The organism is Oerskovia turbata (assembly GCF_000718325.1).
Taxonomy (GTDB): Bacteria; Actinomycetota; Actinomycetes; order Actinomycetales; family Cellulomonadaceae; genus Oerskovia; species Oerskovia turbata.
Genome location: NZ_JOFV01000004.1, coordinates 1 through 56,818, shown reverse-complemented (window position 1 = coordinate 56,818; position 56,818 = coordinate 1). Strand labels below are relative to the sequence as shown.

At 72.5% G+C, this 56,818-nt stretch carries 56 protein-coding genes, 1 pseudogene and 1 riboswitch; of the genes and pseudogenes, 42 read left to right on the top strand and 15 right to left on the bottom strand.

Annotated elements, in window-relative coordinates; all coding sequences use genetic code 11:
* The first annotated feature begins 56 nt into the window (after positions 1-56).
* The 11 genes from ftsZ to IE95_RS0104765 all read left to right on the top strand — a co-directional run bounded on the left by ftsZ (position 57) and on the right by IE95_RS0104765 (position 10,969).
* Entirely contained in the window at positions 57-1,370 is a 1,314-nt protein-coding gene (gene ftsZ, locus IE95_RS0104815) for a cell division protein FtsZ (protein ID WP_030150502.1), read from the top strand.
* Between the two features lie 3 nt (positions 1,371-1,373).
* On the top strand, positions 1,374-2,159 hold the full coding sequence (locus IE95_RS0104810) for a purine nucleoside phosphorylase YfiH/LACC1 family protein (protein WP_051702744.1): 786 nt from the start codon (positions 1,374-1,376) through the stop codon (positions 2,157-2,159).
* A gap of 142 nt (positions 2,160-2,301) precedes the next feature.
* Positions 2,302-2,787 carry a cell division protein SepF gene (locus tag IE95_RS0104805; RefSeq protein WP_030150500.1) on the top strand — a complete coding sequence of 162 codons (486 nt, stop codon included), beginning with the start codon at positions 2,302-2,304 and terminating at the stop codon, positions 2,785-2,787.
* 26 nt (positions 2,788-2,813) lie between these two features.
* On the top strand, positions 2,814-3,098 hold the full coding sequence (locus IE95_RS0104800) for a YggT family protein (RefSeq protein ID WP_030150499.1): 285 nt from the start codon (positions 2,814-2,816) through the stop codon (positions 3,096-3,098).
* Between the two features lie 154 nt (positions 3,099-3,252).
* Positions 3,253-3,909 (top strand): DivIVA domain-containing protein, encoded by a 657-nt coding sequence (locus IE95_RS0104795; RefSeq protein WP_030150498.1) that lies wholly within the window; start codon positions 3,253-3,255, stop codon positions 3,907-3,909.
* 162 nt (positions 3,910-4,071) lie between these two features.
* On the top strand, positions 4,072-4,533 hold the full coding sequence (locus IE95_RS0104790; protein ID WP_030150497.1) for a TraR/DksA family transcriptional regulator: 462 nt from the start codon (positions 4,072-4,074) through the stop codon (positions 4,531-4,533).
* A 101-nt stretch (positions 4,534-4,634) separates the two neighbouring features.
* Positions 4,635-5,327, top strand: a complete 693-nt coding sequence (locus IE95_RS18675) for a signal peptidase II (RefSeq protein ID WP_240666233.1) — start codon at positions 4,635-4,637, stop codon at positions 5,325-5,327.
* Positions 5,327-6,265 (top strand): RluA family pseudouridine synthase, encoded by a 939-nt coding sequence (locus IE95_RS0104780; RefSeq protein WP_030150495.1) that lies wholly within the window; start codon positions 5,327-5,329, stop codon positions 6,263-6,265. Before IE95_RS18675 ends, IE95_RS0104780 begins: the two co-directional genes overlap by 1 nt.
* Before the next feature lie 44 nt (positions 6,266-6,309).
* Positions 6,310-6,777, top strand: a complete 468-nt coding sequence (locus IE95_RS0104775) for a GNAT family N-acetyltransferase (protein ID WP_051702743.1) — start codon at positions 6,310-6,312, stop codon at positions 6,775-6,777.
* Positions 6,778-6,955: 178 nt separating this feature from the next.
* The gene (gene dnaE / locus IE95_RS0104770; protein WP_030150493.1) at positions 6,956-10,513 is read left to right on the top strand and encodes a DNA polymerase III subunit alpha; all 3,558 of its coding nucleotides are present in this window, start codon (positions 6,956-6,958) and stop codon (positions 10,511-10,513) included.
* Between the two features lie 48 nt (positions 10,514-10,561).
* Positions 10,562-10,969 carry a pyridoxamine 5'-phosphate oxidase family protein gene (locus tag IE95_RS0104765; RefSeq protein WP_030150492.1) on the top strand — a complete coding sequence of 136 codons (408 nt, stop codon included), beginning with the start codon at positions 10,562-10,564 and terminating at the stop codon, positions 10,967-10,969.
* A gap of 50 nt (positions 10,970-11,019) precedes the next feature.
* On the opposite strand, the gene IE95_RS0104760 is transcribed toward IE95_RS0104765, so the two are convergent.
* Entirely contained in the window at positions 11,020-11,247 is a 228-nt protein-coding gene (locus IE95_RS0104760) for an RNA-binding S4 domain-containing protein (protein ID WP_030150491.1), read from the bottom strand.
* A 94-nt stretch (positions 11,248-11,341) separates the two neighbouring features.
* On the opposite strand from IE95_RS0104760, the gene hisD reads away from it, so the two are divergent.
* Complete coding sequence (hisD, locus tag IE95_RS0104755) at positions 11,342-12,667, top strand: histidinol dehydrogenase (RefSeq protein WP_030150490.1); 1,326 nt, start codon at positions 11,342-11,344, stop codon at positions 12,665-12,667.
* Between the two features lie 114 nt (positions 12,668-12,781).
* Here hisD and IE95_RS0104750 read toward each other — a convergent pair whose 3' ends face one another.
* The 3 genes from IE95_RS0104750 to IE95_RS0104740 form a co-directional block, all read right to left on the bottom strand.
* Positions 12,782-15,085 carry a DEAD/DEAH box helicase gene (locus IE95_RS0104750; RefSeq protein WP_030150489.1) on the bottom strand — a complete coding sequence of 768 codons (2,304 nt, stop codon included), beginning with the start codon at positions 15,083-15,085 and terminating at the stop codon, positions 12,782-12,784.
* 397 nt (positions 15,086-15,482) lie between these two features.
* The gene (gene adhP / locus IE95_RS0104745; protein WP_030150488.1) at positions 15,483-16,514 is read right to left on the bottom strand and encodes an alcohol dehydrogenase AdhP; all 1,032 of its coding nucleotides are present in this window, start codon (positions 16,512-16,514) and stop codon (positions 15,483-15,485) included.
* A 193-nt stretch (positions 16,515-16,707) separates the two neighbouring features.
* A complete protein-coding gene (locus IE95_RS0104740; RefSeq protein ID WP_206053296.1) occupies positions 16,708-17,205 on the bottom strand; it encodes a hypothetical protein in 498 nt (165 codons plus the stop codon).
* A 154-nt stretch (positions 17,206-17,359) separates the two neighbouring features.
* Here IE95_RS0104740 and IE95_RS0104730 point away from each other — a divergent pair, with 154 nt between their 5' ends.
* From IE95_RS0104730 to IE95_RS0104700, 7 genes are all read left to right on the top strand, one after another.
* A complete protein-coding gene (locus IE95_RS0104730) occupies positions 17,360-17,917 on the top strand; it encodes a Rieske (2Fe-2S) protein (protein WP_084689832.1) in 558 nt (185 codons plus the stop codon).
* A gap of 229 nt (positions 17,918-18,146) precedes the next feature.
* Positions 18,147-19,286 (top strand): histidinol-phosphate transaminase, encoded by a 1,140-nt coding sequence (locus IE95_RS0104725; RefSeq protein WP_030150485.1) that lies wholly within the window; start codon positions 18,147-18,149, stop codon positions 19,284-19,286.
* Complete coding sequence (gene hisB, locus IE95_RS0104720) at positions 19,283-19,882, top strand: imidazoleglycerol-phosphate dehydratase HisB (RefSeq protein WP_030150484.1); 600 nt, start codon at positions 19,283-19,285, stop codon at positions 19,880-19,882. Before IE95_RS0104725 ends, hisB begins: the two co-directional genes overlap by 4 nt.
* Before the next feature lie 86 nt (positions 19,883-19,968).
* Positions 19,969-20,487, top strand: a complete 519-nt coding sequence (locus tag IE95_RS0104715) for a hypothetical protein (RefSeq protein ID WP_030150483.1) — start codon at positions 19,969-19,971, stop codon at positions 20,485-20,487.
* A complete protein-coding gene (gene hisH / locus IE95_RS0104710) occupies positions 20,484-21,131 on the top strand; it encodes an imidazole glycerol phosphate synthase subunit HisH (protein WP_030150482.1) in 648 nt (215 codons plus the stop codon). Before IE95_RS0104715 ends, hisH begins: the two co-directional genes overlap by 4 nt.
* Before the next feature lie 118 nt (positions 21,132-21,249).
* Positions 21,250-21,981, top strand: a complete 732-nt coding sequence (gene priA, locus IE95_RS0104705; protein ID WP_030150481.1) for a bifunctional 1-(5-phosphoribosyl)-5-((5-phosphoribosylamino)methylideneamino)imidazole-4-carboxamide isomerase/phosphoribosylanthranilate isomerase PriA — start codon at positions 21,250-21,252, stop codon at positions 21,979-21,981.
* Positions 21,982-22,088: 107 nt separating this feature from the next.
* Positions 22,089-22,796, top strand: a complete 708-nt coding sequence (locus IE95_RS0104700) for an SseB family protein (RefSeq protein WP_036571118.1) — start codon at positions 22,089-22,091, stop codon at positions 22,794-22,796.
* 105 nt (positions 22,797-22,901) lie between these two features.
* Here IE95_RS0104700 and IE95_RS0104695 read toward each other — a convergent pair whose 3' ends face one another.
* The 6 genes from IE95_RS0104695 to IE95_RS0104670 all read right to left on the bottom strand — a co-directional run bounded on the left by IE95_RS0104695 (position 22,902) and on the right by IE95_RS0104670 (position 27,558).
* The gene (locus tag IE95_RS0104695) at positions 22,902-23,333 is read right to left on the bottom strand and encodes a spore germination protein GerW family protein (RefSeq protein ID WP_051702742.1); all 432 of its coding nucleotides are present in this window, start codon (positions 23,331-23,333) and stop codon (positions 22,902-22,904) included.
* Between the two features lie 10 nt (positions 23,334-23,343).
* Positions 23,344-24,117: a S1C family serine protease gene (locus IE95_RS0104690; RefSeq protein WP_030150478.1), complete on the bottom strand. Its 774-nt coding sequence runs from the start codon at positions 24,115-24,117 to the stop codon at positions 23,344-23,346.
* The gene (locus tag IE95_RS0104685; protein WP_240666234.1) at positions 24,114-24,851 is read right to left on the bottom strand and encodes an efflux RND transporter periplasmic adaptor subunit; all 738 of its coding nucleotides are present in this window, start codon (positions 24,849-24,851) and stop codon (positions 24,114-24,116) included. Before IE95_RS0104685 ends, IE95_RS0104690 begins: the two co-directional genes overlap by 4 nt.
* Positions 24,848-25,201, bottom strand: a complete 354-nt coding sequence (locus tag IE95_RS0104680; RefSeq protein WP_030150476.1) for a DUF1844 domain-containing protein — start codon at positions 25,199-25,201, stop codon at positions 24,848-24,850. Before IE95_RS0104680 ends, IE95_RS0104685 begins: the two co-directional genes overlap by 4 nt.
* Before the next feature lie 278 nt (positions 25,202-25,479).
* Complete coding sequence (locus IE95_RS0104675) at positions 25,480-26,982, bottom strand: catalase (protein WP_036571063.1); 1,503 nt, start codon at positions 26,980-26,982, stop codon at positions 25,480-25,482.
* Positions 26,983-27,123: 141 nt separating this feature from the next.
* Positions 27,124-27,558 (bottom strand): Fur family transcriptional regulator, encoded by a 435-nt coding sequence (locus tag IE95_RS0104670; protein ID WP_030150474.1) that lies wholly within the window; start codon positions 27,556-27,558, stop codon positions 27,124-27,126.
* Between the two features lie 398 nt (positions 27,559-27,956).
* Between IE95_RS0104670 and infC the strand changes: the two are divergent.
* From infC to IE95_RS0104630, 8 genes and pseudogenes are all read left to right on the top strand, one after another.
* Positions 27,957-28,497, top strand: a pseudogene (infC, locus tag IE95_RS21335) (translation initiation factor IF-3); the annotation flags it as partial.
* A gap of 525 nt (positions 28,498-29,022) precedes the next feature.
* On the top strand, positions 29,023-29,217 hold the full coding sequence (gene rpmI, locus IE95_RS0104660; RefSeq protein WP_030150472.1) for a 50S ribosomal protein L35: 195 nt from the start codon (positions 29,023-29,025) through the stop codon (positions 29,215-29,217).
* A 76-nt stretch (positions 29,218-29,293) separates the two neighbouring features.
* Positions 29,294-29,680 carry a 50S ribosomal protein L20 gene (gene rplT / locus IE95_RS0104655; RefSeq protein ID WP_030150471.1) on the top strand — a complete coding sequence of 129 codons (387 nt, stop codon included), beginning with the start codon at positions 29,294-29,296 and terminating at the stop codon, positions 29,678-29,680.
* 38 nt (positions 29,681-29,718) lie between these two features.
* Positions 29,719-30,630 carry a TrmH family RNA methyltransferase gene (locus tag IE95_RS0104650; RefSeq protein WP_240666235.1) on the top strand — a complete coding sequence of 304 codons (912 nt, stop codon included), beginning with the start codon at positions 29,719-29,721 and terminating at the stop codon, positions 30,628-30,630.
* Entirely contained in the window at positions 30,627-31,256 is a 630-nt protein-coding gene (gene thpR, locus IE95_RS0104645) for an RNA 2',3'-cyclic phosphodiesterase (RefSeq protein WP_030150469.1), read from the top strand. The genes IE95_RS0104650 and thpR overlap by 4 nt, the downstream gene beginning before the upstream one ends.
* Before the next feature lie 289 nt (positions 31,257-31,545).
* On the top strand, positions 31,546-32,637 hold the full coding sequence (pheS, locus tag IE95_RS0104640; RefSeq protein ID WP_030150468.1) for a phenylalanine--tRNA ligase subunit alpha: 1,092 nt from the start codon (positions 31,546-31,548) through the stop codon (positions 32,635-32,637).
* On the top strand, positions 32,637-35,222 hold the full coding sequence (gene pheT, locus IE95_RS0104635) for a phenylalanine--tRNA ligase subunit beta (protein WP_030150467.1): 2,586 nt from the start codon (positions 32,637-32,639) through the stop codon (positions 35,220-35,222). The genes pheS and pheT overlap by 1 nt, the downstream gene beginning before the upstream one ends.
* A gap of 4 nt (positions 35,223-35,226) precedes the next feature.
* A complete protein-coding gene (locus IE95_RS0104630) occupies positions 35,227-36,084 on the top strand; it encodes an SDR family NAD(P)-dependent oxidoreductase (protein WP_036571109.1) in 858 nt (285 codons plus the stop codon).
* A gap of 92 nt (positions 36,085-36,176) precedes the next feature.
* Here the strand turns inward: IE95_RS0104630 and IE95_RS0104625 are convergent, their stop codons facing one another.
* On the bottom strand, positions 36,177-36,542 hold the full coding sequence (locus tag IE95_RS0104625; RefSeq protein ID WP_240666236.1) for a hypothetical protein: 366 nt from the start codon (positions 36,540-36,542) through the stop codon (positions 36,177-36,179).
* 92 nt (positions 36,543-36,634) lie between these two features.
* On the bottom strand, positions 36,635-37,621 hold the full coding sequence (locus IE95_RS0104620; protein WP_030150464.1) for a DUF389 domain-containing protein: 987 nt from the start codon (positions 37,619-37,621) through the stop codon (positions 36,635-36,637).
* Between the two features lie 168 nt (positions 37,622-37,789).
* On the opposite strand from IE95_RS0104620, the gene IE95_RS0104615 reads away from it, so the two are divergent.
* A complete protein-coding gene (locus tag IE95_RS0104615) occupies positions 37,790-38,128 on the top strand; it encodes a hypothetical protein (protein ID WP_030150463.1) in 339 nt (112 codons plus the stop codon).
* Between the two features lie 60 nt (positions 38,129-38,188).
* Positions 38,189-38,289, top strand: a riboswitch (TPP riboswitch).
* Positions 38,281-39,879: a bifunctional hydroxymethylpyrimidine kinase/phosphomethylpyrimidine kinase gene (gene thiD, locus IE95_RS0104610; protein ID WP_084689830.1), complete on the top strand. Its 1,599-nt coding sequence runs from the start codon at positions 38,281-38,283 to the stop codon at positions 39,877-39,879. Its footprint overlaps the riboswitch before it by 9 nt.
* 24 nt (positions 39,880-39,903) lie before the next feature.
* On the opposite strand, the gene IE95_RS0104605 is transcribed toward thiD, so the two are convergent.
* From IE95_RS0104605 to IE95_RS0104595, 3 genes are all read right to left on the bottom strand, one after another.
* The gene (locus tag IE95_RS0104605) at positions 39,904-40,176 is read right to left on the bottom strand and encodes a hypothetical protein (RefSeq protein ID WP_030150461.1); all 273 of its coding nucleotides are present in this window, start codon (positions 40,174-40,176) and stop codon (positions 39,904-39,906) included.
* Complete coding sequence (locus IE95_RS0104600) at positions 40,173-41,222, bottom strand: quinone oxidoreductase family protein (protein ID WP_084689829.1); 1,050 nt, start codon at positions 41,220-41,222, stop codon at positions 40,173-40,175. Before IE95_RS0104600 ends, IE95_RS0104605 begins: the two co-directional genes overlap by 4 nt.
* 68 nt (positions 41,223-41,290) lie before the next feature.
* Positions 41,291-41,977, bottom strand: a complete 687-nt coding sequence (locus tag IE95_RS0104595) for a FadR/GntR family transcriptional regulator (RefSeq protein ID WP_030150459.1) — start codon at positions 41,975-41,977, stop codon at positions 41,291-41,293.
* 192 nt (positions 41,978-42,169) lie between these two features.
* On the opposite strand from IE95_RS0104595, the gene IE95_RS0104590 reads away from it, so the two are divergent.
* The 13 genes from IE95_RS0104590 to tyrS all read left to right on the top strand — a co-directional run bounded on the left by IE95_RS0104590 (position 42,170) and on the right by tyrS (position 56,317).
* Positions 42,170-44,008, top strand: a complete 1,839-nt coding sequence (locus tag IE95_RS0104590; RefSeq protein ID WP_051702739.1) for a 2-isopropylmalate synthase — start codon at positions 42,170-42,172, stop codon at positions 44,006-44,008.
* A 91-nt stretch (positions 44,009-44,099) separates the two neighbouring features.
* Positions 44,100-44,471 (top strand): VOC family protein, encoded by a 372-nt coding sequence (locus IE95_RS0104585; protein ID WP_030150457.1) that lies wholly within the window; start codon positions 44,100-44,102, stop codon positions 44,469-44,471.
* 68 nt (positions 44,472-44,539) lie between these two features.
* On the top strand, positions 44,540-45,616 hold the full coding sequence (gene argC / locus IE95_RS0104580) for an N-acetyl-gamma-glutamyl-phosphate reductase (protein WP_030150456.1): 1,077 nt from the start codon (positions 44,540-44,542) through the stop codon (positions 45,614-45,616).
* Positions 45,613-46,809: a bifunctional glutamate N-acetyltransferase/amino-acid acetyltransferase ArgJ gene (argJ, locus tag IE95_RS0104575; protein WP_030150455.1), complete on the top strand. Its 1,197-nt coding sequence runs from the start codon at positions 45,613-45,615 to the stop codon at positions 46,807-46,809. The genes argC and argJ overlap by 4 nt, the downstream gene beginning before the upstream one ends.
* 35 nt (positions 46,810-46,844) lie before the next feature.
* Positions 46,845-47,798: an acetylglutamate kinase gene (argB, locus tag IE95_RS0104570; protein WP_030150454.1), complete on the top strand. Its 954-nt coding sequence runs from the start codon at positions 46,845-46,847 to the stop codon at positions 47,796-47,798.
* Positions 47,795-49,216: an acetylornithine transaminase gene (locus tag IE95_RS0104565; protein WP_084689828.1), complete on the top strand. Its 1,422-nt coding sequence runs from the start codon at positions 47,795-47,797 to the stop codon at positions 49,214-49,216. Before argB ends, IE95_RS0104565 begins: the two co-directional genes overlap by 4 nt.
* 2 nt (positions 49,217-49,218) lie before the next feature.
* A complete protein-coding gene (gene argF, locus IE95_RS0104560) occupies positions 49,219-50,166 on the top strand; it encodes an ornithine carbamoyltransferase (RefSeq protein ID WP_030150452.1) in 948 nt (315 codons plus the stop codon).
* On the top strand, positions 50,163-50,720 hold the full coding sequence (locus tag IE95_RS0104555) for an arginine repressor (protein ID WP_051702738.1): 558 nt from the start codon (positions 50,163-50,165) through the stop codon (positions 50,718-50,720). Before argF ends, IE95_RS0104555 begins: the two co-directional genes overlap by 4 nt.
* A gap of 99 nt (positions 50,721-50,819) precedes the next feature.
* A complete protein-coding gene (locus IE95_RS0104550) occupies positions 50,820-52,049 on the top strand; it encodes an argininosuccinate synthase (RefSeq protein WP_030150450.1) in 1,230 nt (409 codons plus the stop codon).
* A 3-nt stretch (positions 52,050-52,052) separates the two neighbouring features.
* A complete protein-coding gene (gene argH, locus IE95_RS0104545) occupies positions 52,053-53,522 on the top strand; it encodes an argininosuccinate lyase (protein ID WP_030150449.1) in 1,470 nt (489 codons plus the stop codon).
* A gap of 13 nt (positions 53,523-53,535) precedes the next feature.
* On the top strand, positions 53,536-54,171 hold the full coding sequence (locus tag IE95_RS0104540; protein ID WP_338068410.1) for a uridine kinase family protein: 636 nt from the start codon (positions 53,536-53,538) through the stop codon (positions 54,169-54,171).
* Between the two features lie 79 nt (positions 54,172-54,250).
* Complete coding sequence (locus tag IE95_RS0104535; protein WP_030150447.1) at positions 54,251-54,925, top strand: DNA-3-methyladenine glycosylase; 675 nt, start codon at positions 54,251-54,253, stop codon at positions 54,923-54,925.
* A gap of 132 nt (positions 54,926-55,057) precedes the next feature.
* Positions 55,058-56,317, top strand: a complete 1,260-nt coding sequence (gene tyrS / locus IE95_RS0104530) for a tyrosine--tRNA ligase (protein ID WP_030150446.1) — start codon at positions 55,058-55,060, stop codon at positions 56,315-56,317.
* The last annotated feature ends 501 nt before the right edge of the window (positions 56,318-56,818 follow it).

Here is a 56,818-nt window from a genome sequence, read left to right as displayed (position 1 = left end):
TATAACCCTCTAGTTGAGGGTGAAGGTTGAGGGCTACAGGATCGAGAGGCATTGACGTGGCAACTCCGCAGAACTACCTAGCAGTGATCAAGGTGGTCGGCATCGGCGGTGGTGGCGTGAACGCCGTCAACCGGATGATCGAGGTCGGCCTCAAGGGCGTCGAGTTCATCGCCATCAACACTGACGCCCAGGCGCTGCTGATGTCCGACGCGGACGTCAAGCTCGACGTCGGGCGCGAGCTCACGCGCGGCCTCGGAGCGGGGGCCGACCCGGAGGTGGGCAAGAAGGCGGCCGAGGACCACGCCGAGGAGATCGAGGACGTCCTGCGGGGCGCCGACATGGTCTTCGTCACGGCGGGTGAGGGTGGCGGCACCGGGACCGGTGGCGCCCCTGTCGTCGCGCGCATCGCCCGTTCGCTCGGCGCCCTGACCGTCGGTGTCGTCACGCGACCCTTCACGTTCGAGGGACGCCGTCGGTCCGTCCAGGCGGACCAGGGGATCGAGGCGCTGCGCAACGAGGTCGACACCCTCATCGTCATCCCGAACGACCGGCTCCTGTCGATGTCGGACCGCAACGTCTCGGCGCTCGACGCGTTCCACTCGGCCGACCAGGTCCTGCTCTCGGGCGTCCAGGGCATCACGGACCTCATCACGACCCCGGGCCTGATCAACCTCGACTTCGCCGACGTGAAGTCCGTCATGCAGGGTGCCGGCAGCGCCCTCATGGGCATCGGTTCCGCACGGGGTGAGGACCGGGCCGTCCAGGCGGCCGAGCTCGCGATCTCCTCGCCGCTGCTCGAGGCCAGCATCGACGGCGCGCACGGCGTGCTGCTCTCGATCCAGGGCGGGTCCGACCTCGGGCTCTTCGAGATCAACGAGGCCGCGCGACTGGTCCACGAGGCGGCGCACACCGAGGCGAACATCATCTTCGGAGCCGTGATCGACGACGCCCTCGGCGACGAGGTCCGCGTGACGGTCATCGCGGCCGGGTTCGACGGCGGCACGCCCCAGATCCGCAAGGACGCCCGAGGGCTGGGTCAGGTCACCGGCGCGCCCGCGGCCCCGCCCGCACCGGCACCGGCGCCCGCGGCCGTGCCGACGGTCACGGGCAGCCACACGCTCCCGCGTCCGGTGGTCCCGATCGCCTCCGAGCCCGACGACGTCCCCGTGACCTTCGGGGGAGGCGCGGCCACGGTCTCGGCCGGCTACGCGCCGATCCCGACGTTCAGCGTCGTCCCGACCGAGGAGAACGTGAACGCCGAGCAGCCGGCGGCCGAGCGGTCCGCCCAGGTCGAGGTTCCCCGCCTGTACGACGAGGAGCCCGTCCGGCGCAAGGTCGAGGACCTCGACGTCCCCGACTTCCTGAAGTAGCCCGTGCCCGATCCTGCACTCCCCGCACCCCCGGTTCTCGAGGTCGACCTCGGACCGGGGGTGCGTGCTGCGTTCACGGGACGGGCCGGTGGCGTCTCACCCGCGCCCTGGTCCGGGCTCAACCTCGGGCTGGGGGTCGGGGACGACGCCGAGCGCGTCCTCGCCCACCGCGACGCGGTCGGTCGCCGGCTCGGCGCGCCGCTGGTCTTCGGCACGCAGGTGCACGGCGCGCAGGTCCGCGTGCTCGAGGAGGCCGACCGTGTGGCGCGGGTCGAGACGGGCCGTGGTGCCGCCACGTGCGGCGAGCAGGACGCACTCGTGACGGCCCGGCCGGGGCTCGGCCTCGGGGTCCTGGTCGCGGACTGCGTCCCGGTCCTGCTCGCGGACCCGTCCGCCCGGGTCGTCGGGGTCGCCCACGCAGGGCGCCAGGGGCTGCTCGAAGGCGTCGTCGGTGCCGCTCTCGAGGCGCTCGTCGCCCAGGGCGCACGCGCCGACCAGGTGCGCGCCGTCGTCGGGCCCGCCGCCTGCGGGCGGTGCTACGAGGTCCCCGAGCAGATGCGCGCCGAGGTCGCCGCGGCCCGCCCCGGCACGTCGTCGACCACGCGTTGGGGCACCCCGGCGCTCGACCTGCCCGCAGGGGTCGTCGCGGAGCTGCGTGCCGCAGGCGTGCGCGCCGTCGTCGAGACCGGGATCTGCACCCTCGAGGACGAGCGCTACTACTCCCACCGACTCGCGACCCGTCACGGCACCACCACGGGACGGTTCGCGGGTGTCGTCGCCCTCGAGTGACCGGACGCCGGGTCCCGGCGTGCCGTTTCTCACCCCACGGCCCGTCGTCGGTCGCTGGGCGTGTCGCATCACGCGCGTGTCGGGGCTGGGTTAGCGTGCAAAGCACGGAACCAGCAGTCGACATGAGGACGGAGAGAGGGCGATGGCCGGAGCACTTCGCAAGACCATGCTTTACCTGGGCCTCGCTGATGATCGAGGCGAGGGCGACCAGGAAGAGTTCATCGACGAGTACGACGACTTGGGGGCCGACGTGCCGACCGACTACCAGGCTCAGGTGACCCCGCTGCACCGGACGGTCGCCCCACGAGAGGTACCCCAGACGAGCATGTCAGCAGCCGAGCTCCGCCGGATCACCACCGTGCACCCGCGCTCCTACAACGACGCCCGCGTCATCGGGGAGGCGTTCCGTGGCGGCACCCCCGTCATCATGAACCTCTCCGACATGGACGACGCTGACGCCAAGCGGCTCGTCGACTTCTCCGCAGGCCTGATCTTCGGGCTGCACGGAGCCATCGAGCGAGTGACCAACAAGGTCTTCCTGCTCTCTCCCGAGCACGTCGAGATCACCGGTGAGGAGCAGGCTCCCGAGCCTCCGGTGAGCCGGGCCGGCTTCTTCAACCAGAGCTGACCGCGGACTCTGGCACAGTTGACCCTGTGAATTTCGTCTTCGATCTGCTGGCATTCGTCCTCGGCCTCTACCTCGTGGTGCTCATCGGACGGGTGGTCTTCGACTGGGTGCAGGTCTTCGCCCGGGACTGGCGCCCGCGCGGCGTCATGCTCGTGCTGGCCGAGGCCATCTACACCTTGACCGACCCGCCGCTGCGCGCACTGCGCAAGGTCATCCCGCCCCTGACCCTCGGTCAGGTGCGGATCGACCTGGGCTTCATCGTGCTCTTCCTCGCAGTGTCGTTCGCTGCACAGATCTTGAGTGCCCTGTAAACATGTAGAAATCTGACATCACGGCGTTCTTGCGGCCGGAGCCCCCTGGAGGGCCCCGGCCGGAGTCCGCCTCCGCTGACAATCTCCGCTACTTTGGACTGTGGCGATCTCGAGATCGCCCGGACTGACGGCGCAAACGCATTGAGGTGAGACGATGGCACTGCTGACAGCAGAGGACATCCTGAACAAGAAGTTCTCCGCGACGAAGTTCCGCGAGGGATACGACGTCGAAGAGGTCGATGACTTCCTGGACGAGGTGGTGAGGACGCTCAACTCCGTGCAGGAGGAGAACGACGACCTCAAGACCAAGCTGGCCGCAGCGGAGCGACGCGTCGCCGAGCTCAGCCGGGCCGACGCCTCGGCGCCGTCCAAGCCGGCCGTGGTCGAGACCCCGTCCGCGCCGGAGCCCGCACCCGTGGCGGCGAGCGTCGCGCCCGCCCTGGGCAAGCCGACCGCCGAGCCGGAGTCCGCCACCGGCATGCTCCAGCTCGCCCAGAAGCTGCACGACGACTACGTGCGCTCGGGTCAGCAGGAGGGGGACCGCCTCATCGCGGAAGCGAAGGAGGAGGGGACCCGGATCGTGCAGGAGGCCGAGGAGACCTCGCACCGCACGCTCTCCCAGCTCGAGCAGGAGCGTTCGCTCCTCGAGCGCAAGATCGACGAGCTCCGGCTCTTCGAGCGGGACTACCGCACGCGCCTCAAGAGCTACCTGCAGAACCTCATGGGCGACCTCGACAACCGCGGCAGCGCTCTCCCGCCCCGCAGCGGCTCCGGCGCGGGTCGCTCGAGCGACCTCAGCGCGGGCATCTAGTCCACCTGCCACCTGGCAGACGATCACACCAGGCGTGCGGACCACAGGGTTCGCCGTCGGTCGGTCCGTGACGACGCACCACACCGGTCCATCCGGCGTGGTGCGTTGTGCGTACCGGCAGACGGCGTCTACTCTCACCGCAACTCGAACCGGAGGGGCGACATGACCAAGCTCAGCACCGCGACGCGCGCGGTCGTACGACAGCAGTTCCCGAACCTAGCTCGCGACGTCAAGTCCTTCCCCGTGCGCGACGGCGAGGAGCCGTGGACGCTCAAGGAGGCGGAGGAGCAGGCAGGAACCCTGCTGGAGGAGCGCGAGCGCCTCGAGCGCGAGCTCACCGAGGCCGACCAGGAGCTCTCGGAGCTCCTGCGCAACTCGGGGGACGGTGCGGGCGACGACCAGGCCGACTCCGGCTCCAGCGCGCTCGAACGCGAGCAGGAGCTCACCCTCGTCAACAACATGAGGGACCTGCTCGAGCAGACCAAGCACGCGCTCGACCGCCTCGCGGCCGGGACCTACGCGACGTGCGAGGCGACCGGGCTCCCGATCGGCAAGGCGCGACTGCAGGCCTACCCGCGGGCGAACCTGTCCGTCGAGGCGAAGCAGCGCGAGGAACGTCGCTGACGCGACCGGCGCACGCGCGAAGGCCGCCGTCCCCAGGGGGACGGTGGCCTTCGTCGTCCCGGATCGTTGACCAGCGGCTGGACATGGCAGACTTGCCGCCGATGCCATCGACTCCCTCTCCCCAGCAGCCCGTGCCCTCCGACCCGTCCGAGGACGGCGCCGAGGCCGTGCCCGCGGCCCCTTCCACGGACGTCTCGCCGCGCGCGACGGTCGCACCGCGACGCCTCGTCGCATGGGTCGTGGTGCTCGCCGCCCTCGTGATCCTGGTCGACCAGGTGACCAAGATCTGGGCCGTCGCGCAGCTCGAGGGTAGCGAGACCATCGAGATCCTCGGCGAGTGGCTCCACCTGACGTTCATCCGCAACGAAGGGGCGGCGCTCGGGATCGGCTCGGGTTACACCTGGATCCTCACGATCGTCGTGACGGTCGTGATCGTGTTCATCCTGCGCAGCATGCGCAAGATCGGGTCGCGTGGCTGGGCCGTCGCCCTCGGGCTGCTGCTCGGTGGAGCGCTGGGCAACCTCATCGACCGGATCTTCCGCGAGCCGGGCTTCGCGCAGGGCCACGTGGTCGACTTCATCGGGTACGGGGACCTGTTCATCGGGAACGTCGCGGACATCGCGGTCGTGGCGGCCGCGGCGATGATCGCGGTCCTCTCGATCCAGGGGATCGGCATCGACGGGCAGCGGCACGTCGAGGAGGACGAGGCGACGGCATCCGGCCCGGCGACCGGCCCGACCAGCAGCCCGGCGTCCGGCCCGACCAGCAGCCCGGCGGACGGGACGGAGTCCTGATGGGCCAGGTGCGCTCGCTCCCGGTCCCGGACGGGCTGGCCGGCGAACGGGTCGACGCCGCCCTGGCGCGCCTGCTCGGCCTGTCCCGGACGCGCGCCGCCGAGGTCGCGGCCGCGGGGGGCGTGCGCGTCGACGGCCGCGAGGTCGGCAAGTCCGACCGCCTGGTCGCCGGGGCCTGGCTCGAGGTCGAGATCCCCGACGAGCCCGCGGCCCGGGCGCCGCAGATCGTCGCCGAGCCCGTGCCGGGCATGAAGATCGTGTACGACGACGACGACGTGGTGGTCATCGACAAGCCCGTCGGCGTCGCGGCGCACCCTTCGCCGGGCTGGACGGGGCCGACCGTCGTCGGCGCCCTGGTCGCCGCGGGGTACCGCATCTCGACGTCGGGGGCCGCGGAACGCCAGGGCATCGTGCACCGGCTCGACGTCGGGACGTCCGGCCTCATGGTCGTGGCCAAGAGCGAGCTCGCGTACTCGGTGCTCAAGCGCGCGTTCAAGGAGCGCACGGTCGAGAAGGTCTACCACGCGCTCGTCCAGGGACACCCCGAGCCGACGACCGGCACGATCGACGCTCCCATCGGGCGCCACCCGTCGGCCGACTACAAGTTCGCGGTCACGGCCGAGGGCAAGCCCTCGGTCACGCACTACGAGGTCCTCGAGATGCTGCCGGCGGCCTCGCTCGTCGAGGTGCACCTGGAGACCGGCCGCACGCACCAGATCCGCGTGCACTTCTCGGCGCTGCGCCACCCCTGCGTGGGTGACCTGACGTACGGTGCGGACCCGGTGCTGGCCAAGAAGGTCGGGCTCACGCGGCAGTGGCTGCACGCGGTGCAGCTCGGCTTCGAGCACCCGGCGACGGGGCAGTGGACGCAGGTCACGAGCGAGTACCCCGATGACCTGGCGCGTGCGCTCGAGGTCGTTCGCGGGGCCTACTCCTGACCGGTGCCGGCAGGGCGGGCGGGTCCGCCCACGGAAGGACGACGATGCTGACGACCGAACGGGTGCGGACGCCCGAGCAGCTCACCGAGGCGCACGCGCTGCGCCTGGCGGTCTTCGTGGACGAGCAGCACGTGCCGCTCGCCGAGGAGATCGACGACGCCGACTTCGCGCCGACCACGACGCACGTCGTGGTCCGGGACACGGCGGGCAGCGTCGTGGGGACCGGGCGCCTGCTGACCGACCCCGCCCACCCGGGCGAGGTGCACGTCGGGCGCGTCGCGGTGGCCCGCGCCGCACGTGGCACCGGTGCGGGCGCTGCGGTCGTGCGCGCGCTCGAGGAGATCGCGCTCGCCGAGCACGCGCCGGAAGGCCGGGTCCGGATCGAGCTCAGTGCGCAGACGCAGGCCACGGGCTTCTACGAACGCCTCGGGTACGAGGTGTACGGGCCGGTCTACCTCGACGCCGGGATCGAGCACCGCGACGCCGCGAAGACGTTGTGCTCGCACGACTGACAGGTTCCCCGGGCGTGTGGCGTGCTGACGCGCCACGGGCTCGGTGCGGTGCGCCGCGGGGGTGAGCGGCGCCGTCGGGCAGGGGGACGAGCGTCGACCCGCAGCATGAGACGAGGCACACGCCGGTGCCCGACGGCGACACGCCAGGAGCGTCGGTGGGGCGATCTAGACTCGTCGCATGCCGTCTGCCGTCGCCCCCGGAAGCACCCAGAAGTCCGACGACTTCGTCCACCTCCACGTCCACACCGAGTACTCGATGCTGGACGGCGCCGCACGGCTCGGGGACCTCTTCGAGGAGACCGCGCGCCTGGGGCAGAAGGCCATCGCGACCACGGACCACGGCTACATCTTCGGGGCGTTCGACTTCTGGTCCAAGGCGACCCAGGCGGGCATCAAGCCCATCATCGGCGTCGAGGCGTACGTCACGCCCGGCACCAGCAGGTTCGACCAGACGCGCGTGCGGTTCGGTGAGAAGGGCCAGGAGTCCGACGACGTCTCGGCCCGCGGCGCGTACACGCACCTGACGATGTGGGCCCGCAACAACGAGGGGCTGCACAACCTCTTCCGTGCCAGCTCGCTCGCCTCGCTCGACGGGCAGATGGGCAAGTGGCCCCGCATGGACCGTGACCTGCTCGAGCGTTACGGCAAGGGCATGATCGCGTCCTCGGGCTGCCCGTCGGGCGAGATCCAGACCAAGCTGCGGCTCGGCCAGTGGGACGCGGCCGTGCAGGCCGCCGGCGAGCTCCAGGACGTGTTCGGCAAGGAGAACTTCTACGTCGAGCTCATGGACCACGGGCTCGACATCGAACGCCGCGTCATCAAGGACCTGCTGCGCCTCTCGGAGACCATCGGGGCCCCGCTCGTCGCGACGAACGACCTGCACTACGTGAAGAAGGAGGACAGCCACTCCCAGGAGGCGCTGCTGTGCATCAACTCCGGCTCCACGCTCGCGGACCCGGACCGCTTCAAGTTCGACGGCGACGGCTACTACGTGAAGTCCGCCGCCGAGATGCGCCACATCTGGCGAGAGCTGCCCGAGGCCTGCGACAACACGTTGCTCATCGCCGAGCAGTGCGAGGTCAGCTTCGACACGTCCGCGAACTACATGCCGAACTTCCCCTGCCCTCCGGGCGAGGACGAGACCTCCTGGTTCATCAAGGAGGTCGAGAAGGGTCTGCACTACCGCTACCCGGACGGGATCTCGGACGCCGTGCGCAAGCAGGCCGAGTACGAGACCCAGGTCATCGTGCAGATGGGCTTCCCGGGCTACTTCCTCGTCGTCGCCGACTTCATCAACTGGGCCAAGGACAACGGCATCCGCGTGGGGCCGGGGCGCGGCTCGGGTGCGGGCTCCATGGCTGCGTACGCGATGCGCATCACGGACCTCGACCCGTTGCAGCACGGCCTGATCTTCGAGCGCTTCCTCAACCCGGACCGTGTGTCCATGCCCGACTTCGACGTCGACTTCGACGAGCGTCGTCGTGGTGAGGTCATCCGCTACGTCACGGAGAAGTACGGCGAGGACCGCGTCGCCCAGATCGTCACCTACGGCACCATCAAGGCCAAGCAGGCCCTCAAGGACTCCTCGCGCCTCCTGGGCTTCCCCTTCGCGATGGGGGAGAAGCTCACCAAGGCCATGCCGCCCGCGATCATGGGCAAGGACATCTCGCTCACGGGCATCTTCAACCCCGACGACAAGCGGTACAACGAGGCCGACGAGTTCCGCCAGATCCACTCGGCGGACCCCGACGCCCAGCGCGTCGTCGAGCTCGCCAAGGGCATCGAGGGCCTGAAGCGCCAGTGGGGCGTGCACGCGGCCGGTGTCATCATGTCGAGCGAGCCGCTCATCGACATCATCCCGATCATGCGCCGCCTCCAGGACGGCGCGGTCATCACGCAGTTCGACTACCCCACGTGCGAGGGCCTCGGCCTGATCAAGATGGACTTCCTGGGTCTGCGCAACCTCACGATCCTCGACGACGCGCTCGAGAACATCGTGATGAACGGCAAGGACCCCGTCGAGCTCGAGGCCCTGACGCTCGACGACCCCAAGACGTACGAGCTCCTGGGGCGCGGCGACACCCTGGGCGTGTTCCAGCTCGACGGCGGCGGCATGCGGACCCTGCTCAAGCTCATGCGCCCCGACAACTTCGAGGACATCTCGGCCGTGGGCGCGCTGTACCGCCCTGGACCGATGGGCGCCAACTCGCACACCAACTACGCGCTGCGCAAGAACGGGATGCAGGAGGTCACTCCGATCCACCCCGAGCTCGAGGAAGCCCTCGAGGACATCCTGGGGACCACGTACGGCCTGATCGTGTACCAGGAGCAGGTCATGGCCATCGCGCAGAAGGTCGCCGGCTACTCGCTCGGCCAGGCCGACATCCTGCGCCGTGCGATGGGCAAGAAGAAGAAGTCCGAGCTGGACAAGCAGTTCGAGGGGTTCTCCAACGGCATGAAGGAGCGCGGCTTCTCCATGGCCGCGGTCAAGACGCTGTGGGACATCCTGCTGCCGTTCTCGGACTACGCGTTCAACAAGGCGCACTCCGCGGCCTACGGCGTCGTCTCCTACTGGACCGCGTTCCTCAAGGCCAACTACCCGACCGAGTACATGGCCGCGCTGCTCACGAGCGTGCGCGACGACAAGGACAAGTCGGCCCTCTACCTCAACGAGTGCCGTCGCATGGGGATCACGGTCCTGCCACCCGACGTGAACTCGTCATCGGCCAACTTCACGGCCGTCGGCAAGGACATCCGCTTCGGCCTGACCGCGGTGCGCAACGTCGGCGCGAACGTCGTGGACGCGATCGTCGCGACGCGCGAGGACAAGGGGACGTTCGGGTCGTTCACCGACTTCCTCGACAAGGTCCCCGCCGTGGTCTGCAACAAGCGGACCATCGAGTCGCTCATCAAGGCGGGGGCGTTCGACTCGCTCGACCACGCGCGGCGTGCGCTGCTCGTGGTGCACGAGCAGGCGGTGGACTCGGTCATCAGCGTCAAGCGCGAGGAGGCCAAGGGGCAGTTCGACCTCTTCGCGGACCTGGGGGGCGAGGACCCCGCCATGTCCTTCAGCGTCGACGTGCCCGACATCCCCGACTGGGACAAGAAGCAACGCCTCGCGTTCGAGCGCGAGATGCTCGGCCTGTACGTCTCCGACCACCCGTTGTCGGGGCTCGAGCACGTCCTGACCCGGGCGGCCGACACCTCGATCGCGGCGCTCATGGCCGACGAGACCCGCCCGGACGGGTCGACCGTCGTGATCGCCGGGCTCATCACCTCGCTCCAGCGCAAGATGAGCAAGAACGGCAACCCGTGGGCCGCCGTGACGATCGAGGACCTCGAGGGCGGCGTCGAGGTCATGTTCTTCGGCGAGACCTACCTCGCGTACTCGACGATCCTCGCGGAGGATCAGGTCGTGGTGCTGCGCGGACGGGTGCGCCGCCGCGACGAGACCATGCAGCTCCAGGCCATGGAGGTCTCGCTCCCTGACGTCTCGGCGGTCGCCGACACGCCCGTCCTCGTGAGCCTGCCCGAGTCGCGCTGCACCCAGCCCGTGGTCGAGAAGCTGCGGGAGATCCTCTCGACGCACCCGGGCGTGACCGAGGTCCACCTCAAGCTCACGAGCCCGGGCCGGACCAAGGTCATGCGGCTCGAGGACACGTTGCGCGTGACGAAGAGCCCCGCGCTCTACGGGGACCTCAAGGCGCTGCTCGGCCCGTCCTGCCTCACGGTGTGACGGGCCGCACGGACGGCGCGTCGAGCGAGCCGACGTAGACTCGCCGTCGTGATCCACCTGACCCCCGAGCAGCGCGTCTTCGTCACCGAGCGCCACCTGGCGACCCTGACCACCCTGAGGGGGGACGGCAGCCCGCACGTCGTCCCCGTGGGCTTCACCTGGGACGCCGAGGCAGGCGTCGTGCGCGTCACGACCAACGACACGTCGGTCAAGGCCCTCAACGCCGAGCGCCTCACCCCCGACGGCGCCCACCCCCGGGCCGCTGTGTGCCAGGTCGAGGGCGGGCGCTGGATCACGCTCGAGGGAACCATCTCGGTCTCGCGCGACCCCGACGAGGTCGCCGAAGCCGTGCGCCGCTACACGCGGCGCTACAAGGAGCCGCGCGTCAACCCGCGTCGGGTCGTCCTGCGGATCGTCGCGGACAAGGTCATGAGCTCGAGCTACATGGCGTTCTGACCTGCCCGAAGCGGCCGGGGACCGTTCCCGGACCTCCCCGACGATCGCGGCTACCCGACGATCGCGCCGATCTGGCCGGTCGGGACGTCGACCGTCACGACGTCACCCTTGTGCAGCTGGCGGCCGCGACGCGTGTCGACCTCCCCGTTGACCTTGACCTCTCCCTCGGAGATGAGGTCACGCGCGTGGGCGCCGGACTCGACGAGGCTCGCGAGCTTGAGGAACTGGCCGAGGCGGATGACGTCGTCGGTGATCTCCACCGTGGGTGTCGTGGTCATGAGTGCCATTCTCTCGCGTCCGGGGCGTGCCGGTGAACTGCCCACCTGCTGAATGGCCTGGAGGTCGGTTCGCGGCCCGGCCTACGATGGACCGGTGATCAATCGCATCGACCTGCGTGGTCGTTCCCTGTCTCCCCGTGAGCTCACGGAGATCCTGCCTCGTCCGGAGATCGGCGTCGAGGACGCCGCGGAGAAGGTCGCCCCGATCCTGCACGACGTCCGTCTGCACGGCGCCTCGGCGCTGCGGGACCTCTCGGAGCGGTTCGACGGCGTGCGACCGGTCCACCTGCGGGTCCCGGCCGAGCGTCTGTCGGCCGCGCTCGAGACGCTCGACCCCCTCGTGCGAGACGGTCTCGAGGAGGCGATCCGCCGTGTCCGCACGGTGCACGCCGCGCAGCGTCCGCAGCCGTTCTCCGTCGACCTGGCCCCTGGGGCGCAGGTCCGCCAGCGTTGGATCCCGGTGCGTCGTGTCGGTCTCTACGTGCCCGGCGGGATCGCCGTCTACCCGTCGTCGGTCATCATGAGCGTCGTCGCGGCGCAGGAGGCCGGTGTGCGCGAGCTCGCGGTGGCCTCGCCTCCGCAGCGCGAGAACGACGGACTGCCGCACCCCACGATCCTCGCGGCCTGCGCGCTGCTGGGTGTCGAGGAGGTCTACGCGGTCGGCGGTGCACAGGCGATCGGCATGTTCGCGTACGGCGCCGCAGGCAGCGAGCCGCAGGACGGCGACTACCTGTGCGAGCCGGTCGACGTCATCACGGGTCCGGGGAACATCTACGTCGCGGCCGCCAAGCGCCTCGTGCGCGGTGTCGTCGGGATCGACTCCGAGGCCGGCCCCACCGAGATCGCGATCCTCGCGGACGGCGGCGCGGACCCGACGCACGTCGCGCTCGACCTCATCAGCCAGGGCGAGCACACGCCCGACGCCGCGGCGGTCCTCGTGACGCCGTCGGTCGAGCTCGCGGCCGCCGTGGACGCCCGCCTCGTGGCCCTCGTCCCCGAGACCAAGCACGCGGCGCGCGTGGCGCAGGCCCTGTCCGGGCCGCAGTCCGCGATCATCGTGGTCGACGACCTGGAGCAGGGCCTCGACGTCGTCGACTCCTACGGGGCCGAGCACCTCGAGATCCAGACGTCGGACGCCGCCGCCGTGGCCGAACGGGTGCAGAGCGCGGGCGCGATCTTCGTCGGCCCGTACTCGCCCGTCCCGCTGGGCGACTACATGGCGGGGTCCAACCACGTCCTGCCGACCGGTGGCTGCGCGCACTACTCGAGCGGGCTCGGGGTGCACAGCTTCGTGCGCGCGGTCCAGGTCGTCGAGTACTCGGCCGATGCTCTCCAGGATCTGGCCGACCGCATCGTGGCCGTCGCGAACGACGAGGACCTGCCCGCGCACGGCGAGGCGATCAAGGCGCGCTTCCAGTAGTCGCCCCGCACCTCACGACAGCGGGGCGCGGACCGGAGAGATGGTCTCCGGTCCGCGCCCCGCTCTCGTGCGCCGTGGGCAGCGCGGCCGATCTCGTCAGCGCCGTGAGTGCCGTCAGCGCACCCCGAGCACGAACGGGTGGACCGCGGCGGCACCTGCCTGGCGCAGCAGGCGCGCGGCGACCGTGAGGGTCCAGCCCGAGTCGGTGTAGTCGTCGACCAGGAGGATCCGGCGCCCCGCGAGACCGGCCCGAGCGGGCCCGGACAGCTCGAGCTGCAGCCGTTCGACGACCCCTGCCAGCCGCATGGCCGAGTTCACGTCGTGGCGACCGGGCTGCTCGCGGCCCGGCACCGGACCGACCGACCCGACGAGCGGACGGTCGAGGTAGCGTGCGAGCCCGCCCGCCAGGTGCTGGACGAGGTGGGGGCGCGTGGCCGACCGGACGGACACGACGCCGTCGAGCAGGAGACGGCGTGCGGGAGCCGACTCGTCGGCCGTCCCCTCCGCGGTCGCGGCGCCGCCGGCGGGCGCCCCGGCTGCCACGTCGGCGCCGCCGGTGGTGGGTGCGGCCGCGTACAGCGCGTCCCACTCGTCGAGCACGCGTGCGGCCGCGCGCCGCAGCGCGACGGGCGTCTCGCCGTCGGGCACGCCGGGCGCGAAGAGCTCACGCAGCGGACCCGACCAGCCCAGCCCGTCGAGGCGCGCGACCGCGCGCCCCGGGGACGCGAGCTCCTCGGGGGACAGGCGGCCCTTGAGGTCGAGCCCCATGCGGTCGAGGCCCGTGGGCCACTGGCGTCGTGCGACGACCTCGACGCCCGGTCGGTCCATGTCGGCGCGCGCTGCGGACACGGCCTCGGCGTCGGGGGCCGCAGGCAGGTCGACGCCGCCGCAGCGGTCGCACCGGCCGCACGTCCAGCCGGGTTCGAGCTCGGGGTCGTCGAGCGTCGCGCGCAGGAACGCCATGCGGCAGCCGGTCGTGGCCTCGTAGTCGATCATGGAGCGCTGCTCCGCGAGCCGGGTCTGCTCGACGCGTGCGTACCGGTCGGCGTCGTAGACCCACGGCTGCCCGGTCGAGACCCAGCCGCCCTTGACGCGGCGCACCGCGCCGTCGACGTCGAGGACCTTGAGCATGGTCTCCAGGCGCGAGCGCTTGAGGTCGACCTGCGTCTCGAGGGCCGCGACCGACTGCGTGCCTCCACCCGCCTCGAGGGCCGCGAGCGTCTCGCGGACCTGACGCTCGGCGGGGAACGCGAGCGAGCCGAAGTACTCCCAGATGCGCCGGTCCTCCTCGCCGGGCAGCAGCACCACGACCGCGCTGTCGACGCCACGTCCGGCGCGACCGACCTGCTGGTAGTACGCGATGGGGGACGAGGGCGCGCCGAGGTGCACGACGAACGCGAGGTCCGGCTTGTCGAAGCCCATGCCGAGTGCCGAGGTCGCGATGAGCGCCTTGACCCGGTTCTCCTTGAGGTCGGCCTCGAGCTGTTCGCGCTCGGTCGTGTCGGTCTGTCCCGTGTACGCGGCAACGGCCAGCCCGGTCGCGCGGAGCTGGCTCGCGACCTGCTCGGCGGCCGAGACCGTGAGGCAGTAGACGATCCCCGAGCCGTCGACGTCCTGGAGGGTCTCGGCGAGCCACGCGATGCGGCTCGGCTGGTCCGGCAGGTTCAGGACGGCCAGGTGCAGCGACTCGCGGTCGAGGCCGCCGCGCAGCACGAGCACGTCCTCGCGGGGCCCGCCGAGGGCACCGGTTGCGGCACCCGTGGCTCCCGCACCGACCGACGCCCCCGTGACTCCGAGCTGCTCGGCGACGTCCGCGGTGACGCGCTCGTTCGCGGTCGCGGTCGTCGCGAGCACGGGGATGCCCGGGGGCAGGTCCGCGAGCAGGGTGCGGATGCGCCGGTAGTCGGGGCGGAAGTCGTGGCCCCAGTCGGAGATGCAGTGCGCCTCGTCGATCACGACGAGGCCCGCGTCCGCTGCGAGCCGGGGGAGCACCTCGTCGCGGAAGCCCGGGTTGTTGAGCCGCTCGGGTGAGCAGAGGAGCACGTCGACCTCGCCCGCGGCGATCGCTGCGTGCACCTCGTCCCACTCCGTCATGTTCGAGGAGTTGATCGTCACGGCGCGGATCCCGGCGCGGGCCGCGGCCGAGATCTGGTCGCGCATCAGGGCGAGCAGCGGCGAGACGATGACCGTGGGGCCCGCGCCGCGCGAGCGCAGCAGCGAGGTCGCGACGAAGTAGACCGCGGACTTCCCCCAGCCGGTGCGCTGGACCACCAGGGCCCGACGGCGGAACGCGACCAGGGCCTCGATCGCGAGCCACTGGTCGTCGCGGAGCGCCGCGTCCTCGCGGCCCACGAGCGTGCGGAGCGCGGCCTCGGCCTCCTCGCGCAGGTCCTTGCCCTCGAGGAGCCCGCGCAGCATGGCGACCTTGGCGAGCCGCGCGGCATCTGCGGCGTCGGCGGCAGGGTCGGACGACGCCGAGTCGGCCGCCTCTGCCGGCGCGTCCACCTGGCCGGCGGAAGGGGCCGGGGTCGTGCCAGGAGCAGCGGCACGGCGCACCGGGGCGGCCCCCGCGTCGTCGGGGACCGGAGGCTCGTCGTAGAGGTCGGCGGGGGGCTCCGACGCGAAGTCGGGAGGGAGGTCGGCGTACGGGTCGTGCTGGTCACGGGGGAACGAGGTCACCCAGCGATCGTAGGCGTTGGGTGGGACAGCGCGCGGTCGTACACAGGCGAGGCCCGGTGCGTCCGACGCGATCCGGTCGGTCGCACCGGCCCCTCGACGACGGGCGGGGACGGGCAACGGCCCCCTCCGGGGGTCCTCAGGAGCGCATGTCCATGACGACGCGCCCGTCGATCGCGCCCCTCTCCATCTCGCTGAAGATGTCGTTGACGTCGCTGAGCGGTCGCACGGTGTAGGTCGGGGAGACCTTGCCGCGCGCGAAGAAGTCCAGGGCCTCGGCCATGTCCTTGCGGGTCCCCACGATCGAGCCGCGGACCGTGAGGCCGAACAGGACCGTCGTGAAGATGTCGAGCGGGAACTTCTCGGGGGGCAGGCCCACGAGGGACACCGTGCCGCCGCGGCGCAGCGCGCCGACCGCCTGCGGGAAGGCGTGCGCGTTGACGGCCGTCACGAGCGCGCCGTGCACGCCGCCACCGGTCTTCTCCTGGATCTCGGCCGCGGCGTCGGCCGAGGTGGCGGCGTTGACCGTGACCTCGGCGCCGTGCCTTCGGGCGAGGGCGAGCTTGTCGTCGTCGACGTCGACCGCGGCGACGCGGCGCCCCATCGCCACGGCGTACTGCACGGCGATGTGCCCCAGACCGCCGATCCCCGAGATCAGGACCCACTCGCCGGGCTGGGTGTCGGTCTGCTTGAGGCCCTTGTAGACCGTGACGCCTGCGCACAGGATGGGGCCGACCGCGGAGTCCTCGACGCCGTCGGGGATGATCGGGGCGTAGCGGGAGTCGACGAGCATGTACTGGCCGAACGAGCCGTCGACCGAGTAGCCGCCGTTCTTCTGGTGCGGGCAGAGGGTCTCCCAGCCGGTCTCGCAGTACTCGCACTCGCCGCACGCGCTCCAGAGCCAGGCGTTGCCGACCTTGTCGCCCACCGCGACGCGCGTGACCTGGTCGCCGACGGCCACGACGGTGCCGACGCCCTCGTGGCCGGGCACGAACGGCGGGGACGGCTTGACCGGCCAGTCGCCGTGGGCGGCGTGCAGGTCGGTGTGACACACGCCGGTGTAGTCGACCTTGACGAGCGCTTCGTGGGGTCCAGGGGTGGGGACCTCGACGTCGTCGATCGTGAGCGGCGCGGCGAACGTGTGGACGACGGCTGCCTTCATGGTGCTCATGACTCTCCTCCAGGAGCGGACACCGGGGGGTGGTTCGAGCCGTCGACGGGCGCGGCAGGCGCGACGGGACGCGCTGCGCGTCCGAAGATGTCCGGCTCCTCGACCGTATCCGAGCGTGCCGTCGGGTGCCCGGCGAGTGCCGGGGAACGCGCGGCACGGCGACGAGGAGCGTCACGTGCGGTGTCCGCCCAGGTCACACGTCCTTCCGCGAGCGGCCCGGCGCCCGACGGCGTTCGACCACGAGCGCCAGCAGCGCGCCGACGAGCGCGACCCACTCGGCGACCGCGGCCGTGACCTGCTGGACCCCGCCGACCGTCTCGTTCACGCCGAAGAACCCGACGGTCGTCGAGAGGTAGAACGCGCCCAGGGTCGCGACCGAGAAGCCGATCGCCCCCAGGAGCGGCAGCCAGTGCCGCCACACCAGGACCAGGAGCCCGAGCGCGAACCCCGCGACCGCGTTGAGCAGGAACAACGGACCCACGACCTCGATGTCCTGGTAGCCCTGGACGTAGAGGAACAGGTGCACGTCGGCCGACAGCAGCAGCCCCGCGGCCGTCACGCCGCGCAGCAGCCACGCACCGCGCGGGAGCGGCGGAGGTGTGGGCGGGGTGCCCGACGCCGGGGAGCGCCTTGCGGTCGAGCCGGTCGAGCTGGTCGAGTCGCCGGTGGGAGGAGGTCCGGACGCGTCCATGAGGTGCTCCGAGTGCTCGGGGGCAGGCGGGCTGCGTGCTCCGGCGCGAGCAGGGGCGCGTGCCGGGCGGGCGGCGCCGCGCTCGCGCGCGGCACGTTGCCCGATGCTTCAATTGAAGGACCGATCGACCCGGGACGCACGGCGGAGGGTGACCATGAGGACCTCGACCACGCCGGTGGCCCCGGCCCCCACCCAGGTGCCCCCGACCCAGGCGCCCCCGCCCCTCACGCAGGCCGTGCCCCCCACACGGGCGGTCGCACCCGCGTGCGACCTCGTCTCGCGGCGCTCGCTCCTCGTCTCCGCGGGCACGGGTGCCGGTGCGCTGGTCCTCGCGGCCTGCTCGGGCGGCGGGGGAGGCGGTGGTGCGGACGGGACCACGGGGGAGGGCGGGGCGACGAGCGCGACGTCCGCGGCGCCGTCGGGCACGGTGGTGACCGCCACGGGCGACGTGCCCGTGGGCGGTGCGGTGTCGGTCCAGGTCGACGGCGCGCCCTACCTCGTGACCCAGCCCGAGGAAGGGACGTTCGAGGCCTTCAGCGCGATCTGCACGCACCAGGGCTGCACGGTCGCGCCGGGCGACGGCGAGCTCGACTGCCCGTGCCACGGGTCCCGGTTCGACCTCAGCACGGGCGACGTGCTCGCCGGCCCGGCGCCCTCACCGCTGCCACGGCTCGCCGTCACGGTCAGCGGGACCGACGTCGTCACCGCCTGACACCCTGCCGGCCCCGACCGCGCCAGCCGTCACTCGACCGCCGCCCGTCGTGCAGGCCGCCGGCCGCCGACCGCGGGCAGGCTCACCGCCCGCCTGCCGGACGTCCACCGCTCGGGCACGAACGGCTTCGTAGACTGTCCTGGTGACCACTCCACTCCTCGAGTCCCCGGACGGCGCACCCCAGGCGGGTGCCTCCTTCTCGCAGCCCCGCGCGCACGCCGCGTCCGAGGTGCACCTGCCGGTGCGGGCCGAGCACGCGGGGATCGAGCCGTACGGGGCGCCCCAGCTCGACGTCCCCGTCCTGCTCAACGTCAACGAGAACCCCTACGCGCCCTCGGCCGAGGTCGTCGCGACCATCGCCGCCGACGTCGCCGCTGCCGCCGCGACCCTCAACCGCTACCCGGACCGCGACTTCCTGGGGCTTCGGCAGGACCTCGCCGACTATCTCGCGGGGGAGTCGGGCGTGCGCGTGGCGCCCGAGCAGGTCTGGGCCGCGAACGGCTCGAACGAGATCATGCTGCACCTGCTACAGGCCTTCGGCGGCCCAGGGCGCACCGCGTTGTCCTTCGCGCCCACCTACTCGATGTACCCCGAGTACGCGCGCGACACCTCGACCACCTGGGTCGCCGGGCGCCGTGAGGAGGACTTCACGCTCGACGCCGACGCGGCGCGCGCCGCGATCGTCGCGCACGCCCCCTCGGTGATCCTCCTGGCCAGCCCCAACAACCCGACCGGCACGGCCCTGTCACGCGAGGTCGTCGAGGCCGTGTGCGAGGCGGCGCTCGCGGTCACGCCGCACGGCGCCGAGCCGGGAACGTCCGCGGTCGTCGTGGTCGACGAGGCGTACGGCGAGTTCCGTCGCGCAGGTGTCCCCTCGGCCCTCGAGCTGCTCGAGCGCTACCCCAACCTCGCGGTCACGCGCACCATGTCCAAGGCGTTCGCGCTGGCCGGGGCCCGCGTGGGATACCTCGCCGCCGCGCGACCGCTCGTGGACGCGCTGCGCGTCGTCCGCCTGCCGTACCACCTGTCGGCCGCGACGCAGGCCGTCGCGCGCGCGGCGCTCAAGCACTCGGCGTCCCTGCTGGCCCGGGTCGACGACCTGCGGGCCGAGCGCGACGCCACGGTCACCTGGCTGCGGGCCCAGCGCCCGGCCGCCCTGGACGGCGAACCCCTGCGGGTCGCCGACTCCGACGCGAACTTCGTCCTGTTCGGCACCTTCCCGGACCGCCACGCGATCTGGCAGGGCCTGTTGGATCGAGGCGTCCTCATCCGGGAGACTGGACCGGACGGATGGCTGCGGGTGTCGATCGGCACACCGCACGAGATGACGGCGTTCAAGGACGCCCTGGTGGAGGTGGCAGGACTGTGAAGCGCACCGCGCGCATCGAGCGCGCGACGTCGGAGTCGAGCGTCCTCGTCGAGCTGGACCTCGACGGGACCGGCAAGACGGACATCTCGACGACCGTCCCGTTCTACGACCACATGCTGACGGCTCTCGGCAAGCACTCGCTCATCGACCTCACGGTCAAAGCCACGGGTGACACGCACATCGACGCCCACCACACGGTCGAGGACGTCGCGATCACGATCGGCGAGGCGCTCAAGATCGCGCTCGGCGACAAGGCGGGCATCTCGCGCTTCGGCGACGCCATGGTCCCGCTCGACGAGGCGCTCGCGCTCGCGGTCGTGGACGTGTCGGGCCGCCCGTACCTCGTGCACGAGGGCGAGCCCGCAGGACAGGAGTACCACCTGATCGGTGGCCACTTCACGGGGTCGCTCACGCGGCACGTGCTCGAGTCGATCGCGCACCACGCGGCCATCTGCATCCATGTGCGCGTGCTCTCGGGCCGCGACCCCCACCACATCGTGGAGGCGCAGTTCAAGGCGCTCGCCCGCGCGCTGCGGTTCGCCGTGGCGCCCGACGCCCGGGTCGACGGCATCCCGTCGACCAAGGGTGCCCTGTGACCTCCGAGCCGACCACCCCCGCTCAGCCCGACGGGCCCGAGCACGGCGATCACCCCCGCGACCCGCGGACGACCGAGACGGACGACATGACCACCCCGCAGAACCCCGCCGACGAGCCCGAGCTGGACCTGGAGATCCCGGACGACATCTCGAGCCTGCTCACCCCGTCCTCCGACCCCGAGGTCGCGGTCCTCGTGACGCAGATCGCGGGTGCCGAGCCGCTCGCGGCCGCGTGCTCGATCGCGCAGGTCGAGGTCGACGCCGTGCCCACGGGCATCGGTGCGCTCGCGGTCCTGCGCGACCGGTCGGGCGACGCCCCGCAGCGGGCCGCAGCCGCGATCTCGACGCTCGTCAAGGGCGTGCCCCTGATCCTCCTCACGCGGCGCGGCGAGCAGATCACCGCGACGCGCTGGGAGGACGGGGTCGAGGGCGACACGCTCGCCCCCGGCCTCGTGCTCGGCGGCGCCCCCGAGGAGCTCGAGGACCTCGTGACGGGCCAGGCGGCCGTCGCGGACCTGCAGGGCGTCGTGCCCAGCGCGGACATCTCGCGCTGGAAGGCCATGCGCCTGCTCACGGCCTCCGCCCGCAAGGCGCGCAAGAAGTGAGCGAGGGGCCCTCGGTCGTCGTCCTCGACTACGGCTTCGGAAACGTCCGCTCGGCGGTGCGCGCGCTCGAGCGCGTCGGGGCGCGCGTCGAGCTGACCGCGGACCGTGCGCGCGCGTCGGAGGCCGACGGCCTGGTCGTGCCTGGGGTCGGGGCCTTCGCCGCCGTCATGGCGGGGCTCAAGGCGGTGCGCGGCGACCAGATCGTCGAGCGCCGGCTCGCGGGCGGCCGTCCCGTGCTCGGCATCTGCGTCGGCATGCAGGTCCTGTTCGACGAGGGTGACGAGCACGGCACCCTCACCGAGGGGCTCGGCGAGTGGCCGGGCATCGTCGACCGCCTCGAGGCGCCCGTCGTCCCGCACATGGGGTGGGACACCGTCGAGGTGCCCGAAGGCTCGGTGCTGTTCGACGGGATCGCCGACGAGCGGTTCTACTTCGTGCACTCCTACGCGGCCCGCCACTTCTCGCTCGGCGTCGACGAGCCCGTGGGCGCGGCGTTCCGCGCCCCGCTCGTCACGTGGTCCGACCACGGGGGCCGGTTCGTCGCGGCCGTCGAGAACGGTCCGCTCTCCGCGACGCAGTTCCACCCGGAGAAGTCCGGCGACGCCGGTGCCCGCCTCCTGGAGAACTGGGTCCGTTCGCTCTGACTCCTCGTGCGGGCTGGGCGCATGCCCTGCCCGCTGCTCGACCGTCCCATCGCGTCACCCGGTGCCCGCGCTCCGCGCGTGCACCCACCCACTCGTGAATCCTCGGAAGGACCACCTCATGACCGATCGTCTCGTCCTGCTGCCCGCCGTCGACGTCGCCGCCGGGCAGGCGGTGCGCCTCGTCCAGGGGGAGGCGGGCTCGGAGACCTCGTACGGCGACCCGCTGTCGGCGGCTCTCGACTGGCAGGCCGGCGGTGCCGAGTGGGTGCACCTGGTGGACCTCGACGCGGCCTTCGGTCGCGGCTCGAACGCCGAGCTCCTGGCCGACGTCGTCGCGCGCCTCGACGTCAAGGTCGAGCTCTCCGGTGGCATCCGGGACGACGAGTCCCTGGCCCGTGCGCTCGCGACGGGTTGCGCGCGCGTGAACCTCGGCACCGCGGCTCTCGAGAACCCCGAGTGGACGGCCAAGGTCATCGCCGAGCACGGCGACGCGATCGCGGTCGGGCTCGACGTGCGCGGCACGACGCTCGCGGCCCGCGGCTGGACGCAGGAGGGCGGCGACCTGTGGGAGGTCCTCGAGCGCCTCGACGCGGCCGGGTGCTCGCGCTACGTCGTGACCGACGTGACCAAGGACGGGACGCTGCGCGGCCCGAACATCGACCTGCTGCGCGAGGTCGCCGCGCGCACCGACGCCCCGGTCGTCGCGTCGGGCGGCATCTCGAGCCTCGCGGACCTCGAGGCGCTGCGCGCGCTCGTGGGCGAGGGCGTCGAGGGGGCCATCGTCGGCAAGGCCCTGTACGCGGGCGCGTTCACGCTGCCCCAGGCCCTCGACGTGGCAGGCCGTCCGTGACCTCGTTGGGCTCGCCCGCTCCGGCTGCCGACGACCCGCACGCGGGGCACGCGCACGGCGCGTCGCCGTTCTCGAAGGGCCCGGCGGGCGAGGGGACGGGCAAGGCGCTGCCCCCGTCGTCGGGCTTCTCGGACGACGACGGCTCGGCCGACCCGGCGCTCACGAGCGTCCTGGCGGACTTCTCGGCGGGGACGGCGAGCCTCACCGAGGTCGTCGCCCGGCTCGGTGGCACGCGGCTGCTCATCCCCATCCTGGCCGAGCTCGAGACGTCGGGCGTCGGCGAGCACGGGCAGAAGGTCGACAAGGAGGCCTCGGCGGGCGTCGTGGCGCTCGAGGCTCCCGACGGACGGCGGGCGCTCCCGGTGTTCTCGAGCGTCGCGAGCATGGCCGCGTGGCGTCCTGACGCACGTCCGGTCCCGGTCGACGCGCCGCGCGCGGCCCTGTCGGCCGTGAGCGAGGACTGGTCCCTGCTGGTCCTCGACCCGTCGGGGCCGGTCACGGTCCTGGTCCCGCGCCCTGCGGTGTGGGCGCTCGCACAGGGCAAGCAGTGGGCGCCCGCGGTCGCGGACGGTGTGGTCGCGGCCGACGTCGCGGCGGAGATCGCGGACGCGGTCTCGGGGATCGAGCACGTCGCGGCGGTCCGCGCCGAGACGGGGCGCAGCGCAGAGGTCGCGGTCGTGCTCTCGATCGACTCGGGGCTCGACAGGCGCGGCCTGGACGTGGTGCTGGCCCAGGTCAACGCGGCCCTCGCGGGAAGCGACCTGGTCTCGGAGCGGGTCGACTCGCTCGAGCTGCGCATCGGGCGCGCGGACTGACCGGCCGGCGCGACGTCGTCGGGCGCCGTGCGGGGGCCTCGCAGTGCCCGTGCAGGCCCGACGACGTCGCCCGCCTCGCGCCGCGCCGCTGACGTGCGCGGTGGTTCAGCGGCGACGGCGCCCCAGGACCCAGCCGCCCACGAGCGCCAGGACCACGGCCACGACCTGGCCACCCAGGACGACCCGGTTGAGGTCGAGGGCGGGATGCCAGCGCGTGCCGTCGGGGCCCACGGCGTAGACGCCGACAGGGCGCACGTGCACGCCGTAGCCCCCGCCGCCCCCGGCTCCCTCGCCCGAGCCCTCGCCCTGCCCGGCATCCTCGGCCGAGGATCCCGTGGACCCGTCGAGCGCACCCACGCCGTACCCGTAGCCCGTCCCGGTGCCGCCCCACACCTTGGCCACGGGGATCACGAGGGTCCCGTCGCGCTCGTAGGCGTCGCCGAAGACCTTGCGCACCGAGAAGGCGTCGCTCGCCGCGCGGGTGACGAAGGTGGGGTCGGGTCGACCTGCTGCGTCCTTGCTGCTGTCGCTGCTCATGCCTCGCAGCCTACGAGCAGGGCGGCAGGGTCGCGAAGGCTGACGAGTCGTCGAGCATCGCGCGCAGCGTCGAGACGGGCACGAGGAGCGACGCGTCGGTCGACTTCGCGTAGACCACGCCGATCACCTCGCCGGCCTCGTTGAGCGCCGCCGACCCCGAGCTGCCGGGTTCGACCTGGGCGTCGGTCACGAGCACCTGGCCCAGGTTCTCGTGCAGGGGGTCGGTGGCGGTCCCCACGACCGTGCCCTGCGTCACGGTGAGCTGGCCGCCCTCGGGGTAGCCGACGACCGTCACGGTGTCGCCCTGGGCCGGGTCGGCGGCGGCGAGGGTCGGGGCCGAGGGGAGGTCGTCGCTCGTGCGCACGATCGCGAGGTCCGCGAGCCCGGCCGCGCTCGCCGTCTCGACCTGGATGTCGCGGCCGTCGTACGTCAGGACCTGGAGGGACTTCGACCCCTCGACCACGTGCTTGTTGGTGATGAGCGTGCGGTCGTCGAGCGCGAAGCCCGAACCGGTCGAGAGCGACGAGCACCCGACGTTGCGGATGCGGACCGCCATGCGCTTGACCGCGTCGAAGCCGTCGGGGGACAGGTTCTCCGACCCGACGGGATCGGCCTGGGGCGCCACGCTGGGCACGACCGAGGTCGGCATGGGCTCGGGCAGCTCCGGCAGGATCCCGCACCCTGCGGCGAGGGCGGCGACGAGGGACACGGTGACGGCCGCCGTCACGGCGCCGGTCGCCGGTCGGGCGGACGAGCGGCGCCCGGGGCGTCGTGCGCTTCTCACTGCTCGAGCTCCTGCTGGAGCTCGGTGTTGGCGGCGGTCGCGGCGTTGCACAGGTCGTCGACCTGGGTCGCGAAGCGTGCGAGGTCGTCGGGGTTGTAGGCGTCGCGGTTGTTGAGGTAGCCGATGAGCTCGTCCTGGGCGGTGGTGCACTGGCCGAGGGCCGCGGCGACCGTGCCGGCGGCCTCGGAGATGCGCGCCTGGTAGTCGAGGTACTGCTGCGAGGCCACGTTCTCGTCGCCCAGCTGGGCCTTCTCGTTCGCGAGCGCGGTGATGCGTTCCTGGGCCGTCGTCAGCTGGGAGCGCGCGGACTCGAGCTCGGCGTTCGCGCCGTCGAGGTCGGCGTCGAGCTGGGCGACCTGGCGGCCGAGGTCACGGGACTCCTGCTCCCACTGCGCGCTGCGGTCCTGCCAGCTCAGGGTCGTGACGAGGAGGTACGCCGCGAGCCCCAGCGCGACGACGAGTGCCGCGGAGAGCACGACGATCGCGACGGTCTTCCCGCGCCCCGGCCGGGTCCGTGCGGGGTCGGCCTCCGGTCCCGTCCGGTCCGCGGCGGACAGGTAGGCCTGCGTCTGCGGGGCAGGCCCGTGCGGGAGCGAGGTCGTGACGCCCGGCACGATCGCCGGGGGAGCGGGCGGCGGGCCCGGGGTTCCGCCGGGCGGGGGCACGACGCCGTCGCCCCCGTGCGCGCTGGACGGCGGGGGAGGCGTCGGCTGCCCGCCCGGCGGGGTGCTCAACTGACCGCGCCCGTGTACTTCTCGCCCGGGCCCTCGCCCAGGGCGTCGGGGTAGACCGAGGCCTCGCGGAACGCGAGCTGGAGCGAGCGCAGGCCGTCGCGGAGCGAGCGTGCGTGCTGGTTGCCGATGTCGGGGGCCGAGGCCGTCACGAGCGCGGCGAGGGCGTTGATGAGCTTGCGTGCCTCGTCGAGGTCCAGGTGCTCCTTCTCGACGGCGTCCTCGGCGAGGCCGCACTTGACGGCGGCGGCGCTCATGAGGTGGACGGCGGCGGAGGTGATGACCTCGACGGCTGCGACGTCGGCGATGTCCCGGGTGGCGTCCTGGGCGATGGGGTCGTTCTCGGTAGTCATGTGCTCATCCTTCCAGAGGGAGCGCGCGCTCGGGACCTGTGCGGACGCCCGGCCGGGTCTGGCGCGGGGTGCGACGGTACGCGGCGGTGCGCTCCGCCGTCGGGCACGCGATGAAGGATGAATAGTGTGCCAAGCGGCCAGGTTCCGACGCCGCCCGGTGCGACGCCCGGCGGCGGTCCCGAGCGCACGGAGGCCGGGCCCGCAGCGAGCGGACCCGGCCTCCGGGTGTCGACGCGCCCTCCAGCCCGACGACGGCGCGCCGGGCAGGAGCGCAGGCGTCAGGAGTGCGCGGGCTCCGACGTGACGCCGGGCTCTTCGGCCGCGAGCGGCGCGGCCTCCAGGGCGCTGCGCAGAGCGGCCCCCAGGGTCGCGTCCACGTTGGTCCAGTACTGGATCGCACGCTCACGGATCGCCAGGCTCTGCACGCCGCCGACCGCCCCCGTGATGGTCTCGAGGAAGCGCGCCCTGGCCGCGTCGTCGAACACCTCGCGGTAGAGCGTTCCGGCCTGACCGAAGTCGTCGTCCTCGGCGTGCAGCGTCGCCGCGGCCCGCGTCAGCTCCCCGTCCGACTCCCACGACCCGACGCCCGCACGGGCCTCGTCGGCCACGGGGCCGCCCAGGCTGTTGGGGGCGTAGACCGGCGTCGAGGGCGCGTTGAACCCGTGACGCTGCGCGCCGTCCTGCGAGTAGTTGTGGACCGGCGCGGCGTGCGGCGCGTTGACCGGGATCTGCTGGTAGTTGGTGCCCACGCGGTACCGCTGCGCGTCCGGGTAGGAGAAGACGCGGGCCATCAGCATCTTGTCGGGGCTGATGTCGATGCCCGGGACCGTGTTCGCCGGCGAGAACGCCGCCTGCTCGATCTCCGCGAAGAAGTTCTGCGGGTTGCGGTTGAGAGTGTGCGTCCCGACCTTGATGAGCGGGTAGTCCGCGTGCGGCCAGACCTTCGTCAGGTCGAACGGGTTGAAGCGGTACGACTTGGCGTCCTCGTACGGCATGACCTGGACGTGCACGTCCCACGACGGGAAGTCGCCGGCCTCGATGGCCTCGTACAGGTCGCGGCGGTAGTAGTCGGCGTCGGCGCCCGCGATGAGCTCGGCCTCCGAGCCCTCCATCTCGACGTTGCCCTGGTTCGACGTGAAGTGGTACTTGACCCAGAAGCGCTCGCCCGCGGCGTTGATCCACTGGTAGGTGTGCGAGCCGAAGCCCGGCATCTCACGCCACGAGCGCGGCAGGCCGCGGTCGCCCATGAGGTAGGTGACCTGGTGCGCGGACTCGGGGGACAGCGTCCAGAAGTCCCACTGCATGTCGGCGTCGCGCAGGCCCGAGCCCGGCAGACGCTTCTGCGAGTGGATGAAGTCGGGGAACTTGATGCCGTCGCGGATGAAGAAGACGGGGGTGTTGTTGCCGACGATGTCGTAGTTCCCCTCGGTCGTGTAGAACTTCACCGAGAACCCGCGCACGTCGCGCCAGGTGTCGGGGGAGCCCTGCTCGCCCGCGACGCTCGAGAAGCGCTGCAGCGTCTCGGTGCGCGTACCCGGCTGGAACACGGCCGCACGGGTGTACGCCGAGACGTCCTCCGTGACCACGAACTCGCCGAACGCGCCACCGCCCTTGGCGTGCACGATGCGCTCCGGGATGCGCTCGCGGTTGAACTGCGCGAGCTTCTCGACCAGGTAGCGGTCGTGGAGCGCCGTCGCGCCGTTCGTGCCGGCGGTCAGCGAATGGGCGTCGCTCGGGACGGGGGTGCCCGTCTGGGTCGTGGTGAAGGGGGTGTTCGTCATCGTCTTCTCCTTCAGGTGAGGGCGTCGAGGGCCCTGAGGCCTGTCTGTGGGTAGGGGGCGGTAGGGACGGGTGCTCCGGGGGGAGCGGTGAGGGGGCGGGCCGGGACGTGCCCGGGCGCAGTGCCGAAGTGCCGACCGGTGTCAGTCCGCGCAGTCAGGGCACAGGCCCCAGTACGTGACCTCGGCGGTGTCGATCGCGAAACCGTTGTTCCCGCTGGGCGTCAGGCACGGTGCGTGCCCCACCGCGCAGTCGATGTCCGCGACGGCACCGCACGAGCGGCACACCACGTGATGGTGGTTGTCGCCCAGCCGCCGCTCGTAGCGGGCCGGGTGGCCCGCGGGTTCGATGCGGCGCAGGAGGCCGTGCTCGGTGAGGGTGTTCAGGACGTCGTAGACGGCCTGGACGGACACCGAGCCGAGGACCTCGCGCGTCGCCCGCAGCACGTCGTCCGCGTCGGCGTGCTGCTGTCGGGTGACCACGTCGAGGACCGCGAGACGGGCGGCGGTCACCCGGAGTCCGCTGTCGCGGAGCTCGGTCTCGTGGTCCGCGGGGCGGACCGTCTTCTCGGTGGGCACGTCCTCACTCTACCCACACTCTCTGGAAGAGTTCCAATGATGGAGGATGTCCAGTGAGTGACGTGTCGGTGAACCGTGGGTGCCGGACGGGGCCCCCGGACACGCGTGCTATTCTTGGTGGCTGACCGACCCGTAGGTTCTCGTCGAAGCTCCGCAAGGCGCTTCGGAGAGCGGACTACGGGTGCGCAAAGTGGATTCCATCCCACCTGAGCTTCAACTGCTGACGATCGTCACGACAGAGGCCGGGTCTCGGTCCGGAGCGTCGTCGTTCTTCACGGCGGCGCGACGGTGTGTTCGTCGCACCCGCGACGACCCGATCGATGGCCTCCTCCCTGCGCTCTGGGACGGGGGCCTTTCCCGTTCCTGGTGGTCTACCGACGACTTCCTAGGAGCATCACATCAGCGAGCCTCGCATCAACGATCGGATCCGTGTCCCCGAGGTCCGACTTGTCGGCCCAGGTGGGGAGCAGGTCGGCGTCGTCCGCATTGAGGTCGCCCTGAGCCTTGCCCAGGACGCTGACCTCGACCTGGTGGAGGTCGCCCCCGACGCACGCCCGCCGGTGTGCAAGCTCATGGACTACGGCAAGTTCAAGTACGAGTCGGACATGAAGGCCCGTGAGGCGCGCCGGAACCAGGCGAACACGGTCCTCAAGGAGATCCGTTTCCGTCTGAAGATCGACCCGCACGACTACGGCACCAAGAAGGGCCACGTCGAGCGCTTCCTCGCTGCGGGCGACAAGGTCAAGGTCATGATCATGTTCCGTGGCCGTGAGCAGTCGCGCCCGGAGATGGGCGTCCGTCTCCTGCAGCGCCTCGCCGACGACGTCGCCGAGCTCGGTTTCATCGAGAGCATGCCCAAGCAGGACGGGCGCAACATGGTCATGGTGCTCGGCCCGGTCAAGAAGAAGGCCGAGGCCAAGAGCGAGCAGCGCAAGCGTGCTCAGGAGGCCGAGCCCCGCCAGACGAAGTCGGCCGCCAAGTCCGCTCCGGTCGAGGTCTCCGAGGAGCCCGCGGACGGCGGTGACGTGCCCTTCGAGGTGCAGGTCGCCGAGGCCGCCGAGCTCGTCGCGTCGGCCGAGGCCGCTGCCGCAGCCAAGGCTGCTGCCGCTCCCGAGCCCGCGCCGGCCCCCGCCGCTGCTCCGGCAGCAGCGCCCCAGGCAGCCGCCCCCAAGGCCGCGCCCCGCGCCTCTGCCCCGAAGGCCGCGCCCAAGGCCGCTGCCCCGGCAGCACCTGCGGCCACGCCCAAGCCCGCGACGGCTCCCAAGCCCGTCGCGGTGCCCAAGCCGGCCGCACTGCCCAAGCCTCCGGCCCCCCGGCCGGCAGCGCCCAAGCCGAGCGCGGCCAAGCCGAAGCCCGGCGGCAAGCCCAGCTGACCAACTGACACCGAGCCAGGCCCACCGGCCACGGCCCGAACACGTCGGGTCCCTCCCGGGATCTCGACCAGACAAAGGAGAAACGGCAGCCATGCCGAAGAACAAGACGCACTCCGGCGCCAAGAAGCGGTTCCGCATCACCGGCAGCGGCAAGGTCATGCGCGAGCAGGCCAACAAGCGCCACCTGCTCGAGCACAAGTCGAGCACCCGCACGCGTCGCCTGTCTGCTGACCAGGTCGTCGCCCCCGCTGACGTCAAGAAGATCAAGAAGCTGCTCGGTAAGTGATCTGCCTGGTGGTCGCGCCCCTGGTGCTGACCACCGCTGAGTCCCTACCTGAGCCCCGAACTGCAAGGAGCATCACGTGGCACGCGTGAAGCGGGCGGTCAACGCCCAGAAGAAGCGCCGTACAACTCTCGAGCGCGCTGCGGGCTACCGCGGCCAGCGTTCGCGTCTCTACCGGAAGGCGAAGGAGCAGGTCACCCACTCCCTCGTCTACTCCTACCGCGACCGCAAGGCGCGCAAGGGCGACTTCCGTCGCCTGTGGATCCAGCGCATCAACGCTGCGTCCCGCGCGCAGGGCCTGACGTACAACCGCCTCATCCAGGGCCTCAAGGCCGCTGGCATCGAGGTCGACCGTCGCGTCCTCGCTGACCTCGCGGTCAACGACGTCACCGTCTTCAACGCGCTCGTCCAGGCTGCGAAGGACGCTCTGCCTGCCGACGTGAACGCCCCGAAGGCTGCTGCCTGATCATCGAGCAGCGACTCTTCCCACCGGACGCCCGCACAGTGAACGATCTGTCCTCAGGTCGCCCCGTACCGTTCTTCCGTCGTGTTCCCGAGGTCTCGAACCCTCGGAGCGACCGGGTCAAGGCGGTACGGGCACTGTCCGGGCGTCCGGCGCGTTCGCGCCACCAGCAGTTCCTCGTCGAGGGACCGCAGGGGGTGCGTGAAGCCGTCCGGCACGGCGCGCGCCTCGTCCGCGACGTGTACGTGACGTCGTCGGCCGCCGACCGCTACGCGGAGATCGTCGACGACGCGCTCGCCGAGGGTCTGCACGTGCACCTCACGACACCCGACGCGTTCGAGGCCATGAGCTCGGACGCCCAGGGCATCCTCGCGGTCGTCCGGGCCCAGGACCTCACGCTCGACGACGCGGTCTCCGCCTCGCCGCGGCTCGTCGCGGTCCTCGCGACCGTCCGCGACCCCGGCAACGCGGGCACGGTGATCCGTGCCGCTGACGCCGCCGGCGCCGACCTGGTCGTCCTCGCGGGCGAGAGCGTCGACGTGCACAACCCCAAGGTCGTGCGCTCCACGGCGGGCTCGCTGTTCCACGTCCCCGTCGTGACGGGCGTGAGCCTCGCGGAGACGGTCGACGCGCTGCGAGCCGCCGGGCTCGCGGTCCTGGCCGCCGACGGCGCCGGGGACCACGACCTCGACGACCTGCTCGACGTCGCCGGCAGTGCGCCTGTCGAGACGCCCGACCTCGTCCGGCCGACCGCCTGGATCTTCGGCAACGAGGCGTGGGGCCTGCCGCCCGAGGACCGCGAGCTCGCCGACGCGGTCGTGAGCGTCCCGATCCGCGGCCAGGCCGAGTCGCTCAACCTCGCGACAGCCGCCACGGTCTGCCTGTACGCGTCGAGCCGGGCACACCGCCCGCGCCGCGCCGACGTGACCGGCGGAGGGGCTGCGGCCCTGTGAAAGGACGGTCGGCGCGACTGTTCGCCGCCCTGTACCCCTCGGACGAGGCCCTCGACCACCTGGGGCTCGCACTCTCCGCCCTCGGTGCGGTCGCGCTCGACGACGGACGCCCCTCGCTGCGCTGGACCCCTCGCGACCTCATGCACCTCACGGTCGCCTTCTTCGGCGAGGTCGCCGGCGGGGCCGCGGACGACCTGGCCGGAGCGCTCGACGAGGTCGCACGGGGCACGGAACCGCTGTCGCTGCACCTGCGCGGTGCAGGGACCTTCGAGGACCGCATCCTGTTCGCAGGCGTGGGCGGCGACGCGGAAGCACTGCGACGCCTGAGCGCCGCGACCGCGGAGGCAGCCTCCAGCGTCGGGCTGCGGCTCGACCGCAGGCCCCGCCAGCGCGCCCACCTGACTGTGGCGCGCGCCTCGGGCCCGCGCAGGACCGGCCGTCGCAGGACCGACCCACAGCCCGGCGGCCCAGGACTGGCTGAGCTCGCGCACGCCCTGGCCGTCTACGAGGGGCCGCGGTTCACCGCCGACGAGCTCTGCCTCGTCGAGTCGACCCCGGGGGCGGGGCGCAGCGGCGGCCCGCTGTACGAGGTCGTGCAGACGTTCGGTCTCGGCGAGCACCGCTGACGCGGCCGCTCGCCCCGCCGGGCCGCCCGGTCGGTCCGCGCGGGATGCCCGGGCGTCTCCACGCCCGCGATGCGGCGATGTGGGACCATGAGCACATGCAGCGCGATGATCGCCGATTTACGTGGCCCGCTCGAGGGCCGCGCGGCTGACGCTGCGCACGTCGACCACAGGACGCCGCGCGGTGGCCTCTGATCGACCGGTCGTGCCCCGGCGGGCGCTCTAGAATCTTCAGTTGGACACGCGAGGTGACCTCTGCGCGTCCGATCCCGATCCCGCCAGGAAGGCACGCATGTCCACCCCTGATCCGGTCCAGCCCGCCGCGCCCTCGCCGCTCGACGGCCCCGCGCTCGAGGCCGTCCTCACCGAGGCCCTCGCCGCCGTCGCGGCCGCGCGCGACCTCGACGAGCTCAAGTCGGTGCGCCTCGAGCACACCGGCGACCGCAGCGCCCTCGCGCTCGCGAACCGCCAGATCGGCCAGCTCGCGCCCGCCGACAAGGCTGCTGCGGGCAAGCTGCTCGGCCCGATCCGCGGTCGTCTCAACCAGGCTCTCGCCGCGCGCACCCAGGTCCTCGAGGCCGAGCGCGACGAGCGCGTCCTGGTCGAGGAGTCGGTCGACGTGACGCTCCCCGTCGACCGCGCGCCCGTTGGCGCCCGTCACCCGCTCGAGACGCTCCAGGAGCGCGCCGCCGACTTCTTCACGGCCATGGGCTGGGAGATCGCGGAGGGCCCGGAGATCGAGGCCGAGTGGTTCAACTTCGACGCGCTCAACTTCGGTCCGGACCACCCGGCCCGACAGATGCAGGACACGTTCTTCCTCCAGGCGCCCGCGGGACCCGACGGCGAGCCCGGGGAGCCCTCGAACCTCGTGCTGCGCACCCACACGTCGCCCGTGCAGGCCCGCACGCTCCTCGAGCGCGAGCTGCCCGTGTACATCGCGTGCCCCGGCAAGGTGTTCCGCACCGACGAGCTCGACGCGACGCACACGCCCGTCTTCCACCAGGTCGAGGGGCTCGCGGTCGACAAGGGCCTGACCATGGCGCACCTGCTCGGCACCCTGGACCACTTCGCGAAGGCGATGTTCGGCCCCGAGGCGCGCACGCGCCTGCGCCCGTCGTTCTTCCCCTTCACCGAGCCCAGCGCCGAGATGGACCTGTGGTTCCCCCAGAAGAAGGGCGGGGCCGGCTGGATCGAGTGGGGCGGCTGCGGCATGGTCAACCCGAACGTCCTGCGCTCCGCAGGGATCGACCCCGAGGTCTACTCGGGCTTCGCGTTCGGCATGGGCATCGAGCGCACGCTCATGCTGCGCCACGGAATTGCTGACATGCACGACATGGTGGAGGGCGACGTCCGCTTCTCGACCCAGTTCGGAATGGGGATCTGATGCCGAACATCGTCATCGACTGGCTCGGCGAGCACGTCGAGCTGCCGGAAGGCCTGACGGCCGAGACGCTGGCCGCCGCGCTCGTGAAGGTGGGTCTGGAGGAGGAGGCGATCCACGGGTCGTCCGTCACCGGTCCGCTCGTCGTGGGCCAGGTCGTCTCGGTCGAGCCCGAGGAGCAGAAGAACGGCAAGGTCATCAACTGGTGCCAGGTCGACGTCGGGACGCACAACGTCGACGGCGTCCCCGTCGCCGAGGGCGGGACCCCGCGCGGCATCATCTGCGGCGCGCACAACTTCGGCCCGGGCGACCGTGTCGTCGTCGCGCTGCCCGGCGCCGTGCTGCCCGGACCGTTCCCCATCGCGAGCCGCAAGACCTACGGCCACGTCTCGGACGGCATGATCTGCTCGGCCAAGGAACTGGGTCTGGGGCAGGACCACGACGGCATCATCGTGCTCGACCGCTACGGGTACTCCCCGGAGACGGGCTACGACACGACGCCCGGCACGGACGCGCTCGAGCTCCTGGGCCTGGGCGACGAGGTCCTCGAGATCAACGTCACCCCTGACCGCGGGTACTGCTTCTCCTACCGCGGCGTGGCCCGCGAGTTCTCGCACTCGACAGGTGCGGCCTTCACCGACCGCGGGCTGGCGACGCGCGACCTGCCCGGTGTGACACCCGACGGGTTCCCGGTCGAGGTCGAGGACAGCGCCCCGATCCACGGCGTGACCGGGTGCGACCGGTTCGTCACGCGGATCGTGCGCGGCATCGACCCGCAGGCGCCGACCCCGGCGTGGATGCAGCGCCGCCTGACCCAGGCGGGCATGCGACCCATCTCGCTCGCGGTCGACATCACGAACTACGTCATGCTCGACCTCGGTCAGCCCCTGCACGCCTACGACCTCGCCAAGGTCGCCGGGCCGATCGTCGTGCGCCGCGCGACGCCGGGGGAGCGGCTCACGACGCTCGACGACGTCGACCGTCGCCTCGACGTCGAGGACCTCCTCATCACCGACTCGCCCGAGGGTGCGCGCGGCTCCCGTGTGCTCGGGATCGCGGGCGTCATGGGCGGGGCCTCGAGCGAGGTCAGCGAGACCACGACCGACGTCCTGGTCGAGGCAGCGCACTTCGACCCGATCACCGTGGCCCGTTCGGCACGCCGTCACAAGCTGCCGTCCGAGGCGGCCAAGCGCTTCGAGCGCGGCGCCGACCCGGCGCTGCCGCCCGTCGCGGCCCAGCGCGTGGTCGACCTGCTCGTCGAGCTCGGTGGCGGCACGGCGGACGACGCCGTGAGCGACCTCAACACGGTCGCCCCCGTCGCACCGATCGTCTTCCCGATCCACGAGGCCGAGCGCCTCGTGGGCGTCGCCTACACCTCGGAGCAGGTCCGCGGCGTGCTCGTCGAGATCGGCTGCACGGTCCGCGACCTCGACGGCGGCACGACACTCGAGGTCACCCCGCCCACGTGGCGCCCCGACCTGACCGGTGCCGCAGAGCTCGTCGAGGAGATCGCCCGGCTGGTCGGCTACGACAAGATCCCGTCGATCCTGCCGCCCGCCCCGGCGGGTCGCGGGCTCACGACCGCGCAGCAGCTCCGACGCTCGGTCGCCCGGGCCCTCGCGGAGGCCGGGTTCGTCGAGACGCTCAGCTACCCGTTCGTGAACCCGCAGTCGCACGACGACCTGCGCCTGCCCGCGGACGACGACCGTCGCCGCGCGCTACGGCTCGTCAACCCGCTCGCGGACGACCACCCCGAGATGCGCACGAACCTGCTGACGACGCTGCTCGGCACGCTCAAGCGCAACGTGGGGCGCGGGAACACGGACCTCGCGATCTTCGAGATCGGCCTCGTGACGCGCCCCGTGGCAGGCGCTCCGGCAGCCCCGCAGCTCCCGGGTGGTGCCCGCCCGAGCGAGCAGGACCTGGCAACCTTGCAGGCCGCGGTGCCGCCCCAGCCCCGTCGGGTCGCGGGCGTCCTGACCGGTCAGCGCGTGGCCTCGGGCTGGTGGGGCGCGGGGCGCGCGGCCGACTGGACCGACGCCCTGGCCGCCGCCCGGCTCGTGGCCGAGCGCGTCGGCGCCGAGGTGGTCGTGGTCGCCGACCGCGACCACGCGCCGTGGCACCCGGGCCGGACGGCGAGGCTCGAGCTGGTGGACGGGACCGTCGTCGGGCACGCGGGAGAGCTGCACCCCAAGGTGCTCGAGACGCTCGGCCTGCCCGCACGGACCGTCGCGTTCGAGGTCGACCTCGACGCGCTGATCGCCGCCGCACCGGGGCAGCCCGTCCAGGCGGAGCCCGTCTCGTCGTTCCCGCTCGCGAAGGAGGACCTGGCGCTCGTCGTCGACGCCTCCGTGCCGGCCTCGGCCGTGCGTGCCGCGATCGAGGACGGGGCGGGCGACCTGCTCGAGGAGCTCGCGCTCTTCGACGTCTACACCGGCCCCCAGGTCGGCGAGGGCAAGAAGTCCCTCGCGTTCTCGCTGCGTCTGCGCGGTACCGACCGCACGCTCACCGCGGAGGACTCCGCGGCCGTGCGGGCTGCGGCGGTCGCCGCGGCGCACGACAAGGTCGGGGCCGAGCTGCGTGGCTGACGTCGTGAGCGTCGCCCCCGCGCGCACCGCCCTCGTCACGGGCGGTACGCGCGGGATCGGTCGCGCGGTCGTGCTGGGGCTCGCCGGTGCGGGCCTCGACGTCGCGGTCCTGGGCCGGGACGCGTCCCGTGTGGACGACGTCGTCGCGCAGGTCCGCGCGCTGGGTCGCCGCTCCGTGGGCCTGGTCGCGGACGTGGGCGACCCTGCCGCGGTGGACGCGGCCGTCGCGCGGGCCGAGTCGGAGCTGGGCGGGATCGACCTCCTGGTCAACAACGCCGGGCGCATCGACGCCGAGGTCCCGCTGTGGGAGGCCGACCCGGACGAGTGGTGGTCCGTCATGGAGACCAACGTGCGCGGTCCCTTCCTGCTCGCGCGAGCGCTCGTCCCCGGGATGCTCGCCCGCGGCGGGGGACGGGTCGTCGACCTGAACTCGGGTGCAGGGTCGCACGACATGGACGGCGCGACCGCGTACAACGCGAGCAAGACCGCGCTGCTGCGCCTGGGCTCGAACCTGCACCTCTCGGGCCACGCGCGAGGTCTGCGGACGTTCGAGGTCGCGCCGGGCGTGGTGCAGACCGACCTGACCGCGTCGATGGACATGCACGCGGGGCGCACCGAGTGGACGCCCGTGGAGCGCACGGTCGAGATGATCGTCGCGATCGCGCGCGGGGAGCTCGACGCGTGGTCGGGGGCTTTCGTGCGGGTCACGCACGACAGCCCGCAGTCGTTGCACGCTGCGGCTGCCGGGACGCCTCGCGCGGACGGCGCGGCCGGCCCGGTCCCCGGCCTGGACGCACGGCGCCTGCGGGTCACTCGTTTCGGCGACGACGACCCGATGCCGGGGGCGCTCCCGGCACGGTGAGACTGCCGCGAGGTAGAGGGTCCGCGTCGAGGTAGAGGGCCCGGGCCCCCTACCTCGGCGCCAGGCCTCTACCTCGCGGGGCACCAAGACGCTCAATGGTTGCGGCGCCCCCGCGAGGCGCCGAACGGCCCGCCCACGAACAGCCCCAGACCGAGCACGAACCCGAAGTCGTACCAGTTCCCGTTGTTGTGGACCTCGTAGATGTTCACCGTGTCGGTGAACAACGAGACCACGAAGGTCACGGGCACGATGATGCCCTGCCACAGGCCGAGCCAGAACCCGGCCGGGCTGCCGTCCGCGGTGGGCGTACCGACGTCGGGGTTGGGGCCAGGGGCGCAGGCAGCGAGCGCGAGCGCCCCGACGACCAGTGCGGCGGAGAGGGCGACGCGTCGGGCTCGTGGTGACGTGAGCGCCGTGCGCGCGGTGCGGTGGGGTGAGACGTCGTGCGTCGGGTGCATGGCCGACCTCCTCGTGGCTGGACCGGACGGTCGCCCCCAGCATCCGCCGGGACGCGCTCCGGCTCAACCGGAGGCTCGCGTCGACCGCCCGGTCAGTCGGATGCCGGCAGTCGCCTCGTCCCGCCGATCACGAGCGTGACGTCGACGTCGACGTCTGCGAGGCCGGCCTCGTCGAGGGCCGTGCGCAGGGTGCCGGGGTCGGCCTCGGGCGCCGGGCCGATCGCCTCGATCTGCAGGACTGACCCGCTGAAGGCGATCCCGGTGATCGTCCACTGCTCCTGCTCGGCCCACGCCTCGGCGACGGGCGCGGCCGCGGTCTTGTCGGCGTTCTGCCGCAGGACGTGCTGGCTGATCGCGCTGAGCGGCACCGCCACGACGAGCAGCGCTGCCGCGACCGTGACGAGGCTCGCGCCGCGCAGCGGCCCCACGAACCTCTCGGTCTCGCCCGCGGCCGTGCGGACCTGGAACAGCAGGAAGACGATCGTGCCGGTCGCGATGATCGCGGCGACGTTGGTCGCGAACAGCAGGAGAGCCCCCAGCGCCTGGTCCGGAGCGCCCGACTCGAGCGTGAGGCCGACGACCGCGAGCGGCGGGACGAGCGAGATCGCGATCGCGACACCGGGCAGCGCGTCCGACACGTCGGCCCGCACCAGGGCGAACGCCCCGACGGCCCCGGTCGCGAGCGCCGCGAGCAGGTCGATGAGCTGCGGGGTGACACGGCCTGCGACCTGGCTGTTGGTCGCCGCGACGATCTCGATCGGGACGAACAGGCCCACGAGGTAGCCGGTCGCGACCACCCCGGCGGCGCCCGCGACGACCAGGAGCGCCGACGAGGTCAGGTTCCGGTGGTCGTTGAGGACGATCGCGAGCGCCGTCCCGACGATGGGAGTCATGAGGGGAGCGACGATCATGGCGCCGATCACGGTGGCTGTGCTGTCAGCCGCGACGCCCGCCGACGCGATGACGGCCGCGAGGATCAGCAGGGTCCAGAACGTGGCCTGCCGGGAGCGCGCCGTCGGTCCCTCGGAGATGAACAACGCGGTGGTCATCCGCTGGATGTCGGCCGTCGTGACGTGCATGCTGCCTCCTGGTGCTGATCGTGCACCCAGCATCACAGGGGGTCGTCGCTCGCGCTCGGTACGCCCCCGGGGGGCGGTTTCGGCCTGGTGCCGGAGGAGCCTCGTCGCGCATGCCACGAGGCGCTCCGCTACGGTCGGGGTTCGACGACGACCTCCGAGGTGACAGACATGCCCCGCCGTTCCGCACTGCTCGTCGGAGTCCTGGCCGTGGCGTGCGGCTCGCTCGCGCTGGCCGCGGCGCTCGGCTCGACCGGGTCCGTCACGATACCGCCCGAGGGTCCGTGGGTGGTCCTGGTGGACGGCCCGTCGGAGGCGGACGCCGAGTGTGCCTCGGACCCGGCGGTCGCCTATGCGTTGACCCCGGCGATCCTGCCGCCGGCCGGGTCGTCGATCGGCCTGCTCCCCGACGCCACCCGCGGCGACGTCCGCAGGGTCGTGGCGTGCCTCGAGGAGCACGTGTCGCCGTCGCGGATCACCGTCGTCACGGCCGGGGCTACGCGCTCCTGACGGAACCTGCTCGTGGACGAGTCCGTTCCTGCGAAGCGTCCGCCGCCCGCTACAGTTCTGGGCAATGACACGGGGTGCCCGCTCCCACGAGCCGGGCTGAGATCACACCCGTCGAACCTGATCTAGCTAGCACTAGCGAAGGGATGTCGGCAATGTCGCTTGCTGCCACCACACATGTCCTGCCCACGGCCGCCTCGACGCCTGCCTCGACGCCGACGGCGGAGGTCCGGTGCGCCGCGCGCGGCGCGTCGTCGGGGGACAAGCCCTCCCGTCCTCGCGTCCTGTCGATCGCCGGTACCGACCCGACGGGGGGAGCCGGGATCCAGGCCGACCTCAAGGCGTTCGCGGCGCACGGCGCGTACGGCATGGCGGTCACGACCGCCCTGGTCGCGCAGAACACCCACGGTGTCCGCACGGTCCACGTCCCTGGCGCGGAGTTCCTCGCCGAGCAGCTCGACGCGGTCTCGGACGACGTGGTGATCGATGCCGTGAAGATCGGCATGGTCGCCGACGAACCCGACGCGCGGGCGATCGCCGCGTGGCTGAGGCGGGTGCAGCCGCCGTTCGTCGTGCTCGACCCCGTCATGGTCGCCACGAGCGGTCACCGTCTCCTCGACGAGGGGGCCGAGCAGGCCGTGCGCGAGCTGGTCGCGCTCGCCGACCTCGTGACGCCCAACCTCCCCGAGCTCGCCGTGCTCGTCGGCGAGCGGGCCGCGACCACCTGGCGCGACGCTCTCGCTCAGGCGAGGCGCTTGCACGCGGCGAGCGGCGCCGTCGTGCTCCTGAAGGGTGGTCACCTCACCGGGGAGGAGTCGCCCGACGCCCTGGTGGGTCCCGACGGCGTCACGACCTTCTCGGCGCCCCGCGTCGACACCGTGCACACCCACGGGACCGGGTGCTCGCTCTCGGCGGCGGTCGCCGCGCTGAGACCCCGGCGCGACGGGTGGGAGAGCGCGACGCGCGACGCCAAGGCCTGGCTGACCGGCGCGCTGGAGGCCGGGGGCGCGCTCGCGGTGGGCACGGGCCGCGGACCCGTCGACCACCTGGCGCACCTGCCCACGCTCGGGCTGCGGGCGTTCTCCGAGGAGGCCTGGGAGCGCATCGCGGGGTGGCGCGAGGCCGTGGAGCGCATGGGGTTCGTGCGGGCGCTCGCGGACGGGAGTCTCTCCCCGGGGGACTTCGGGTTCTACCTCGCGCAGGACGCCGCGTACCTCGCCGAGTACTCGCGTGTGCTGTCACGGGCGAGCCAGCTCGCGCCGACCCCTGAGGCGCGGCAGTTCTTCGCTGGGGCGGCGGTCGAGTCGCTCGAGGTCGAGCAGGCGCTGCACCGCGACTGGCTGGGCGAGCACGCGGGGATGGACCGCGGGGCGGTCGAGAGCGTCGACCCTTCTCCCGTGACGGCCGCTTACACGAACCACCTGCACGCGGCCTCGAACGGGTCGTACGCGGAGACCGTCGCGGCGCTGCTGCCGTGCTACTGGCTGTACTCGCACATCGGCGACGTGCTCGTGCGTCAGGCGGGGGTGCTCGACGATCACCCCTACGCGCGGTGGATCTCGCTCTACGGCGACCCGGCGTTCGCCGACGCGACGCGCGCCGCGTGCGCGTTCGCCGACGAGGCCGCGCGCTGGGCCTCGCCCGCCGAGCGCGAGCGCATGCTGCGTGCGTTCGAGCTGTCCTCGATGCACGAGTACCTGTTCTTCGAGCAGGCGCTGACGCGACCGACCTGGCCGCAGGCGCCGGTCGGGTAGCGCGCCGAGCGCGGAGAGGACTCGTCAGACGCTCTGCGCGCCGCCGTCCGGGTACCCGCAGTCGTACCCCGGCGGCCACCAGCGCCACGTCGTGGTGACCTGGCTGGTCGAGACGCCGGCCGGGCGGTCGGCCAGGCACTGCGTGCGCATCTGGTCGAGCCCGACGGTCAGGTAGTACACCGCGAGCACTCCGGTGAAGAGGACCAGGAGGACCGTCAGCGCCAGGCGCAGACGGCGGTCGGAGCGCCGGGCGGGTTCGTCCTCGCCGGGCCGTGGCGGGACCCAGTCCCAGCTCACGAGGCGGGGTCCGTCGTCGGGCCGGTGGCGGTGCTGGTGTCGGCGTCAGAACCGACACCGGAGCCCGGTACGAGCAGCACCTTGCCGGTCGTCGCGCGCGCCTCCAGGGCGCGGTGCGCGTCGGCGGCGCGCGCGAGCGGGAACGTCGCGCTCACGCGCACGTCGAGGTCTCCTGACGCGACGAGCGCGTACACCTCGCTCGCCCGGTCGAGGAGCTCGGCGCGCGTCGCGGTGTAGTCGTCGAGCTTGGGGCGGGTCGTGAACAGCGAGCCGCCCTTGTTGAGGCGCTGCAGGTCGAAGGGCGGCACCTGGCCCGAGGACCCGCCGAACAGCACGAGCATGCCGCGTCGGCGCAACGACGCGAGGGACGCCTCGAACGTGTCCTTGCCGACCGAGTCGTAGACGACGGCGACGCCGCGCCCGCCCGTGAGGTCGCGCACGATCGCGGGCAGCTCGGTCGTGAGGTCGTCGAGCTCGGCGTAGTTCACGACGTCGGAGGCTCCGGCCGCCCGGGACAGGTCGGCCTTGGCCTCGGTCGAGACGGTCGTGATGACGCGCGCACCGCGGCGCACGGCGAGCTGGGTCGCGAGCAGCCCGACGCCGCCGGCTCCCGCGTGCAGCAGGACGTCGTCGCCGGGCTGGACCGGGTAGGTCGACGTCACGAGGTAGTGGGCCGTGAGCCCCTGCAACCCGACGGCCGCCGCGACGCGCAGGTCGACCGGCTCGGGCACCGGGACCGCGACGTCCGCGGGGACGACCACCTGCTCGGCGTACGACCCGAACGCGTTGGTCCACGCGACGTGGTCGCCGGGCGCGAAGTCCGCGACGCCGGGACCGACTGCCGCGACGACGCCCGCGCCCTCGGTGCCGACCACGTGCGGGTACTCCATCGGGTAGACCCCCGCCCGCCGGTAGGTGTCGATGAAGTTGACGCCGGCCGCCGCGACGTCGACGAGGAGCTCGCCGGGGCCCGGGACGGGGGTCGGGAGCTCGACGAGGTCGAGGACGTCGGGGCCACCTGCCTGGAGTGCCTGGATCGCGCGCATGAGGTCAGCCTAGGTGCCGGGGGTGGTCTTGGGCGTCCCGTGCACCGGGGAGCCGGGGAGAGGCGGTGTCAGTGCTCACGGGTGACCTTCGCGTGGACGGCGTCGAGGTGTCGGCGGCTCGTCGCGGCGGCTCGGTCGGCGTCGCGGTCGCGGACGGCGTCGAGGATCGCCTCGTGGGCGTCCTGGTCGTGCCGGTGGCGCTCGCCCGCGCCGTCGAGCTCGATCATGTCGATCATCGCTCGGCGCAGGCGGGGGAGGAACGTGGCGAACAGGTCGGTCAGCACCGCGTTGTGCGCGGCGTCGACGACCGCACGGTGGAAGACCAGGTCGGCGTCGACGTACTCCTGGGCGCTCGCGGTCGTCGGGACCTTGCCGCGACCGGCGAGGGCGGTGGTCAGGGTGCGGAGGTCGGCCGGGGTGCGGCGGGTCGCGGCGAGCCGGGCGGCCTCGGTCTCCAGGGCGCCGCGGACCTCGAGCACGTCGACGACCTCGCCGCGCCGCAGGACCTCCTGCCAGTCCTCGCTCGCCTCGGCCCGGACGACGTAGACGCCCGAGCCCTGGCGGCTCTCGAGCACGCCCTTGCCCGCGAGCTGACGGATGGCCTCGCGCACGGTCGAGCGCCCGACGCCGAGCTCGTCCGCGAGCGCCTGCTCACCCGGGAGCCGGTGGTCGAGGGGCCAGGTGCCGGTGCGGACGCGGTCGAGCATGAGGTCGGCCGCCTGGTCGGCGAGGGGGAGCCGGCGGAGCGTGGGCATGGGGGCTAACCTCTCAGGTTGTCTGAGGACTTGATCGCGGCTAGCGTACCCAGCATGTCGTGGAGCGCACTCCTTCTTGGTCGCCGCGGCGGGGCCTGAGCCGACCGGCTCCCCGCCGTGGGGGTCTGCCGTGCGCCGGTCGGACGCCGCTTGCCGTGCACCGCGCGGCCCGCACCCCGGAGCCAGACGACCATGACCACCAGACCCTTCCCCACGCTGCGCACCCCCGACGGCGCACCCGCCCCCGGCCAGCCCGGGTGGAACCGCCAGCGCGCCTCGCGCATGCCCTCGCACCGCTACCAGGACGTGTTCTCGCGCGTCGACGTCCCGCTCACGGACCGCCGGTGGCCTGGCAGCCGCCTCACCGTGGCACCGCAGTGGGTGCCCGTCGACCTGCGCGACGGCAACCAGGCCCTGACCGAGCCCATGGACCCCGCCCGCAAGCGACGGTTCTTCGAGCTGCTCGTCGCGATGGGATACACCGAGATCGAGGTCGGCTACCCGTCCGCCTCGCAGACCGACTTCGACTTCGTCCGCCTGCTCGCCGAGACGGACCTGGCGCCCGAGCACGTGACGATCGTGGTCTTCACCGCCGCCCGGGCGGACCTGATCGCCCGGACGTTCGAGTCGGTCCGCGGCCTGCGCAACCCCGTCGTGGTGCACCTGTACACCGCGACCGCGCCGACCTGGCGCGACGTCGTGCTGGGCAAGGGACGTGCCGAGCTCTCGGACCTGATCGCCGCCGCGGGCACCGAGGTCCTGCGGCACGCGGGGGACGACCCTCGCGTCCGCTTCGAGTTCTCGCCCGAGGTCTTCAACCTCACCGAGCCCGACTACGTGCTCGAGGTCTGCGCGCGCATGACGACCCTGTGGGACGCCACCGCGGAGCGGCCCGTGATCCTCAACCTCCCGGCGACGGTCGAGGTCGCGACGCCCAACGTGTACGCCGACCAGATCGAGTACATGCACCGTCACCTCGACCGGCGTGAGGCCGTGATCCTGTCGGTCCACCCGCACAACGACCGGGGCACGGGCGTGGCGTGCGCGGAGCTCGCGGTCCTGGCGGGCGCGCAGCGCGTCGAGGGCTGCCTGTTCGGCAACGGCGAGCGCACGGGCAACGTCGACCTGGTGACCCTGGGCCTCAACCTGCACGCGCAGGGCGTGGACCCCATGATCGACTTCTCCGACATCGACGAGATCCGCCGCACGGTCGTGGACTGCAACGGCATCGGTGTGCACGGGCGCCACCCGTACGCGGGTGACCTCGTGCACACGGCCTACTCCGGGACGCACCAGGACGCTATCCGCAAGGGGTTCGCGCGGCACCGCACGGACGCGCGCGCCGCGGGCGTCGACCCCGCGGACGCTCCCTGGAAGGTGCCGTACCTGCCCGTGGACCCTGCCGACGTCGGGCGGTCGTACGACGCGGTGGTGCGCGTCAACAGCCAGTCCGGCAAGGGCGGCATCGCGTACCTGCTCGAGTCCGCGTACGGCCTGGAGCTGCCTCGGCGGCTCGAGATCGACTTCGCACGCCGGGTCCAGGCGCACGCGGACCGCAGCGGGGGAGAGGTCACGGCCGAGGGGCTGTGGCGCCTCTTCGAGGCGGCGTACGTCCTGCCCGACGGCGGAGCCCGCCAGGTCGTGCCCCTCGCCTGGTCGGTGGCGCAGCCCGAGTCAGACGGCGAGCGCGAGCGCATCGACGTCGTGCTGTCCCTGGGCGGTGAACGGGTCGAGCGGTCCGCCACCGGGGCCGGGCCGGTCGACGCGCTCACCCGGGTCCTCGCCGGGCTGGGCATGCCGGTCGAGGTGCTGGGGCTGACACAGCAGTCGGTCACCTCGGGCGCCGACGCACGGGCCGTGACCTACCTGAAGCACCGCGCCGTGGACGGCTCGGTCGCGTGGGCGGTGGGGCGGGACGAGTCGGTGCTCGGGGCGAGCGTGCGCGCGGTGCTCCGGGCGGCGGCGAGCCGGCCCCGTGCGACGGCCGCGGCGCGCCGAGACCCGCAGGTCGCTGCCGCGGACCGTGCCTGACCGACGAGCACGACCTGGTGGCGGGGGTGGGGCGCCGGCCGTGGGCCGGGCCCACCTGCGTCGTGTCGGTGCCGCGTGGCACGCTGCCCGCATGGCTACCCACGCGCACGGCATCCACCACTCGATCGACTACCTCGAGCTCTCCGTCACGGACATGGCGGCCGCGCAGTCGTTCTACGCGGAGGCCTTCGGGTGGGAGTTCGTCCCCTACGGGCCGGGGTACGCGGGCTTCCGGACCTCCGCGGAGGAGGGCGAGGCGGAGGCCGGTGGGCTGGCGCTCGCGGACTCGGTGACGCGCGGCGGCCCGCTGGTCCTCCTCTTCTCGACCGACCTCGACGAGTCGCTGCTGCTGGTCCAGGACGCGGGCGGGGAGATCGTCGAGGGGCCGTACGACTTCCCGGGCGGCCGGCGCTTCCACTTCCTCGACCCGAGCGGCAACGAGCTGGGCGTCTGGGGCGCATGAGGCCGCAGACGGCCGCACCCGGGCGAGGCGGTTCCGCCCCGACTGCATAACTATGTATAGTTCTGCATATGACGATCACAGTGGCAGTCGCCGGTGCGTCCGGCTACGCGGGCGGGGAGATGCTCCGGCTGCTCGCCGGGCACCCCGAGGTCGAGATCGGCGCGCTCACGGCGCACTCCACCGCGGGGTCGCTCCTCGGGCTGCACCAGCCGCACCTGCGCTCGCTCGCAGACCGCGTGCTGCTGCCCACGACCGTCGAGCACCTGGTGGGCCACGACGTCGTCGTGCTCGCACTGCCCCACGGCGCGTCCGGTGAGATCGCCGCGCAGCTGCCCGACGACGTCCTGGTCCTCGACCTGGGCGCGGACCACCGGCTCGCGTCCGCCGCGGACTGGACCGCGTTCTACGGCTCCGAGCACGCGGGGACCTGGCCCTACGGCCTGCCCGAGCTCCTGATCACCGAGCAGACCGGCGCGGGCGTCGAATACACCAAGCAGCGCGAGGTCCTCGCGGGCGCGCGCCGCATCGCCGTCCCCGGCTGCAACGTCACGGCCGTGACCCTGGGCCTGCAGCCCGGCGTCGCCGCGGGCCTGCTCAGCCCGGTCGACGTCGTCGCGGTCCTCGCGAACGGGTACTCGGGCGCGGGCAAGTCGCTCAAGACGCACCTGCTCGCCTCCGAGGCGCTCGGCTCCGCGCAGCCCTACGCCGTGGGCGGCTCGCACCGGCACATCCCGGAGATCGCGCAGAACCTGCGCTCGGCCGGCGCCGACGAGGTCACGATCTCCTTCACGCCCACCCTCGTGCCCATGGCGCGCGGCATCCTCGCGACCGCGACGGCTCGCCTGGCCCCGGGCCACGAGGACCTGAGCGTCGCCGACCTGCGCCAGGCCTACGAGCAGGCGTACGTCGGCGAGCCCTTCGTCGAGCTCCTGCCCGAGGGCCAGTGGCCCACCACGGCCATGACGCTGGGCGCCAACACGGCCCTGGTCCAGGTCGCGATCGACCGCGCCGCGGGCCGCGTCGTGACCGTGACCGCGATCGACAACCTCGTCAAGGGGACCGCCGGCGGCGCCGTGCAGTCCATGAACATCGCCCTGGGACTGCCGCAGACCCTGGGCCTGACCACCGAAGGGGTCGCACCGTGACCGTCACCGGACCGCTCGGCTTCCGGGCCGCAGGAGTCGCCGCCGGGCTCAAGTCCACCGGGAAGAAGGACGTGGCGCTCGTCGTCAACGAGGGCCCGCTCGACGTCGCCGCCGCCGTCTTCACGTCGAACCGCGTGTTCGCGGCCCCCGTCGCGTGGTCGCGCCAGGCCGTCGCGGACGGCATCGCGCGCGCCGTCGTCCTCAACTCGGGTGGCGCGAACGCGTGCACCGGACCCGAGGGCTTCGCCGACACCCACCGCACGGCCGAGTACGTCGCGGACCTCCTCGAGGTCTCGGCGGGCGACGTCCTGGTCTGCTCGACGGGCCTCATCGGCGAGCGCCTGCCCATGGAGAAGCTGCTCCCGGGCTGTGACGCTGCGGCCGGCGCGGCCGACACCGAGGGCGGCCCCGACGCGGCCCTCGCGATCATGACCACGGACACCGTGCCCAAGACCGTCCTCGTCACGCGCGAGGTCAGCGACGAGCACAGCGTCGACGGCGCCACGAGCTGGTCCGTGGGCGGCATGGCCAAGGGCGCCGGGATGCTCGCACCGGGCCTCGCGACCATGCTCTGCGTCCTGACCACGGACGCCGTCGTCGACGCCACGACCGCGGACGCCGCGCTGCGGGCCGCGACCGCCACCACGTTCGACCGGGTCGACTCCGACGGCTGCATGTCGACCAACGACACGGTGATCCTCCTGGCCTCCGGTGCGTCCCAGGTGCCGGTGACCCTCGAGGACCTGACGGCGGCAGTGACCGAGGCGTGCGCGGACCTCGCGCGCGCCCTGGTCGCGGACGCCGAGGGCGCGAGCCACGACATCGCGGTGACCGTCACGAACGCGAGCGACGAGACCGCGGCGCTCGCGGTCGCCCGCGCCGTGACGCGCTCCAACCTCTTCAAGGCCGCGGTGTTCGGCAACGACCCCAACTGGGGCCGCGTGCTCTCGGCCGTCGGGACCGTCCCCGAGGACGTCGCGCCCTTCGACGCGCTCGCGCTCGACGTGTCGATCAACGGCGTCCAGGTCTGCCGTGCCGGGGGAGTGGGCGAGCCCCGCGACCTCGTCGACCTCGCCTCGGCCCGCGAGGTGCACGTCGAGGTCGACCTGCACGCGGGCGACGCCCAGGTCACGGTCTGGACCAACGACCTCACGCACGACTACGTCCACGAGAACAGCGCGTACTCGTCGTGAGCGCCCAGACGTCCGAGGGCACCGCCCAGTCGACGATGTTCGATACCCGCACCGACCTGACCCCCGGCCAGAAGGCCGAGGTCCTGCTCGAGGCCATGCCCTGGCTGCAGGAGTTCCGCGACGCCCTCGTGGTCGTCAAGTACGGCGGCAACGCCATGATCGACGACGAGCTCAAGGCCGCGTTCGCGCGCGACATGGTGTTCCTGCGCCAGGTCGGCCTGCACCCCGTCGTGGTGCACGGTGGCGGCCCGCAGATCTCCGCGATGCTCGCGCGCCTCGGCATCGAGAGCGAGTTCCGCGGCGGTCTGCGCGTGACCACGCCCGAGGCGATGGACGTCGTGCGCATGGTCCTCACGGGCCAGGTCTCGCGAGAGCTCGTCGGGCTCATCAACGCGCACGGCCCGTACGCGGTCGGGCTCTCGGGCGAGGACGGGGGCCTGCTCCAGGCGCGGCGCCGCCATGCCATGGTCGACGGCGAGCCCGTCGACGTCGGGCTCGTGGGAGACGTCGTCGAAGTCCACCCCTCCGCGGTCCAGGACCTGCTCGACGCCGGACGCATCCCCGTCGTCTCGACCATCGCGCCCGACGTCGACGACCCGACCCAGGTCCTCAACGTCAACGCCGACACGGCCGCGGCGGCGCTCGCGGTCGCGCTCGGGGCCAAGAAGCTCATCGTCCTGACCGACGTCGAGGGGCTGTACACGTCGTGGCCGGACAAGAGCTCGCTCGTCGCCGAGATCACGCGCTCCGAGCTCGCCGACCTGCTGCCCTCGCTCGAGGCCGGCATGGTGCCCAAGATGGAGGCGTGCCTGCGGGCCGTGTCCGGGGGCGTCCCGCGCGCGACCGTGATCGACGGCCGCGTCGCGCACTCGGTCCTCCTGGAGGTCTTCACGACGCGCGGCAACGGGACCATGGTCGTCCCGGACGCGCTCGCCTCGAGCGCCATGACAACCCCCGCCACCCACGTCATCCCGCAGGAGCAGTCATGAACGGCACGACCGGCGAGATCTCGCCGACGCATCCCGCAGAGATCACGCTGACGACCACCGGGACGCAGGTCACCGACGCTGCCCGGAGCGCCGAGGGGGCCGCGGACACGACCCTGGCGGGCCCGGGCAGCGTCGCGCAGTGGACCGAGCGCTACACGCACGCGGTCATGGACACGTTCGGCGCACCGCAGAAGGTCCTGGTCCGCGGCGAGGGCGCGTACGTGTGGGACGCCGACGGCAAGCGCTACCTCGACCTGCTCGCGGGCATCGCGGTCAACGCGCTGGGCCACGCGCACCCCACGCTCACGGCCGCGGTCAGCGCGCAGCTCGGGACGCTCGGGCACGTGTCGAACTTCTTCGGGTCGCCCACGCAGATCGCGCTCGCCGAGCGGCTCCTGGACCTCACGCAGGCCCCCGAGGGCTCGCGCGTCTTCTTCACCAACTCGGGCACCGAGGCCAACGAGGCCGCGTTCAAGATGGCCCGCCGCAACCGCGACGGCGCCGCCGGCCCGGGCACGCGGACCAGGATCCTCGCTCTCGAGGGAGGCTTCCACGGCCGCAGCATGGGCGCGCTCGCGCTCACGGCGAAGGCCGCGTACCGCGAGCCCTTCGAGCCCTTGCCAGGTGGTGTCGAGTTCGTCCCGTTCGGTGACGTGGCCGCGCTCGAGGAGGCTTTCTCGCCCGAGGCGGTCTCCGCTCGCGGCGAGGTCGCGGCACTGGTCGTCGAGCCGGTCCAGGGTGAGGCGGGCGTGCGCCCGCTGCCGCCGGGCTACCTGGTGGCCGCGCGCGAGCTGACCGCGGCGTCGGGCGCCCTGCTGGTCCTCGACGAGGTCCAGACGGGCGTGGGACGCACGGGGTCGTGGTTCGCGTTCCAGCAGCAGGAGATCGGCGGGGGCATCACGCCCGACGTCGTCACGCTCGCCAAGGGGCTCGGCGGCGGCTTCCCCGTGGGGGCCGTCGTGGCGTTCGGCGAGCGGGCCGCGACCCTCCTGGGGCGCGGTCAGCACGGCACGACGTTCGGCGGCAACCCCGTCGCGGCGGCCGCCGCGCTCGCGACGCTCGGCGTGATCGAGCGCGACGGCCTGCTGGCCAACGTGCGCACGGTCGGCGAGGCGCTGCGCGACGGGATCGCCGCGTGCGGCAACCCCGTGGTCGCAGGAACCCGTGGCCTGGGCCTGCTGATCGCGGTCCAGCTCTCGGCGCCCGTCGCGGCCGAGGTCGTGCGCCGCGCCCTGGCCGCCGGGTTCATCGTCAACGCGGTCCAGCCCGACGCGATCCGCCTCGCCCCGCCCTTGATCCTGACGCGCGACCAGGCGAACGAGGTCGTCGCGTTCTTCGCGGGGCTCCCCGCCGACCTCGTCGCCCCGGGCAGCGCACAGGCCGCCCCCGCCACCCCAGCCACCCCACAGAAGGGCTGACCGTGACCTCGACCGCCTCCGTCCGACACTTCCTGCGCGACGACGACCTGACCCCCGCCGAGCAGCGCGAGGTCCTCGAGCTGGGCCTCGGCTTCCGCGAGGACCGCTTCATCCGCACGCCGCTGCGCGGGCCGCAGGCCGTCGCGGTGATCTTCGACAAGCCCTCGACCCGCACGCGCGTGTCGTTCTCGGTGGGCATCGCCGAGCTCGGCGGCTACCCCCTCGTGATCGATGCGGCGTCGAGCCAGCTCGGGCGCGGCGAGCCCATCGCGGACACGGCTCGTGTCTTGGACCGCCAGACGTCGGCGATCGTGTGGCGGACGTTCGGCCAGGACCGCGTCGAGGAGATGGCCCGGGTCGCGACCGTCCCGGTCGTCAACGCCCTGACCGACGAGTTCCACCCGTGCCAGATCCTCGCGGACCTGTTGACCGTCGCCCAGCTGCGCGGCGGCGTCGACTCGCTCGCCGGCACGTCGCTCGTCTACCTGGGCGACGGTGCCAACAACATGGCGCACTCCTACCTCCTGGGCGGCGTGACCGCGGGCTTGCACGTGCGCATCGGCGCCCCGGCCGGTTTCCTGCCGGACCCGGCGGTCGTCGCGGACGCCGAGCGCATCGCGCGCGAGACCGGCGGATCGGTCGTCGTGACCACGGACGCGGTCGAGGCCACGCGCGGTGCGGACGTCGTCGCGACCGACACCTGGGTCTCGATGGGCGACGAGGCCAGCGCGGCCGAGCGCGAGCTGCCGTTCGTCCCGTACCAGGTGAACGCCGAGCTCATGGCGGTCGCCGCCGCCGACGCGCTCGTGCTCCACTGCCTGCCCGCGTACCGCGGCAAGGAGATCACGGCCGAGGTCATCGACGGCCCGCAGTCGGCCGTCTGGGACGAGGCCGAGAACCGCCTGCACGCCCAGAAGGCGCTGCTGACCTGGTTGCTGGAACGCTCGTGACGACCGCCCTCGGCCCGGGGAGCGTGCCCACCACCAAGGCGGCACGCCATGCGCGCATCGCGCAGCTCGTCGCCCGGCACGAGATCCACTCCCAGGCCGAGCTCGCCAAGGCGCTCGCCGAGGACGGCGTGAGCGTCACGCAGGCGACACTCTCGCGCGACCTCATCGAGCTGCGGGCCGAGAAGGTCCGCAGCGCGTCGGGTGCGCTGGTCTACGCGGTGCCCGGTGAGGGCGGCGACCGCTCGGTCCAGGTCGCGAACGACGCCGAGTACGTCGCGGCCCGGCTCGCGCGGCTGTGCGCCGAGCTCCTGGTCTCGGCCGAGGCGTCGGGCAACCTCGTCGTGCTGCGCACACCGCCCGGCGCCGCGCAGTACCTGGCGTCGGCGATCGACCACTCGGTGTTCGTCGGCGTCCTGGGCACGATCGCGGGCGACGACACCGTCCTGGTGATCTCGCGCGACGTCGACGGCGGCGAGGACCTGGCTGCGCGCTTCCTGGCCCTGACCAACCCCGTGGTACCCACCACCTCCACGACCACAGCCCCTCCTGGCTAGCGACGGCCCGCACGGGCCGCGCAGCGAACACGGCGACCGCCGAGCCTCGGCGGCTGCCACACTTGGACCCATCACCCCACGCAAGGAAGAGAACAAGTCATGACTGAACGCGTCGTGCTCGCCTACTCGGGCGGCCTGGACACCTCCGTTGCCATCGGCTGGATCGGCGAGGCCACCGGGGCCGAGGTCGTCGCCGTGGCGGTCGACGTCGGCCAGGGAGGCGAGGACCTCGAGGTCATCCGCCAGCGCGCCCTCGACTGCGGCGCCGTCGAGGCGTACGTCGCGGACGCCCGCGACGAGTTCGCCGAGGAGTACTGCATGCCCGCGCTGCGCGCGAACGGCCTGTACCTCGACCGCTACCCGCTGGTCTCCGCGATCTCACGCCCCGTGATCGTCAAGCACCTGGTGCGCGCGGCCCGCCAGTTCGGCGCGACGACCGTCGCGCACGGCTGCACGGGCAAGGGCAACGACCAGGTCCGCTTCGAGGTCGCCACGACGTCGCTCGCGCCCGAGCTCAAGACGATCGCGCCGGTCCGCGACCTCGCGCTGACGCGCGAGAAGGCCATCGCGTACGCCGAGAAGCACTCGCTGCCGATCGCCACGACCAAGCACAACCCGTTCTCGGTCGACCAGAACGTGTGGGGTCGTGCGGTCGAGACGGGCTTCCTCGAGGACATCTGGAACGCCCCCACGAAGGACGTCTACAACTACACCGACGACCCGACGTTCCCGCCTGTCGCTGACGAGGTCATCGTCACGTTCGAGCAGGGCGTGCCGGTCGCGCTCGACGGCGTCGCGGTGACCCCGCTGCAGGCCATCCAGGAGATGAACCGCCGCGCCGGGGCCCAGGGTGTGGGCCGCATCGACATCGTCGAGGACCGCCTGGTCGGCATCAAGTCCCGCGAGATCTACGAGGCCCCGGGCGCGATCGCTCTCATCGCGGCGCACCAGGAGCTCGAGAACGTGACCCTCGAGCGCGAGCAGGCCCGCTTCAAGCGGGGCGTCGAGCAGCGCTGGACCGAGCTGGTCTACGACGGCATGTGGTTCAGCCCGCTCAAGAAGTCGCTCGACGTCTTCATCGACGACACCCAGCGCTACGTCTCGGGCGACATCCGTCTCGTCCTGCACGGTGGCCGTGCGACCGTCACGGGTCGTCGCAGCGAGTCGAGCCTGTACGACTTCAACCTCGCGACCTACGACGAGGGCGACTCGTTCGACCAGTCGCAGGCCAAGGGCTTCATCGAGATCTTCGGTCTCACGGCCAAGCTCTCCGCGGCCCGTGACGAGAAGTTCGGCAACGGCGTGGACTTCGGCACCGGGAGCCTGTGAACCATGAGTGACGAGATCACGTCCGGCGCCGCTGCAGGCGACGCGGCCGAGGTGCAGGGTGCGTCGGAGGCTCCCGTGAGCCTGTGGGGCGGCCGGTTCGCCGGTGGTCCTGCCGAGGCACTGGCCGCCCTCTCGCAGTCGACGCACTTCGACTGGCGCCTCGCGCAGCACGACATCGCGGGCTCGAGGGCTCACGCCAGGGTGCTCGCGGCGGCGGGTCTGCTCGACGACGACGAGCTGACCGCGATGCTCGAGGCGCTGGACGTGCTCTCGGCCGACGTCGCGTCGGGGGCGTTCCTCCCGGTCCTGGCCGACGAGGACGTGCACACGGCCCTCGAGCGCGGGCTCATCGAGCGTGCGGGTCCGGACCTCGGCGGCAAGCTGCGCGCGGGGCGTTCGCGCAACGACCAGATCGCGACGCTCGTGCGGTCGTACCTGCGCGAGGAGGCCCGGGCGATCGGGCTCCTGGTGCTCGACGTCGTCGACGCCCTCATCGAGCAGGCCGAGGCGCACCCCGGCGCCCCGATGCCTGGCCGCACGCACCTGCAGCACGCGCAGCCGGTGCTGCTCGCGCACCACCTGCTGGCGCACGCGTGGCCGCTGCTGCGCGACGTGGACCGTTTCATCGACTGGGACGTGCGGGCCGGGCGCTCGCCGTACGGCTCGGGCGCGCTCGCGGGCTCGTCGCTGGGTCTGGACCCGGCGGCCGTCGCGGCGGACCTGGGCTTCGACGGCCCGGTCGAGAACTCGATCGACGGCACGGCCTCGCGCGACGTCGTCGCGGAGTTCGCGTTCGTCTCGGCCATGCTGGGGGTCGACCTCTCGCGCTTCGCGGAGGAGATCATCATCTGGAACACCAAGGAGTTCGGCTTCGTCCGCCTGGACGACGCCTACTCCACGGGGTCGAGCATCATGCCGCAGAAGAAGAACCCGGACATCGCCGAGCTCGCGCGTGGCAAGGCCGGGCGTCTGATCGGGGACCTGACGGGGCTGCTGGCGACGCTCAAGGGCCTGCCGCTCGCGTACAACCGCGACCTGCAGGAGGACAAGGAGCCGGTGTTCGACCAGGTCGACACCCTCAAGGTCCTGCTCCCCGCCTACGCGGGCATGGTCCGCACCCTGACGTTCGACACCGAGCGCATGGCGTCGCTCGCACCGCAGGGGTTCTCGCTCGCGACGGACGTCGCGGAGTGGCTCGTCCGCGAGGGCGTGCCGTTCCGCGTGGCGCACGAGGTCGCGGGGGCGTGCGTGCGGGTGTGCGAGGAGCGCGACATCGAGCTGTGGGACCTGACGGACGCGGACCTCGCCGAGATCTCGGAGCACCTCACGCCGGGGGTGCGGGACGTGCTCACGGTCGAGGGTTCGCTCGCCTCGCGCGACGCGGTGGGCGGTACGGCTCCCGCGCGGGTGGCGGAGCAGCTCGAGGAGGCCAAGGTGCGTTCGGCCGAGTACCGCTTCTGGGTGCAGGGCTGAGGTCGCCGTGAGCGTGAGCGCTGCGGTCCTCGAGGACCTCGTGGCCCGCGTGCACGACGGCGTAGCGCGCCTCGGTCAGGGACGTCCGGCTGGTCCGGGCGTCCCGTCCGGGGCGGGCTGCCGCCTGGTCGTCGTCGACGGCCCGGCAGGGTCCGGCAAGACGACCCTGGCCGCGCAGCTCGCTGCGGCCCTGCCCGCCCAGGTGATCCACATGGACGACCTGTACGAGGGCTGGACGGGCATGACGGCGGGCGTCGGTCGGCTCGTCGAGCAGGTCCTCGATCCGCTGGCCGCGGGCCGGCCCGGGCGGTACCAGCGGTACGACTGGACGCTCGAGGACTTCGCCGAGTGGCACGACGTCCCGCTCGCCCCGTTCCTCGTGGTCGAGGGCTGCGGCGCAGGTGCCCGGCGGGTCGCCGATCTCACGACGATGCTCGTCTGGGTCGAGGCCGACGACGAGGTCCGCCTGGCGCGCGGCCTCGCGCGCGACGGCCAGGAGGCTCGTGTGCACTGGCTCGAGTGGATGGCCTCGGAGCGACAGGTCTACGCGGCCGAGGGCACGGCCGAGCGGGCCGACGTGGTGCTCGATGGGTTCGGCGAGCCCCTCGCGCCGCGCCCTCGTGCGCACGAGCGTACGGCCGACGCCTGATCGTCCCCCGGCAGGCGGGACGTCGAGGCATGCGGGGCGTAGATTGCGGGGGAGACCCCCGCCCAGCCAGGAGGCCCACGTGACCGAGCCCCGTTCCCGCACGGACCTCGACGCCCCCGCACCGGACGTCCCCGCGCGTGGGTGGTTCGCCCGTCCGAGCCTCGAGGTCGCGCGCGACCTCCTGGGGGCTTCGATCACGCACCGCACGCCCGAAGGCAGCGTCACGGTCCGCCTCACCGAGGTCGAGGCGTACGCCGGCGAGCACGACCCGGGGTCGCACGCCTTCCGCGGACGCTCCGAGCGCAACCGGGCCATGTTCGGCGAGCCGGGCCACCTGTACGTCTACCGTCACCTGGGCCTGCACCACTGCGTCAACGTGGTCTGCGGCCCCGTGGGATCCGCGTCGGCGGTCCTGCTGCGCGCGGGCGAGGTGACCGACGGCGTCGAGCTGGCCCGGGCGCGACGGCTCGCGGCGGGCGTGTGCGACTCGGACCGCCAGATCGCGCGCGGTCCGGCGCGTCTCGCGGTGGCGCTCGGCCTGGACCTGGCCCACTACGGGCTGGACGTGAGCGACGAGGCGGGCGACGTCGTCGTGCACCGGGACGTGCGGACCCTGCGGCCCGCGATCGCGACCGGACCGCGCGTCGGTGTGAGCGGCGACGGGGGAGACGCGAGCGTCTACCCGTGGCGGCTGTGGCTCACGGGTGACCCGACCGTCTCGGCCTACCGCCCCGCGACGCGCCGCACCCGCTGAGGCGTCCGCTCCCGGGCGGAGTCGGTGCTGGAGGGCAGGACACGGCAGACTAGGACCTCGGGCGCGCGGAACGACGGCGCGCCCGTCCCACGCCCGCGCCGCACCGCGCGCGGGCACGACGAAGGAGATGCAGTGAACGACGTTCTCGACGAGTTGCAATGGCGAGGCCTGGTGGCGCAGTCCACCGACGAGGCCGCGCTGCGTGCTGCGCTGGCCGAGGGACCCGTCACGTATTACTGCGGCTTCGACCCGACCGCGCCGAGCCTGCACCACGGCCACCTGGTCCAGCTCATCCTGCTCCGCCACCTGCAGCTCGCGGGGCACCGCGCGATCGCGCTCGTCGGCGGCGCAACGGGCATGATCGGTGACCCGCGGCAGTCGGGGGAGCGGATCCTCAACACCAAGGACACGGTCGCCGAGTGGACCGAGCGGCTCAAGACGCAGGTCTCGCGCTTCCTCGACTTCGAGGGCGACAACCCGGCGCGCATCGCGAACAACCTTGACTGGACCGGTCAGCTCACGGCGATCGACTTCCTGCGGGAGATCGGCAAGCACTACCGCCTGGGCACCATGCTCGCCAAGGACACCGTGGCGCGCCGCCTGAAGTCGGACGAGGGGATCAGCTTCACCGAGTTCAGCTACCAGATCCTGCAGGGCAACGACTACCTCGAGCTGTTCCGTCGCGAGGGTGTCACGCTCCAGACGGGCGGCAACGACCAGTGGGGCAACCTGCTCTCGGGCGTCGAGCTGATCCGCAAGGCCGAGGGTGCGTCGGTGCACGTCCTGACGACCCCGCTCATCACCAAGGCGGACGGGACCAAGTTCGGCAAGACCGAGGGCGGTGCCGTGTGGCTCGACCCCGACATGATGAGCCCGTACGCGTTCTACCAGTACTGGGTCAACGCGGACGACGCCGACGTGGTGGGCTGGCTCAAGATCTTCACGTTCCGTAGAGCGGAGGAGATCGCCGAACTCGAGCGCGCGGTCGCCGAGCGCCCCGCGGCGCGTGAGGCGCAGAAGGCGCTCGCGGCCGACGTCACGACGCTAGTCCACGGCGCCGCGGCGACCGAGGCGGTCGTCGCGGCGAGCCAGGCGCTCTTCGGCCGAGGCGACCTGGGTGCCCTCGACGCCGGCACGCTGGCGGCAGCGGTGGCCGAGCTCCCGCGCACGACGGCGGCACCGGGCGAGCTGGTCGTCGACCTTCTCGTGGGGTCGGGGCTCGTGAGTTCGAAGGGCGCGGCGCGGCGCGCGATCGCCGAGGGCGGCGCCTACGTCAACAACGCGAAGGTGACGTCCGAGGACGCGGTCCTCGGGGCGGACGACCTCCTGCACGGACGGTTCGCCGTCCTGCGCCGGGGCAAGCGGACGCTCGCGGTCGCCGAGATCGCGTGACGGACCTGCGTGCATGACGGCGGGGCCAGGGGAGTCGTCCCCTGGCCCCGTTGTCGTCGCGGGAGGGCCGGGCGGCGCTCGTGAGGCCGGAGCGGCGGAGCGGCGGGGTGCGAGCGGGCGCGGTGACCGGGGTCACGAGGCCTGGGTTTGACCTCGCCCGTCACCTCGACGTAATCTTCTGGATGTCAGCCCGACAGGGAGGAACAGACACCACTGCGAAGCTCTTCGGAGCCGCCGCGAAGTGGCTGGTCTCACGGGCAGGTCACCCACACGAAGTTCAGGTCCTGGATCTGTCGACTCGTGAGGGAGCTGGAGAAGAGTCTCGGTAGACACCGAGAGTCGGAACTGGTAAGGTAGAGAAGTTGCCCCGAGTGAAGGCCCCTGGTGGGTTGGAGTCGGTGTGTGTCGGTTGCTTGAGAACTCAACAGTGTGCTTGATAGTTAATGCCAATTGTCCTGCGTGGGCGTGTGGCGCGCATCGTTTGGTGTGTGTTGTGTGTTC

Bases quoted from the DNA above. Each gene is read 5' to 3' on its own strand.
- IE95_RS0104805 (WP_030150500.1), top strand. From the start codon at position 2,302: ATGGCCGGAGCACTTCGCAAGACCATGCTTTACCTGGGCCTCGCTGAT.
- IE95_RS0104795 (WP_030150498.1), top strand. From the start codon at position 3,253: ATGGCACTGCTGACAGCAGAGGACATCCTGAACAAGAAGTTCTCCGCG.
- IE95_RS0104790 (WP_030150497.1), top strand. From the start codon at position 4,072: ATGACCAAGCTCAGCACCGCGACGCGCGCGGTCGTACGACAGCAGTTC.
- IE95_RS18675 (WP_240666233.1), top strand. From the start codon at position 4,635: ATGCCATCGACTCCCTCTCCCCAGCAGCCCGTGCCCTCCGACCCGTCC.
- IE95_RS0104780 (WP_030150495.1), top strand. From the start codon at position 5,327: ATGGGCCAGGTGCGCTCGCTCCCGGTCCCGGACGGGCTGGCCGGCGAA.
- IE95_RS0104775 (WP_051702743.1), top strand. From the start codon at position 6,310: ATGCTGACGACCGAACGGGTGCGGACGCCCGAGCAGCTCACCGAGGCG.
- dnaE (WP_030150493.1), top strand. From the start codon at position 6,956: ATGCCGTCTGCCGTCGCCCCCGGAAGCACCCAGAAGTCCGACGACTTC.
- IE95_RS0104760 (WP_030150491.1), bottom strand. From the start codon at position 11,247: ATGACCACGACACCCACGGTGGAGATCACCGACGACGTCATCCGCCTC.
- IE95_RS0104750 (WP_030150489.1), bottom strand. From the start codon at position 15,085: ATGCTGCGCGGGCTCCTCGAGGGCAAGGACCTGCGCGAGGAGGCCGAG.
- adhP (WP_030150488.1), bottom strand. From the start codon at position 16,514: ATGAGCACCATGAAGGCAGCCGTCGTCCACACGTTCGCCGCGCCGCTC.
- IE95_RS0104740 (WP_206053296.1), bottom strand. From the start codon at position 17,205: ATGGACGCGTCCGGACCTCCTCCCACCGGCGACTCGACCAGCTCGACC.
- IE95_RS0104730 (WP_084689832.1), top strand. From the start codon at position 17,360: ATGAGGACCTCGACCACGCCGGTGGCCCCGGCCCCCACCCAGGTGCCC.
- IE95_RS0104715 (WP_030150483.1), top strand. From the start codon at position 19,969: ATGACCACCCCGCAGAACCCCGCCGACGAGCCCGAGCTGGACCTGGAG.
- priA (WP_030150481.1), top strand. From the start codon at position 21,250: ATGACCGATCGTCTCGTCCTGCTGCCCGCCGTCGACGTCGCCGCCGGG.
- IE95_RS0104695 (WP_051702742.1), bottom strand. From the start codon at position 23,333: ATGAGCAGCGACAGCAGCAAGGACGCAGCAGGTCGACCCGACCCCACC.
- IE95_RS0104680 (WP_030150476.1), bottom strand. From the start codon at position 25,201: ATGACTACCGAGAACGACCCCATCGCCCAGGACGCCACCCGGGACATC.
- IE95_RS0104675 (WP_036571063.1), bottom strand. From the start codon at position 26,982: ATGACGAACACCCCCTTCACCACGACCCAGACGGGCACCCCCGTCCCG.
- rpmI (WP_030150472.1), top strand. From the start codon at position 29,023: ATGCCGAAGAACAAGACGCACTCCGGCGCCAAGAAGCGGTTCCGCATC.
- pheS (WP_030150468.1), top strand. From the start codon at position 31,546: ATGTCCACCCCTGATCCGGTCCAGCCCGCCGCGCCCTCGCCGCTCGAC.
- pheT (WP_030150467.1), top strand. From the start codon at position 32,637: ATGCCGAACATCGTCATCGACTGGCTCGGCGAGCACGTCGAGCTGCCG.
- IE95_RS0104625 (WP_240666236.1), bottom strand. From the start codon at position 36,542: ATGCACCCGACGCACGACGTCTCACCCCACCGCACCGCGCGCACGGCG.
- IE95_RS0104620 (WP_030150464.1), bottom strand. From the start codon at position 37,621: ATGCACGTCACGACGGCCGACATCCAGCGGATGACCACCGCGTTGTTC.
- IE95_RS0104615 (WP_030150463.1), top strand. From the start codon at position 37,790: ATGCCCCGCCGTTCCGCACTGCTCGTCGGAGTCCTGGCCGTGGCGTGC.
- thiD (WP_084689830.1), top strand. From the start codon at position 38,281: ATGTCGCTTGCTGCCACCACACATGTCCTGCCCACGGCCGCCTCGACG.
- IE95_RS0104600 (WP_084689829.1), bottom strand. From the start codon at position 41,222: ATGCGCGCGATCCAGGCACTCCAGGCAGGTGGCCCCGACGTCCTCGAC.
- IE95_RS0104595 (WP_030150459.1), bottom strand. From the start codon at position 41,977: ATGCCCACGCTCCGCCGGCTCCCCCTCGCCGACCAGGCGGCCGACCTC.
- IE95_RS0104590 (WP_051702739.1), top strand. From the start codon at position 42,170: ATGACCACCAGACCCTTCCCCACGCTGCGCACCCCCGACGGCGCACCC.
- IE95_RS0104585 (WP_030150457.1), top strand. From the start codon at position 44,100: ATGGCTACCCACGCGCACGGCATCCACCACTCGATCGACTACCTCGAG.
- argC (WP_030150456.1), top strand. From the start codon at position 44,540: ATGACGATCACAGTGGCAGTCGCCGGTGCGTCCGGCTACGCGGGCGGG.
- argB (WP_030150454.1), top strand. From the start codon at position 46,845: ATGTTCGATACCCGCACCGACCTGACCCCCGGCCAGAAGGCCGAGGTC.
- IE95_RS0104565 (WP_084689828.1), top strand. From the start codon at position 47,795: ATGAACGGCACGACCGGCGAGATCTCGCCGACGCATCCCGCAGAGATC.
- IE95_RS0104550 (WP_030150450.1), top strand. From the start codon at position 50,820: ATGACTGAACGCGTCGTGCTCGCCTACTCGGGCGGCCTGGACACCTCC.
- argH (WP_030150449.1), top strand. From the start codon at position 52,053: ATGAGTGACGAGATCACGTCCGGCGCCGCTGCAGGCGACGCGGCCGAG.